Genomic DNA, 55,460 nt, shown 5'->3' with positions numbered 1-55,460 from the left:
GCAACGGGGACCGGGATTGGCCTGGCGGTATCGCGCCGTCTGGCAAAAAATATGGGCGGTGACATCACCGTTTCCAGCCAGCCGGGTAAAGGTTCCGTCTTTACGTTAACCGTACATGCGCCAGCCGTGGCGGAAGAGGTCGAGGACACGCTGGAAGAGAATGACATGCCGCTGCCTGCGCTGCATGTGCTGCTGGTCGAGGACATTGAGCTGAACGTCATTGTGGCGCGTTCAGTGCTGGAAAAACTGGGCAACAGCGTTGACGTGGCGATGACCGGGAAAGCCGCGCTGGAAATGTTCACCCCGGGTGAATACGATCTGCTGCTGCTGGATATTCAACTGCCGGATATGACGGGTCTGGATATCTCCAGAGAACTTACCCGCCGCTATGCGCGGGAAGAATTACCGCCGCTGGTCGCACTCACTGCTAACGTCCTGAAAGACAAGAAAGAGTATCTGGACGCGGGAATGGACGATGTGTTGAGCAAGCCGCTGTCGGTTCCGGCGTTAACCGCCATGATTAAAAAATACTGGGATACCCGTAACGAAGAGGAGAGCACTGTGACATCTGAAGAGAGCAGCAAATCGCAAGCGTTGTTAGATATCCCGATGTTAGAGCAGTATATCGAACTGGTCGGCCCGAAATTAATTACGGATGGACTGGCGGTGTTCGAGAAAATGATGCCGGGTTACTTAAGCATTCTGGAGTCTAACCTGACGGCGCGAGATACCAAAGGCGTTGTTGAAGAAGGCCACAAAATTAAAGGCGCGGCGGGCTCCGTCGGGTTGCGTCATCTACAGCAACTGGGTCAGCAAATTCAGTCGCCGGATCTTCCTGCCTGGGAAGATAACGTGGGTGAATGGGTTGAAGAGATGAAGCAGGAGTGGCAGCACGACGTCGCGGTGCTGAAAGCCTGGGTGGCAAACGCGGAAAAAAAATGACCCCGGATTGACCGGGGTGCGCGAATACTGCGCCAACACCAGGGAAATCGTGGCTGCGCCGTAAGTTATGATTGTTTTTTACACAGGCGCAGCTCTGCTTTTCAGGCCGCACGCAGTTAAGATAGCAAATCTTAAATGTTTTGTTACATGAATCAGTTAAATGTGTGAAGCGCAGCATTTTAATCAGAATTATTAATACGCTTCAGTAAGTTGCGAAAAGGATCATCACGATGAAAAAAATTGGCGTAGTGCTCAGTGGATGTGGCGTATACGACGGCGCCGAGATTCATGAAGCCGTTCTGACCCTTCTGGCGATTGCCCGCAGCGGCGCGCAGGCCATCTGCTTTGCGCCGGATAAACAGCAGGCTGATGTGATTAATCACCTGACGGGCGAAGCGATGGCGGAGACGCGAAATGTTCTGATCGAAGCCGCGCGCATTACGCGGGGGGAAATTCGTCCACTCGCCCAGGCGGTCTCCAGCGATCTGGACGCGCTGATTGTTCCGGGTGGATTTGGCGCGGCGAAAAACCTGAGTAATTTTGCCAGCCAGGGCAGCGAGTGCCGGGTAGATAGCGACCTGGCCGCGCTGGCAATCGCCATGCACCAGTCGGGTAAGCCGTTAGGGTTTATGTGCATTGCCCCGGCAATGCTGCCCCGGATTTTTGGTTTCCCGCTTCGTCTGACGATTGGCACCGATATCGATACGGCGGAAGTGCTGGAAGATATGGGGGCCGAGCATGTGCCATGTCCGGTTGACGATATTGTGGTGGATGAAGATAACAAAATTGTCACCACGCCTGCTTACATGCTGGCGCAGGATATTGCACAGGCGGCGACCGGCATTGAAAAACTGGTGTCTCGCGTACTGGTTCTGGCTGAATGAGTAAAGGGCGTTTCACTCCGCTGGCGTCCCTGCGCCGTTTGCTCCTGCGCATCCTTGTGGTGCTGGCGGTTTTTTGGGGCGGCGGCATCGCGCTGTTCAGTGTCGTTCCGGTGCCTTTTTCCGCAGTGATGGTGGAACGGCAGATTAGCGCGTGGCTGCAAGGCGATTTCGGCTATGTTGCGCATTCCGACTGGGCTGGCATGGATGAGATCTCGCCGTGGATGGGGCTGGCGGTGATTGCGGCGGAAGACCAGAAATTCCCGGAACACTGGGGCTTTGATGTTTCGGCCATTGAGAAGGCGCTGGCGCACAACGAGCGCAATGAAAACCGAATTCGTGGGGCGTCCACGCTTTCTCAGCAAACGGCGAAGAATCTCTTTTTATGGGATGGCCGCAGTTGGCTGCGTAAAGGGCTGGAGGCCGGGCTCACCGTCGGGCTGGAAACCGTCTGGAGTAAAAAACGCATTCTGACCGTCTACCTGAATATTGCGGAGTTTGGCGATGGCGTGTTTGGCGTGGAAGCGGCGTCGCAGCGCTATTTTAATAAACCTGCCAGCCGGTTAAGTATGTCAGAAGCCGCGCTATTGGCGGCGGTGCTGCCGAACCCTTTACGCTTTAAAGCGAACGCGCCTTCAGGCTACGTGCGTAGCCGTCAGGCGTGGATTTTGCGTCAAATGCGCCAGTTGGGCGGCGAATCGTTTATGACGCGTAACCATCTGTATTAAGATTGTGCTGACGCGCGGCCTCAAGAGAGGGGAGCGGCAGCGCGCTTTTGTCTTCTTCCTGGCGGTTCATCTTCAGCGCCGCCACCAGACCCGGTTGGGCAATCAACCGTTCCCACTGTCTTTCCTGTTTGCGATGGCAAAACCAGGCTGACCAGCTTGCCAGCGGGATCAGCGTGCTCTCGCCGATGTTGTCGCAGATCACCGGGATCGCTTCGGATTCGCTAATGCGGTGACACAGAATATTTTGCGGCTTCAGGGTCATGGTGACGATGCGGTTATCGTAGATATAACGCTTGAGCGTTTTCAGCAACTGGCGCAGGACGGCGGCATCTTCGTCATTGCGGCACTGCGCCACAAATTCAGTCAGCGTGACGGACGGTTTGCCATCGAAATCGGTTATCACATCGTAGACGTAGCCCGTACCACAATCGGTCTCTACCGTACCGTGATAGCGCGGGATGCCGCTCCAGTCTTGCAGGTAACGTGACAGATGCGCGTAATATTTCAGCTCGCGGCGGATCTCTTTCTTGCCGCTGCGGTCGGCATTGTAAATGATCTTAATGCAGCGTTGGGCATCGCCCGGATGCGCATAACATTTACGATGGCGTCCGGTGCCCAGGGGATTTTGTTCAGATAAAAGTATCATGAGATCTCCTGGTAATGTTGCTAATAGAACCAGTATGAACGCTCAACTTAAATAGAACGTAAACAACCCCTCTTAAGGTTTTCTTAAGGTTTAATCAGGACGGAAAAGCGCACGGAATGTACAATATTGACGCAGGCAGAAAGGCGAGGGAATAAAAAAAACGCCGGGTGGCGTTTTCTGGGGGAAAGGAGGAGACGAAAGCGAAATGGCCTAATCTTCGTCGAATCCTGAATTGAACAGCGCGATCACCGCCGCCAGCGCTTCGACCTCCTGCGGGCCGGTAGCTTCAATTTCTATCTGGCGACCTTTAGCAGAGTCCAGCATCAGTAGGGCGATGACGCTATTGGCTTCGGCTTCGGTTCCTTCATCATTGCGTAACAGCACTTCGGCCTCAAAACCCTGCATTAATTCAAACAGTTTCATCGCAGGCCGGGCATGCATACCCAGCTTGTTCGTGACTTCTACAGTCTGCTTCACGGTCATGTTTTGCGTTTTTCCAGCGTTCTATGGCGTGACTGCACGTTCTTACCGCGTGAACGGAAGTAGTCTGCCAGCTGTTCTGCAATATACACCGAACGGTGTTTCCCGCCGGTACAGCCGATGGCTACGGTGAGATAGCTACGGTTGTTTGTCTCCAGCATGGGTAACCATAACTCAAGATAGCTGCGAGTCTGGTAGATAAAATTGTGTACTTCTGTGTGCCTGTCGAGGAATGCCGCAACTGGTTTATCGAGGCCGGTCATTGGACGCAGTTTCGGGTCCCAGTGCGGGTTAGGCAGGAAGCGCACGTCAAAAACATAATCGGCATCAATTGGAATACCGTGCTTGAAGCCGAAGGACTCGAACACCATTGTCAGCTCGCGTTCGCGCTTGCCCAGCAGACGGGTACGCAGCATTTCCGCCAGTTCATGCACGGACATTTCAGAGGTATCGACAATCAGATCGGCGCGGGAACGCAGCGGTTCCAGCAGATCGCTTTCCTGGTCGATGGCGCTCTCCAGGGAGAGATTTTTGCTGGAAAGCGGATGCAGACGGCGCGTATCGCTGTAACGGCGAATCAGCGTGTTGCGATCGGCATCAAGGAACAGAAGCTGTGGTGAAAACGCATCGGGCAGGTTGTTCATCGCCTGCTCGAAAATTTCAGGGGACTCAGGCATGTTACGCACGTCAATGCTGACGGCCGCAGAAATCTGGCGATCGGCCAGCGTACGAGCCAGATCGGGCAACAGCACCACGGGGAGGTTGTCCACGCAGTAAAAACCCATATCTTCCAGCGCACGCAGGGCGACAGATTTCCCTGACCCTGAACGACCGCTGACGATCATCAGTACCATGTACCGTTTCTCCTCACAACAGATGCCATTGGGTGGTTATGCCTCATCCTTTCCACCTTCGGTGTCAGTGATGATTTGATACAGCTCTTCGTCACTCTGCGCGGCGCGCAGACGGCGGCAGATGGTTTTATCCGCCAGACGTTTAGCGACCAGCGACAGTGTATGCAGATGCGTTTTGGTCTGATCTGCGGGCACCAGCAGGGCGAAAAGCAGATCGACCGGTTGATTATCAATGGCATCGAAAGCGATAGGCGTTTCGAGTTGGACGAACACGCCGACGGCGCGCAGCGTATCTTCTTCCAGCTTGCCGTGCGGGATGGCGATACCATTGCCAATGCCGGTACTGCCCATTTTCTCACGCGTCAGGATTGCTTCAAATACCACCTGCGGAGGCAGGCTGAGCTGTTTTGCCGCCAGTTCACTGATAATCTCCAGCGCACGTTTTTTGCTCTGGCAGTGAACGCCGCTGCGCGTACATTCCTGGTTAAGTACGCTGCTCAGTTGTAGAGTCGTATCGTTATTTGTCATAATTTCACCTAAGAACCTGTTCCATCAGAATGATTCCTGATGAGGCAGATTCGGAGCGCTAACTGTACAAATGGCCTGTTGTGCGTCACAACAGGCCGTCCTGCACTCGCTAACTGCCCGGACAATTAGTGTTGTTTCAGTTTATCTTTGTGTTTCGTTAGCTGCCTTGCCAGTTTATCGATCAAACCGTCAATGGCGGCATACATATCCTGACTTTCCGCGCTGGCGTGAATTTCGCCACCGTTTACATGCAGTGTCGCATCCGAGATGTGTGTTACCTTCTCCACTTTCAAAACAACGTAGACCTGATTAATCCTGTCAAAATACTGCTCAAGTTTGGCGAATTTGGTTGAGACAAAGTCGCGCAGGGCTTCAGTAATTTCGACGTTATTTCCAGTGATGTTGAGCTGCATAGTGTCTTCCTTATCGGTTGGTTCAAACCAGCTGTTTGCGCTGATTGGACGGCGGAATGGATAAAGACTCTCGGTACTTCGCAACGGTGCGGCGCGCCACCATGATACCCTGATCCGACAACATAGAGGTTAACTTGCTGTCGCTCAGCGGCTTCGCGGGGTTCTCCGCAGCAATTAATTTCTTCACCAGCGCACGTATCGCCGTGGAAGAGGCTTCGCCTCCGCCTTCGGTATTCACATGGCTGGAAAAGAAATACTTCAGTTCAAAAATGCCGCGTGGACTGTGCAGATACTTCTGCGTGGTCACACGGGAAATCGTCGATTCGTGCATCTCGACGGCCTGGGCGATGTCCGCCAGCACCATCGGTTTCATAAACTCTTCGCCTTGCTCGAAGAAGGCCTGCTGCTGCTCAACAATACAGCGGCTCACGCGTAACAGGGTGTCGTTGCGGCTTTCCAGACTTTTGATCAGCCACTTCGCATCCTGAAGGTTGCTGCGAATGAACTGGCTGTCGGCATCATTACGCGCGCCGTTGCACAGGGCGGCATAATGTTGATTGATCTGTAGACGGGGAATGCTGTCGCCGTTCAGCTCCACCATCCAGTAACCGTTGTGCTTACGCACCAGCACATCCGGGATCACATATTCAGGTTCGCCGGTCTGGATAGACTGACCCGGTCTGGGATCGAGCGACTGGATAAGATTGACTGCCTCTTTCAGCACCTCTTCTTTCAGCCGCGTAACGCGCATCAGGGTGCGGAAGTCATGATTGGCCAGCAGATCGAGGTGATCGCTGATGATCAACCGGGCGTCTTCCAGCCAGGGCGTGGATTTATCGAACTGTGAGAGCTGGATCAGCAGGCAGTCACGGAGATCTTTTGCCGCCACGCCGATGGGATCGAAGCGCTGAACGCGTTTAAGTACCGCTTCTATTTCATCGAGGCCGATCTCTTCATCGCCGATGCTTTCGAGAATGTCATCCAGCGAAATGGTGAGATAGCCGGTATCATCAACGGCATCGACAATTGAGGTGGCAATCGCGCGATCGGTATCCGAGAACGGAGTCAGCCCGACTTGCCACATCAGGTAGTCCTGGAGGGACTGCGTGGTTTCGCCCTGGTACACCGGCAGCTCGTCGTCGATGTAGTCGCCGCTGGTGCCGGACGGCGTACCTGCGGTGTAAATCTCATCCCAGCTGGCGTCAAGCGGCAGCTCTTCGGGCATCTCTTTCTGTTCGAGCGCGTCTGCGGTATCCAGGGCTTCGTTGTCCTGGGTTTCGCGCGTGTCGATTTCATCGTGAAGATCGGTTTGCTCAAGCAGCGGATTACTCTCCAGCGCTTGCTGAAGTTCCTGCTGAAGTTCCAGCGTAGACAACTGCAACAGACGGATGGCCTGTTGTAGCTGGGGCGTCATCGCCAGTTGTTGGCTGAGCCTGAGTTGCAAACCTTGCTTCATGTTCAGAGTCGTTTTCTCCCGCTGTGACGTCGCAGTCTTCTACCCTATCAGAGTCTGAAGTCTTCCCCAAGGTATACGCGCTTAACGTGCTCGTCTTGCAGGATTTCTGTCGGTGTGCCGTGTGCGATCAGATGCCCCTGGCTGACAATATACGCGCGTTCACACACCGCCAGCGTCTCACGAACGTTGTGGTCGGTAATCAGAACGCCGAGACCGCTGTCGCGCAGGTGCTCGATAATGCGTTTGATGTCGATGACGGAAATCGGGTCAACGCCTGCAAACGGTTCATCCAGCAGGATAAATTTCGGATTTGCGGCCAGCGCGCGGGCAATCTCCACACGGCGGCGCTCACCGCCGGACAACGCTTGTCCGAGGCTGTCGCGCAGATGCTCGATGTGGAACTCTTCCATCAGTTCATTGGCGCGGTCTTCACGCTGTTCGGTCGTGAGATCGTCACGAATTTGCAGCACCGCCATCAGGTTATCAAACACGCTCAGACGGCGGAAAATGGAGGCTTCCTGCGGTAAATAGCCAATACCGCGACGCGCGCGGGCATGCAGCGGCAGCAGGCTGATGTCCTCATCGTCAATAATAATGTTGCCAGCGTCGCGCGGCACAATGCCCACCACCATGTAGAAGGTAGTGGTTTTACCTGCGCCGTTCGGCCCGAGCAGACCGACGATCTCCCCGGAATTCACGGTCAGGCTGACATCTTCCACCACGCGACGGCCTTTATAGGCTTTCGCAAGATTCTTTGCAGTTAATGTTGCCATAACGAATTAGTTACCCTTCTTCTGTGCCGGGGCCTGGTCTTTGTTTTTGTCCTGCAATTGCGACGGCACCAGAACCGTCGTTACACGTTTGCCTTTTTCGCTGAACGCCTGCATTTTCTGCTCTTTCACCAGGTAAGTGATCTTATCGCCGGTGATGTTGCTGTCGAGCTGCTCCAGGTAGGCGTTACCGGTCAGGACGACGAAATCTTTCGCCAGCTCATAATGCATTTTTTGGGCATGGCCTTTTACCGGCTTGCCGTTGTCCTGCATCTGATAAAACGTCGCCGGGTTGCCGAAGCCGTCGATCACCTCTTTGCCTTGCTCGCCGCCCGGACGGGTGACGACCACTTTATCGGCATTGATTTTGATGGTGCCCTGAGTCACGACGACATTTCCGGTAAACGTCACCACGTTACCCTGCATATCCAGTGACTGCTGGTCCGATTCAATATGAATCGGTTGTTCGGTATCGCCGGTGACCGCGAACGCCGGAAGACTGGCGGCCAGAAGTGTGCTGGCAAGCACAAGATTAAGGCTGAGTTTGTTTGTTTTGAATTTCATAGGAGGTTCTAACCTTTTCAATCAGCTCGGCGTTCTTGCTGCGTAAGTTGCCGCGCATTTTCAGTCCGCTGGAGTTAAATGTTGTTCCGTATAACGTGACCAGATCTTCAGAGGTGACATCCTGCGTCACCAGGTTGATCGTCGCGTTATCCGTCGTGATTCTGCGTAGTTGAGCGTCAGGCGCCAGCGCATTGACTTCAACGTGACCATACAGATAGAGCATCCGGTCTTCGGTCAATTTCGCCTTATCCGCTTTAATCGACCATGTCGGGACTTTATCTTTATCAAAGGTGGTTAATACCGGTTGGGTAAACCACGAAAGCGCCTGTTCTGAATAATATTCAACGTGCTGCGCAATAAGACGATAGTTCAACGCGCCTTCCGGGCTATAGACGACCGTATCGGTATGCTCGCTCTTATAAGTCGGATCGCTGGTGTTCACCACAACCTGAGCAGGATCGTCTTTATCCGCCAGATTAATTCCGATCAACACCAGTACGGCCAACGACAGTAGAATGATAACCCAACGTCTGGTTTTACTCATATCGATTGCCCTTTGGCCTCATCAAGCTTACCCTGCGCCAGCAAGAGTAGATCGCACACTTCCCGCACCGCGCCGCGTCCACCGGCGATATGCGTCACATAGTCGGCGCGGGGGATCAGGAGCGGATGCGCATCAGCGACCGCAACGCTCAGACCCACTTTTTCCATCACCGGCCAGTCGATCAGATCGTCACCGACGTAAGCCACATTTTCAGGCGCAACGCCCAGCTTATCGAGCAGGTCGCCAAACGCGATAAGTTTGTCCGACTGCCCCTGATAGAGATGCGTGATCCCCAGGGTGGCACAGCGATCTTCTACAAGTTTAGCCTTTCGCCCGGTAATAATAGCGACCTCAATCCCGGAAGTGAGCGCACAGCGAATGCCGTAGCCATCACGGACGTTAAAGGCCTTCAGCTCTTCACCGTTGTTGCCCATATAAATCAGACCATCAGACAGCACGCCATCCACATCGAGGATGAGCAGACGGATGTTTTCCGCCTGGGCGATAACCTGTGTACTGACGGGGCCATAACAGGTCGCAAGCGACGCACCTGCTTTACTCATTTCTTTTATCCTTGAGTTTCTACACTACGCCTGCACGCAGTAAATCATGCATATGTAACACACCCAGTAACTGGTCGCCATCAGCAACCAAAACGGAGGTGATATGACGGGACTGCATTAAGTTCAGGGCGTTAACGGCGAGAATACCGGGGCGAACGCGAATTCCCCCTGGCGTCATGACGTCGGCAATCCCTAACTGGCGAACATCCACACCCATATCGAAAACACGACGCAAGTCGCCATCGGTAAAGATGCCGTCAATCTTCATTGTGTCATCACAAATGACGGTCATGCCGAGATTTTTACGCGTAATTTCCAGCAGGGCATCACGCAGGCTGGCGTTTTTATTCACATGCGGGATTTCATCGCCGGTGTGCATGATATCGTTAACGCGCAGCAGAAGTTTACGGCCAAGTGCGCCGCCCGGATGCGACAACGCAAAATCTTCGGCGGTAAAGCCGCGGGCTTTTAATAACGCGACCGCGAGCGCATCGCCCATGACCAACGTAGCCGTAGTGCTGCTGGTCGGCGCCAGACCCAACGGGCAGGCTTCTTTCGGCACTTTAACACACAGATGCACATCCGCCGCACGCGCCATGCTGCTTTCTGGCCGCCCGGTGATACAAATCAGCGGCACCTGCAAGCGTTTGAGAACCGGGATTAATGCGGCAATCTCATTGGATTCGCCAGAGTTGGAAATCGCGATCACCACATCCTGCGAGGTGACCATGCCGAGATCGCCATGCGCGGCCTCGCCTGGGTGAACAAAAAAGGCGGAAGTGCCGGTGCTGGCAAAGGTGGCGGCCATTTTCCGCCCGATATGACCTGATTTCCCCATCCCCATGACAACGACTTTGCCTGTACACGAGAAGATTTTTTCACAGGCGAGCGTGAAGTTCTGGTCGATGTATTGATCAAGCTCCGCCAGGCCTTCACGTTCAATCTCCAGGACGTCTTTGCCTGCTTTCTGAAAGTCAAAACCCGGTTGTAACGCTAAGTGCGACATAGTCCGTTTTCCCGTTATCCAATAAGAAGCGGCGATAGCCAGTACAGCATCGCCAGCCATACGATAAAACCGCCGGTCAGCAGCACGCCTGCGCCCCGACCAATCTGGCGCGGACGCCGCCAGCACAGCAATGCCAAAACAATGCTCACTAACAGCATCACGCTATAGTCACGCCCAAACGCCAGCGGGTTGACGTCGCCTGGCGTAATCAATGCAGGCAGCCCCAGAACGATGGCGATATTAGAAATATTGGCGCCGATAATGTTGCCAATGGCGATATCATTTTCACCTTTGCGGATGCCCGCGATCGCCGTCGCCAGCTCCGGCAGGCTGGTGCCAATCGCAATCACCGTCAGGCCGATAGTCAGTTCGCTCATGGCGAAGTAGTTCGCCAGTACGGTGGCGTTATCAACCACCATCCGCGTCGCCATCGGCATAATAATCAGCGCGATACCCAGCCACAAAAACGCGACGGGTAAGCCGCCTTCGCGCGGCAGCTCCGCCACCTGCTCCCGGGTGAGGCTGTCATTTCCTTGCCGCTCCGCCAGGCGCGCGATCTTAACAATGAACAGCAGCCATAGCACGGCCAGCAGCAGAAGAAAGATTCCGTCGCTACGGCTCAGCTCGCCATCGTGCAGGACGGAGCCCGCCAGCACACTGACAAATAACATTAGCGGCAATTCGCGGCGCAAAACATCAGAATGCACGGTAAAAGGGTGAAACAGCGCCGCCAGGCCCAGAATCAGCAAGATATTGATGATGTTGGAGCCGAGCGCGGTGCCCACGGCTAAATCCAGTTGCCCGTGAAGCGACGCGGCAACCGAGACAATTATCTCCGGTAATGATGTTCCGATACTGACGACCGTCATCCCGATAATGAGCGGAGGAATCCCCACTGCCCTACACAAAATCGATGCGGCAAACACCAGACGATCGGCGCTGTAGACCACCAGAAGTAAACCAATAATTAACAGCGCCGTAGCTAAAAGCATCTAAAGTCCTTTCTTCAGGTATACTCGCCGGTCCACTGGAGGGATCTTCTGGAAGCCGTAACGAAGTCTTAATTTTGACTTTATGCGGCTAAAAAGTAAAACAAATGCCAGCTTTAGCTAACCAGGGCAGGTAATATTCTGTAAATATGTTGGGTTCATGGCTAAATTCAGCGCCATGCTTAGATCAACAAGGCGATACAAAGGATGAATCAATGGGTCAGTCTGTGGCGAATTTAGTCGATATGCGCGACGTCAGCTTTTCGCGTGGCGACCGCTGCATTTTCGATAATATTTCCCTGACCGTGCCACGCGGGAAGATCACGGCGATCATGGGGCCATCGGGGATCGGTAAAACCACGCTGTTACGACTGATTGGCGGACAGATCCCGCCGGATAGCGGGGAAATACTGTTTGATGGCGAAAACGTACCTGCTATGTCTCGCTCGCGGTTGTACACGGTACGAAAACGGATGAGCATGCTGTTTCAGTCGGGGGCGCTGTTCACCGACATGAACGTGTTTGATAACGTAGCCTACCCGCTGCGGGAGCACACGAATTTACCCGCGCCGCTGTTGAAAAGCACGGTGATGATGAAACTGGAAGCCGTTGGTCTGCGCGGTGCGGCAAAGCTCATGCCCTCTGAACTGTCCGGGGGGATGGCGCGGCGTGCGGCATTAGCCCGTGCTATTGCGCTGGAACCCGACCTCATTATGTTCGATGAGCCGTTTGTGGGTCAGGACCCGATTACGATGGGCGTACTGGTGAAGCTGATTTCAGAACTGAACAGCACGCTGGGCGTAACCTGCGTTGTCGTGTCCCACGATGTGCCGGAGGTGCTGAGCATCGCCGATCACGCCTGGATTATGGCGGACAAAAAAATCGTGGCGCACGGTAGCGCGAAGGAACTGCAAGAAAATGCCGACCCGCGCGTCCGCCAGTTCCTGGACGGTATTGCCGACGGGCCGGTTCCGTTCCGCTATCCGGCGGGCGATTATCACTCCGATTTACTCGAAACAGGGAGTTAAGCCACTCATGCTGTTAAATGCGCTGGCATCGCTTGGACACCGGGGGATCAAAACCCTCAGAACGTTCGGGCGTGCCGGGTTAATGTTATTCAATGCGGTGATTGGTAAGCCGGAATTTCGCAAGCATGCGCCGCTGCTGGTGCGTCAGCTTTATAATGTGGGCGTCCTGTCGATGCTCATTATTATCGTCTCTGGCGTTTTTATCGGCATGGTGCTCGGGTTGCAGGGCTATCTGGTTCTGACGACCTACAGCGCGGAAACCAGCCTGGGTATGCTGGTGGCGCTTTCATTGTTGCGTGAACTGGGGCCGGTTGTCGCGGCGTTGCTGTTTGCCGGGCGCGCTGGGTCTGCGCTGACCGCAGAAATTGGTCTTATGCGAGCGACTGAGCAGCTCTCCAGTATGGAAATGATGGCCGTCGATCCGCTGCGCCGGGTGATCTCTCCGCGCCTGTGGGCGGGGGTGATTTCGCTGCCGTTGCTGACGATTATCTTCGTGGCCGTTGGCATCTGGGGAGGATCGCTGGTTGGCGTTAGCTGGAAGGGGATCGATGCCGGTTTCTTCTGGTCGGCGATGCAGGATGCCGTCGACTGGCGTCTGGATCTCGTGAACTGTTTGATTAAGAGCGTGGTGTTCGCCATCACGGTAACGTGGATTGCGCTGTTCAATGGGTATGACGCGATTCCGACCTCTGCCGGGATTAGCCGCGCAACCACGCGCACCGTTGTGCACTCGTCTTTGGCCGTTCTGGGTCTGGATTTTGTGTTGACCGCACTGATGTTTGGGAATTGAGTTCATGCAAACGAAAAAAAGTGAAATTTGGGTAGGGATCTTCTTGCTGGTTGCGTTGCTGGCGGCGCTGTTTGTTTGCCTGAAAGCGGCCAATGTCACCTCAATGCGCACGGAGCCGACCTACACGATTTATGCGACCTTCGACAATATTGGCGGCCTGAAAGCGCGCTCTCCGGTGCGCATCGGCGGGGTGGTTGTCGGCCGGGTTGCGGATATCTCGCTGGATCCGAAAACCTACCTGCCGCGCGTCACGCTGGATATTGAAGAGCGCTATAACCACATTCCTGATACCAGTTCGCTGAGTATCCGCACCTCTGGCCTGCTGGGGGAGCAATATCTGGCGTTAAACGTCGGGTTTGAAGATCCTGAACTGGGAACGTCTATCCTCAAAGATGGCGACACTATTCAGGACACCAAGTCCGCGATGGTGCTTGAAGACATGATTGGTCAGTTCCTTTACAACAGTAAAGGGGACGACAATAAGAATTCTGGCGATGCGCCAGCGCCAACTGAAGGCAATAATGAAGCGACACCGCCTGCGGGCGCAACAAATTAATCACAGGAGAATCGATGTATGTTTAAGCGATTAATGATGGTAGCGCTGCTGGTCATTGCACCGTTGAGCGCGGCAACCGCGGCGGACCAGACTAACCCGTATAAATTGATGAATGAGGCGGCGCAGAAAACCTTCGATCGTCTGAAAAACGAACAGCCGAAAATCCGTGCCAACCCGGATTACCTGCGCGACGTCGTTGACCAGGAACTGCTGCCGTATGTGCAGGTGAAATACGCGGGCGCGCTGGTACTGGGTCGTTACTACCGGGAGGCGACGCCGGCGCAGCGTGACGCCTATTTCGCGGCGTTTCGTGAATACCTGAAACAGGCTTATGGTCAGGCGCTGGCGATGTACCACGGCCAGACTTACCAGATTGCGCCGGAACAACCGCTGGGCAATGCGACCATCGTGCCGATCCGCGTGACGATCATCGATCCGAATGGCCGTCCTCCGGTTCGACTGGATTTCCAGTGGCGTAAAAACACCCAGACCGGTAACTGGCAGGCTTATGACATGATCGCGGAAGGCGTCAGTATGATCACCACAAAACAGAATGAGTGGAGCGATCTGCTGCGTACCAAAGGCATCGACGGCCTGACCGCGCAGTTGCAGTCAATTTCTCGTCAGAAAATTTCGCTGGAAGAGAAAAAATAATGACGCAGTCACTTAGCTGGACGCGCGAAGGTGACACGCTGGCATTAGCGGGAGAGCTGGACCAGGACGTGCTGAACCCGCTGTGGGATGCGCGCGTTGATGCGATGAAAGGCGTAACCTGCATCGATCTGAGCCAGGTCTCCCGGGTGGATAGCGGTGGTCTGGCGTTACTGGTGCATCTTGTCGATCAGGCGAAACGACAGGGCAACAGCGTTTCGCTGCAAGGGGTAAACGAGAAGGTTTACACGCTGGCGAAGCTCTATAATTTGCCTGCTGACGTGCTTCCACGTTAATTTTTGTAGGCCGGATAAGGCCTTGTGCCGCCATCCGGCAAAACCCCTAAGTGGGATTTGCCACCAAAGCCTTGCCTGATTTATCAGCTGGGCTTTTTGCTTATTTATGACAGCGCCACTTTGCTCTAAGATGTTGGGCTGTTTTCCCTATTTGACGAATGAAGAGCCCATGGAAAATCATGAAATTCAGAGCGTGCTGATGAGCGCACTCTCCCTCCAGGAAGTCCACGTCTCTGGCGATGGCAGTCACTTTCAGGTTATCGCCGTGGGTGAGATGTTTGACGGCATGAGCCGGGTCAAGAAGCAGCAGTCTGTTTACGGCCCGTTGATGGAGTTTATTGCGGATAACCGTATCCATGCCGTATCGATCAAAGCGTATACCCCAGCGGAATGGGAACGCGATCGCAAACTTAACGGTTTTTGAGCGACGGGCGACACGCCGGTAGCAGATATGAATTCTTAACAGAGAACAGAATAATGGATAAATTTCGTGTACAGGGGCCGACAACGCTCCAGGGCGAAGTCACAATTTCAGGCGCTAAAAATGCCGCATTGCCGATCCTTTTCGCGGCGCTGCTGGCAGAAGAGCCGGTAGAGATCCAGAACGTTCCAAAGCTGAAAGACATCGATACGACGATGAAACTGCTCAGCCAGCTTGGAACGAAAGTGGAACGTAACGGTTCTGTCTGGATCGACGCCAGCCAGGTCAACATCTTCTGCGCGCCTTACGAACTGGTAAAAACCATGCGCGCGTCGATTTGGGCGCTGGGGCCGCTGGTTGCGCGTTTTGGTCAGGGACAGGTTTCTCTGCCAGGCGGCTGCGCCATCGGCGCGCGTCCGGTCGATCTGCACATCACCGGCCTGGAACAATTGGGCGCTGAGATCAAGCTGGAAGAAGGCTATGTGAAGGCGTCTGTTAATGGTCGCCTGAAAGGCGCGCATATCGTGATGGACAAAGTCAGCGTCGGTGCGACGGTGACCATCATGTCTGCGGCAACGCTGGCCGAAGGGACCACCGTGATTGAAAACGCCGCGCGTGAGCCGGAGATCGTCGATACCGCGAACTTCCTGGTGACGCTGGGAGCGAAGATCAGCGGTCAGGGCACCGATCGTATTACCATTGAGGGCGTTGAGCGTCTGGGCGGCGGCGTATACCGTGTTCTGCCCGATCGCATTGAAACCGGCACCTTCCTGGTCGCGGCGGCGATTTCCGGCGGTAAAATCGTCTGCCGTAACGCGCAGCCGGATACGCTGGATGCCGTACTGGCTAAACTGCGTGACGCCGGAGCGGATATTGAAACCGGTGAAGACTGGATCAGCCTGGACATGCATGGCCAGCGTCCGAAAGCTGTGAATGTGCGCACCGCGCCGCACCCGGCTTTCCCGACCGATATGCAGGCGCAGTTCACGCTGCTGAACCTTGTCGCGGAAGGGACGGGTTTCATCACGGAAACCATTTTCGAAAACCGCTTTATGCATGTGCCTGAACTGATCCGTATGGGTGCGCACGCGGAAATCGAGAGCAACACCGTGATTTGCCACGGCGTTGAAAAACTCTCCGGGGCGCAGGTGATGGCGACCGACTTGCGTGCGTCTGCGAGCCTGGTGCTGGCGGGATGCATTGCAGAAGGTACGACGCTGGTTGATCGTATTTATCACATCGATCGTGGCTATGAGCGCATTGAAGACAAACTGCGCGCGCTGGGCGCGAATATTGAGCGTGTGAAAGGCGAGTAATTTTTTCCGCATGCACTGGTAGCCCCTGTTCGGGGGCTACCGTTCAGAGCGTTATCCGTTCCTTACTTCTTTATTTCCCTTTTCGAGCCCGCATCAGACGTGTTCTGTCAATGAACTCATGGGTTTCTGGGTCATGATAGCGCGATGGCCAGATCACCCAGGGTTCTGTACCCAGCGCCTTCGCAATGATGAGCTCTCCTTTCGGCCACGGTCGGGTCAGGGCGTTTGCCAGCGTCGAGGAACTTAATCCATTCTTGCGTGATTCCGCCGCCATAGATGTCCCTTTTTTACGTAATCCGGCAATGATGTCTGCGGGATGCCAGTCAATGAGTTTATTTTCCATTATTCCCTCACTCCTTCGGTCAGTCAGTCGCTTGCGGCCTGGATAATCAGCCTGTGAGAAATACTATACGCCAGGTGATAGTATTGCTCTAATATGTTCCTGTAAAGAGTATGCATATTCATAAAATGTGACAGCATACGTGCGATGGGTAAAGGGTTGGAAAAGAAATGAGTAACTGGAATTTACTGGAACTTAAGGATTCATCCCGCGCAGAGCACGGGATGAGAAGGGCGGGTTAACGATCGCGTTGTACGGCGATGTGCGCCAGACCGATCAGGGCTTCGCGCCACGGCGTATCAGGCAGAATCTGTAGGGCGGCGATGGCTTTATCGGCCTCGTCTTCTGCACGCTGACGCGTCCATTCCAGTGAACCGCAGGCGGTCATGGCTTCCAGAACGGGTTCCAGAAGGTGGCGACCATTGCCTTGTTCAATGGCGGTACGGATCATTTGCGCCTGTTCTGGCGTACCGTTACGCATAGCGTGCAGCAGCGGCAGCGTTGGTTTTCCTTCGTTGAGGTCATCGCCGACATTTTTACCTAACTGCTCGCCATCAGCGCTGTAATCGAGTAAATCGTCAATCAGCTGAAAGGCCGTACCGAGATAACGACCATAATCCTGCAACCCTTTTTCCTGCTCAGGAGTGCAGCCTGCAAGAATACCGGAACACTGCGCCGCAGCTTCAAACAGGCGCGCCGTTTTGCTGTAAATCACGCGCATGTAATTTTCTTCGGTGATGTCCGGGTCGTTGACGTTCATCAGTTGCAGCACTTCGCCTTCGGCGATGACGTTCACCGCTTCTGACATTACCTCCAGCACTTTCAGCGAGCCAAGGCTGGTCATCATCTGGAACGCGCGGGTGTAGATAAAATCACCGACCAGGACGCTGGCGGCGTTGCCAAATGCCGCATTCGCCGTTGCCTTCCCACGACGCATATCGGATTCATCCACAACATCGTCGTGTAGCAGGGTGGCGGTGTGGATAAACTCGATTAAGGCAGCGATCGTGACGTGCGCATTTTCCTGATAACCAACGGCGCGCGCAGCGAGTACGGCAATCATCGGGCGGATACGTTTTCCGCCGCCGCTAACGATGTAATACCCTAACTGATTGATCAGTTGGACGTCGGAATTGAGCTGTTCAAGGATTGTCGCATTGACACCCGCCATATCTTGCGCGGTTAACTCATTGATTTTTTCTAAATTCATCGCAAAAGCCGGGCTTATCGCCCCGATTAACTCATCATGGGATGAGATAACTAAGGGTTTAGGGTTAGGAATATATGCTGATTGTACTGAAAAAACGGCGCAGATAAACGTTACCGTACACGTTGTGTTTTTTTTCTTCATGTATTGACGGTAGCACTTGTCAAAGGCTCGCGTTTTGCGTAATATTCGCGCCCTATTGTGAATATTTATAGCGCACTCTGAATCATTGAAAAGGCGTGCGCGGAAGCGGAGTTTTTTATGTACGCGGTTTTCCAAAGTGGTGGTAAACAACACCGAGTAAGCGAAGGTCAGACCGTTCGCCTGGAAAAGCTGGACATCGCAACTGGCGAAACTATTGAGTTCGCTGAAGTTCTGATGATCGCAAACGGTGAAGAAGTCAAAATCGGCGTTCCTTTCGTTGATGGCGGCGTAATCAAAGCTGAAGTTGTTGCTCACGGTCGTGGCGAGAAAGTTAAAATCGTTAAGTTTCGTCGTCGTAAACACTATCGTAAGCAGCAAGGCCACCGTCAGTGGTTCACTGATGTGAAAATTACTGGCATCAGCGCCTAAGACCTGAGGAGAGATTTAAATGGCACATAAAAAGGCTGGCGGCTCAACTCGTAACGGTCGCGATTCAGAAGCTAAACGCCTGGGCGTTAAGCGTTTCGGTGGCGAAACCGTTCTGGCGGGTAGCATCATCGTTCGTCAACGTGGCACCAAATTCCACGCTGGTACTAACGTAGGTTGCGGTCGTGACCACACTCTGTTTGCTAAAGCAGACGGTAAAGTGAAATTCGAAGTTAAAGGCCCGAACAACCGTAAATACATCAGCATCGTTGCTGAGTAAGTTCTTCGTGGTCCGGTAACGGATTAAAGCCCCGCAACGTGTTGCGGGGCTTTTTACATTGAAAACCCGGAAAATTTTCTTGTAGGGAAAACGGGCATGAAGCAGCAGGCTGGCATTGGCATCCTTTTAGCACTCACCACTGCAATGTGTTGGGGCGCTTTGCCAATTGCAATGAAGCAGGTGCTGGAGGTGATGGAACCTCCAACCATTGTCTTCTATCGCTTTTTAATGGCGAGTATCGGCCTTGGCGCGATCCTGGCAGTTAAAAGAAAGCTCCCGCCATTGCGTATTTTTCGCAAACCGCGCTGGCTGGTGTTGCTGGCGATTGCAACAGGTGGACTTTTCGGGAATTTCATCCTGTTCAGCTCTTCCCTGCAATATTTGAGTCCGACGGCATCGCAGGTTATCGGTCAGCTGTCACCGGTTGGCATGATGGTCGCCAGCGTCTTTATTTTGAAAGAAAAGATGCGCGGCACGCAGGTGATTGGCGCGCTCATGCTGCTTTGTGGGCTGGTGATGTTCTTTAATACCAGTCTGGTCGAGATTTTTACCAAACTGACCGATTACACCTGGGGTGTGATCTTTGGGGTCGGTGCGGCGACGGTCTGGGTGAGTTATGGCGTCGCGCAAAAGGTGTTATTGCGTCGTCTGGCCTCACAGCAGATCCTGTTTTTACTGTACACTTTATGTACGATTGCGTTATTGCCGCTGGCGAAGCCGGGGGTTATCTCGCAGTTAAGCGACTGGCAGCTCGCGTGTTTGATTTTCTGTGGGCTGAATACGCTGGTAGGATATGGCGCCCTGGCGGAAGCGATGGCGCGTTGGCAGGCAGCGCAGGTAAGTGCGTTAATCACGCTCACTCCGCTGTTTACGCTGTTATTTTCAGATCTATTATCTATGGCCTGGCCCGATTTCTTCGCCAGACCGATGTTAAACCTTTTAGGTTATCTCGGTGCGTTTGTCGTGGTTGCGGGCGCGATGTATTCCGCCATTGGTCATCGTATTTGGGGCGGTTTACGCAAGCATGAAACGGTGGTTTCGCAACCCCGCTCAGGCGAATGATTTACGGAGAGTAAAATGAAGTTTGTTGATGAAGCATCGATTCTGGTCGTTGCTGGCGATGGCGGTAATGGTTGCGTGAGCTTCCGCCGCGAAAAATACATCCCGAAAGGCGGCCCGGATGGCGGTGATGGCGGCGATGGCGGCGACGTCTGGCTGGAAGCCGACGAAAACCTGAACACGCTGATCGATTACCGCTTTGAAAAATCGTTCCGCGCTGAACGTGGTCAGAATGGCGCAAGCCGTGACTGCACCGGTAAACGTGGGAAAGATGTCACGATCAAAGTGCCTGTCGGTACGCGTGTTATCGATCAGGGCACCGGCGAAACCATGGGCGATATGACCAAACACGGTCAGCGTCTGATGGTTGCCAAAGGCGGCTGGCACGGCCTGGGCAATACCCGCTTTAAGTCCTCTGTTAACCGTACTCCGCGTCAGAAAACGATGGGTACGCCGGGCGATAAGCGCGATTTGATGCTGGAGCTGATGCTGCTGGCGGACGTGGGTATGCTGGGTATGCCAAACGCCGGTAAATCAACCTTTATCCGCGCGGTATCTGCGGCAAAACCGAAAGTGGCGGACTATCCGTTTACCACTCTGGTGCCGAGCCTTGGCGTTGTGCGTATGGACAACGAAAAGAGCTTTGTGGTTGCCGATATTCCGGGGCTGATTGAAGGTGCGGCGGAAGGCGCGGGTCTGGGGATTCGCTTCCTGAAGCACCTGGAACGTTGCCGCGTACTGCTGCACCTTATTGATATCGATCCGATCGACGGTTCCGATCCGGTGGAAAACGCCCGTATCATTATCGGCGAACTGGAAAAATACAGTCAGGATCTGGCTGCTAAGCCGCGCTGGTTAGTGTTCAACAAAATTGATTTGCTGGACCAGGCCGAAGCGGAAGAAAAAGCGAAAGCTATCGCGCAGGCGCTGGGCTGGGAAGATAAGTACTACATGATTTCCGCTGCCAGCCAGACTGGCGTGAAAGATCTTTGCTGGGATGTGATGACCTTTATCATTGAGAACCCCATCGTTCAGGCTGATGAAGCGAAGCAGCCGGAGAAAGTGGAGTTCATGTGGGACGATTATCACCGTCAGCAGCTCGCTGAAGTCGAAGATGAAGCGGAAGATGACTGGGATGACGACTGGGACGAAGACGACGAAGAAGGCGTCGAGTTCATCTACAAGCGTTAATATGGTTCAAATGCCCGGTGGTGCTTACGCTTACCGGGCTTACGGATAGTAGGCCGGATAAGGCGCAAAGCGCCGCCATCCGGCAATTAAATGACCCATCTAGTGTGTAGGCCGGATAAGCGTAAGCGCCATCCGGCACTATCCTCACCTAGTTGTTCTGATAAAGATCTTTGTACAACCGGCTTTCAAAACGTACTAACGGAATACGACGATTGCGCTGGTCAGCTGGCGTAACGGCATACCCGGAAAGATACTGAACAAACGCCATCCGTTGCCCACTTGCCGTTGTAATAAATCCCGCCAGATTATAGACCCCTTGCAGCGAGCCTGTTTTCGCCGAAACTTTACCATCGACCCCAGCCTGATGCAGACCCGCACGGTATTGCAGAGAGCCGTCATATCCCGCCAGCGGCAGCATGGAGATAAAGTTCAGCTCGTTGTCGTGTTGGGCGATGTATTGCAGCACCTGCATCATGGTGGCCGGGGCAATCAGGTTGTGGCGAGAGAGGCCCGAACCGTCAGCAATGATGGTATTGCCAATATCAACGCCAGCCTGTTGACGCAGGATCTGGCGTACGGCATCAGATCCCGCCCGCCATGTGCCGGGAACGTTGAAGCGTGCGTGGCCGATCATGCGAAAGACGGTATCGGCAATCATGTTGTCCGATTTTTTCAGCATAATCTTAAGCAAATCATGCAGCGGCGCAGACTGCTTGCTGGCAACCACCGTTCCGGGTTCGTTGGCCTGCGTCTGGCGTAACAGCGTACCGCTGTAGGTAATACCTGCTTGTTTTAACTCGTCTTTCAGGATTGCTCCGGCATAGCTGGCGCCGTCCTGAATGGCGAAGGCCAGCGGTAACGGTTCGGCGCGCTGCGGCAGACAGCCTGTCAGCGTGAAGCGGTTTAAATCCCCAGGAACGACATCCAGCTCACAGTATTGCGCTTCCGCAGAGCCGCGTGGGAGGGTGCGAACCTGACTGAACATAGTCACCGGGTAATAGGACGCCACGCGAATATACGCTAAGTCATTCGGTTTTTGCGCGCTGTAGAGGGAGATGGAAAAGCAGTTGCGATCGACAATGGCGGCTGCGGGTGGTGCGCTAAAACATTGCGTCATGTCATTCCAGGGCCAGCCTGGCGCTTTATCATGGCTGGCGAAAATGGAGGTGTCGATGAGCACATTTCCCGCAATTTGCGTCACGCCGGATTTTTTCAGCGTTGCGACCATATTGCGAATATCCTGGCGTTTTAGCGTCGGATCGGCACCAAATCGCGCCACTAAGTCCCCTTTTAAGACGCCATTGTCCACGTTGCCTTTTGTCTCCAGCGTGGTGGTAAAACGAAAATCGGGGCCGAGCTGAATCAATGCCGCGAGGGCCGTGATCACTTTTTGCGTACTGGCGGGCAGCGCCATCTGCTGGCTATGGTAATCAATCGCGGGCGTGGACGCGCCGACCTTCTGAGCCATGAAAGCAAGGTTGGCCCCATCAGGGAGCTGATTGATGTATTCATCAACATTCGCGGCCTGGACGCTGAACGCTATACTGGTGGTCAATCCGATGATAAATCTGGAAAATCGCATAATCTCGCGCTAACAACCTGGAAACAAGCCGTCATACTACGGCGCAATGCCCTGGAAAGTAAACGATGACCCATAGGGAACTCCAGGGTAAAATACGTATCAAATTGAGAATTGTAGCTGACCTGGGGCTTTGTACCCGGGTCGGTATTTTTTTGCTTCTGGCTTTGGTAGAACGCATACCGGAGCAGGCTTAGCAGCCGAGGTGGGGTCAATCACCCCCTACAGGAATGTTCAAGAGGTATAACAAATGCAAGCTATTCCGATGACTTTACGTGGTGCCGAAAAACTGCGCGAAGAGCTGGATTTTCTGAAATCTGTGCGCCGTCCTGAAATCATCGCCGCTATCGCGGAAGCGCGTGAGCATGGCGACCTGAAAGAGAACGCCGAGTATCACGCTGCGCGTGAACAGCAGGGTTTCTGCGAAGGACGTATCAAGGATATCGAGGCGAAGCTGTCGAATGCGCAGGTGATCGACGTGACGAAGATGCCGAACAACGGACGTGTTGTTTTCGGCGCAACGGTAACTGTTCTGAATCTCGATAACGATGAAGAGCAGACCTGGCGTATTGTCGGCGATGACGAAGCGGATTTTAAACAGAACCTGATTTCCGTGAATTCACCTATCGCGCGCGGCCTGGTTGGCAAAGAGCAGGATGACGTCGTGACCATCAAAACGCCTGGCGGCGAAGTGGAATACGAAGTGATTAAGGTGGAATACCTGTAAGAATTACCCAATACTCAAGATGTTGATGTATTGTAAAGAAAGGAAAAAGGCCGCTATGCGGCCTTTTATCAACGAAGAGAGCGTGGCATTTTGCTCTCCTGCTTGCGGAAAACCCCTCGTTTTACACAGATTTTGTGTTCGACTTTAGGATATTCTTAGCGTGGCAGCGAGATTTTACGTTCTTTAGTTGGGCGATAAAGTACCAGCGTTTTACCGATGACCTGTACGTTACAGGCGCCGGTTTCGCGTACGATAGCTTCCACGATCAAGGTTTTGGTTTCGCGATCTTCCGAGGCGATCTTCACCTTGATAAGTTCATGGTGCTCTAACGCTTGTTCAATCTCGGCCAGTACCCCTTCGGTCAAACCATTGTTGCCAAGCATAACTACCGGCTTGAGCGGATGTGCCAGACCTTTCAGGTGCTGTTTTTGTTTAGTACTCAGATTCATCGTATATTTTTGCTTACGTTGGGATTGAAAACGGGTCATTCTACCGCCATCTCCCATATATCACCAAATGAGCGCGTAAAAATTTACGCTACGGGTAACGATGAATTGCCCCGATGGGAAAGTTAAATGACAGGTAAAAAGCGTTCTGCCAGCTCGAGTCGCTGGCTTCAGGAACACTTTAGCGATAAATATGTTCAACAGGCGCAGAAAAAGGGGTTACGTTCCCGTGCCTGGTTTAAACTTGATGAAATACAGCAAAGTGACAAACTTTTTAAGCCGGGGATGACGGTTGTCGACCTCGGTGCTGCGCCGGGAGGCTGGTCACAGTATGTGGTCACGCAGATTGGCGGCAAAGGCCGTATCATCGCTTGCGATCTTTTACCTATGGATCCTATCGTTGGTGTGGACTTTCTTCAGGGCGATTTTCGTGATGAACTTGTTATGAAAGCGCTGCTGGAACGCGTGGGTGACAGTAAAGTACAAGTTGTCATGTCAGATATGGCACCAAACATGAGCGGAACACCGGCGGTGGATATCCCCCGCGCCATGTATCTGGTGGAACTGGCGTTAGAAATGTGTCGTGATGTGCTGGCGCCAGGTGGAAGTTTTGTAGTGAAGGTGTTCCAGGGCGAAGGTTTCGATGAGTACCTAAGGGAAATTCGCTCCCTGTTTACGAAGGTTAAAGTTCGTAAGCCGGACTCTTCGCGTGCGCGTTCACGCGAAGTGTATATTGTAGCGACCGGGCGAAAACCATAACCGGGGGATTTCAGACGAAAGTTTGAAAGAAGCTGGATATAGAGTATCCTGACGCTGTTTTTAACACAGTTGTAATAAGAGGTTAATCCCTTGAGTGACATGGCGAAAAACCTAATACTCTGGCTGGTCATTGCCGTTGTGCTGATGTCAGTATTCCAGAGCTTTGGGCCCAGCGAGTCTAATGGCCGTAAGGTGGATTACTCTACCTTCCTGCAAGAGGTCAACCAGGACCAGGTTCGTGAAGCGCGTATCAACGGACGTGAGATCAACGTTACCAAGAAAGATAGTAACCGTTACACGACCTACATTCCGGTTAACGATCCGAAGCTGCTTGATAACCTGCTGACCAAAAACGTCAAGGTTGTTGGCGAACCACCTGAAGAGCCGAGCCTGCTGGCTTCAATCTTTATTTCCTGGTTCCCGATGCTGTTGCTGATCGGCGTCTGGATCTTCTTCATGCGTCAGATGCAGGGCGGCGGTGGCAAAGGCGCCATGTCGTTCGGTAAGAGTAAAGCGCGCATGCTGACGGAAGATCAGATCAAAACCACTTTTGCCGATGTCGCAGGTTGTGACGAAGCGAAAGAAGAAGTGGCTGAGCTGGTCGAGTATCTGCGTGAACCAAGCCGCTTCCAGAAGCTGGGCGGTAAAATCCCGAAAGGCGTCCTGATGGTCGGTCCTCCGGGTACGGGTAAAACCCTGCTGGCGAAAGCTATCGCAGGCGAAGCGAAAGTCCCGTTCTTTACGATTTCCGGTTCTGACTTTGTCGAAATGTTCGTCGGTGTTGGCGCATCTCGTGTGCGTGACATGTTCGAACAGGCTAAGAAAGCGGCGCCGTGCATTATCTTCATCGATGAAATCGACGCCGTAGGCCGCCAGCGTGGCGCGGGTCTGGGCGGCGGTCATGATGAACGTGAACAGACATTGAACCAGATGCTGGTTGAGATGGACGGCTTTGAAGGTAACGAAGGTATCATCGTTATCGCGGCGACTAACCGTCCAGACGTACTTGACCCTGCGCTGCTGCGTCCTGGCCGTTTCGACCGTCAGGTCGTGGTAGGTCTGCCAGACGTGCGTGGTCGTGAGCAGATCCTGAAAGTGCATATGCGTCGCGTACCGCTGGCGCCGGATATCGATGCGGCAATCATCGCACGCGGCACGCCAGGCTTCTCTGGCGCCGATCTGGCGAACCTTGTGAACGAAGCGGCACTGTTTGCTGCCCGTGGCAACAAGCGTGTGGTATCCATGGTTGAGTTCGAGAAAGCGAAAGACAAAATCATGATGGGTGCGGAACGCCGCTCCATGGTGATGACGGAAGCGCAGAAAGAATCTACCGCTTACCACGAAGCAGGCCATGCGATTATTGGTCGCCTTGTTCCAGAGCACGATCCGGTGCATAAAGTGACGATTATTCCGCGCGGTCGTGCGCTGGGTGTGACCTTCTTCCTGCCTGAAGGCGACGCGATTAGCGCCAGCCGTCAGAAACTGGAAAGCCAGATCTCCACGTTGTACGGCGGTCGTCTGGCGGAAGAGATCATCTATGGCGTAGAGCATGTTTCTACCGGTGCGTCGAACGACATTAAAGTCGCGACTAACCTGGCGCGTAACATGGTCACCCAGTGGGGCTTCTCCGATAAGCTCGGTCCGCTGCTGTATGCAGAGGAAGAGGGTGAAGTGTTCCTGGGGCGTAGCGTTGCGAAAGCCAAACACATGTCTGATGAAACCGCGCGTATCATCGACCAGGAAGTGAAAGCGCTGATTGAACGTAACTACAATCGTGCTCGTCAGATCCTGAATGACAATATGGACATCCTGCATGCAATGAAAGATGCGCTCATGAAGTATGAGACCATCGATGCGCCGCAGATTGATGACCTGATGGCGCGCCGCGAAGTTCGCCCGCCGGCTGGCTGGGAAGATCCGAACGGCACCAACAACTCTGACAACAATGGCACGCCTCGTGCGCCGCGCCCGGTTGATGAACCGCGTACGCCGAACCCAGGCAACACCATGTCAGAGCAGTTAGGCGACAAATAAGTTATCTGTTATTGATGACTCTGCTTCACCGAAACCCTGGGGCTTGCTCCGGGGTTTTTTATATTTGAAATAACATCAGAAGGATTAGCTATGAAACTCTTCGCCCAGGGCTCCACGCTGGATCTCTCTCACCCACACGTAATGGGCATCCTGAACGTCACGCCGGATTCTTTCTCCGATGGCGGGACGCACAATACGCTGGTGGAGGCGGTGAAGCACGCTAATCTGATGATTAACGCCGGAGCGACGATTATTGATGTCGGCGGCGAATCAACGCGACCTGGCGCGGCGGATGTCAGCGTTGAAGAAGAACTGGAACGCGTGATCCCGGTAGTTGAGTCCATCGCCCAGCGTTTTGAGGTATGGATTTCAGTGGATACCTCAAAACCGGAGGTGATTCGGGAATCGGCAAGAGTGGGCGCTCACATCATCAACGACATTCGCTCCCTCTCTGAACCGGGCGCGCTTGAGGCGGCGGCTGAGACTGGTTTACCGGTCTGCCTGATGCATATGCAAGGGCAGCCTAAAACAATGCAGGAAGCGCCAAAGTACGAAGACGTTTTTGCGGAGGTCAATCGCTACTTTATTGACCAAATAGCACGCTGTGAAAGGGCTGGCATCGCAAAAGAGAAATTGTTGCTCGACCCGGGATTCGGTTTCGGTAAAAATCTCTCCCATAACTATACGTTACTGGCACGTCTGGCGGAGTTTCATCATTTTAACCTGCCGCTGCTGGTGGGAATGTCACGTAAATCGATGATTGGTCAGTTGCTCAACGTCGGGCCCTCCGATCGTTTGAGCGGGAGCCTGGCGTGTGCGGTTATCGCCGCAATGCAGGGGGCGCATATCATTCGTGTCCATGACGTTAAAGAAACCGTAGAAGCGATGCGTGTGGTAGAAGCCACCCTGTCTGCAAAGGAAAATAAACGCTATGAGTAATCGTAAATATTTTGGCACCGATGGGATCCGTGGTCGTGTAGGCGATGCGCCCATTACTCCTGACTTTGTGCTTAAGCTGGGCTGGGCCGCAGGGAAAGTGCTGGCGCGTCATGGTTCACGTAAAATCATTATCGGTAAAGACACGCGTATTTCTGGCTATATGCTGGAGTCTGCGCTGGAAGCCGGTCTGGCGGCGGCGGGATTGTCTGCCTCTTTTACCGGCCCGATGCCGACGCCTGCGGTGGCTTACCTGACCCGAACCTTCCGTGCAGAGGCCGGGATCGTTATCTCCGCTTCGCATAACCCGTTTTATGACAACGGGATTAAATTCTTCTCCATTGACGGCACCAAACTGCCTGATGAAGTTGAAGAGGCTATTGAAGCAGAGATGGAAAAAGAGATCACCTGCGTGGATTCCTCAGAGCTGGGTAAAGCCAGCCGTATTGTGGATGCTGCGGGGCGCTACATTGAGTTCTGCAAAGGTACGTTCCCGAACGAACTGAGCCTGAATGAGCTGAAGATTGTTGTGGATTGCGCCAACGGCGCGACCTATCACATTGCACCGAACGTCCTGCGTGAACTGGGTGCGAATGTCATTGCGATTGGCTGTGAGCCGAACGGCGTCAATATTAATGAAGAAGTCGGCGCTACGGATGTGCGTGCGCTACAGGCGCGCGTGATCGCGGAGAAAGCCGATTTAGGGATCGCGCTGGACGGCGACGGCGATCGCGTGATCATGGTTGACCATGAAGGGAATAAAGTCGATGGCGATCAGATCATGTATATCATCGCCCGCGAAGGTTTGCGTCAGGGTCAACTGCGCGGTGGCGCAGTCGGTACGCTGATGAGCAACATGGGCCTGGAGCTGGCGTTGAAACAGCTGGGCATTCCGTTCGCGCGTGCTAAAGTCGGCGACCGCTACGTGCTGGAAAAACTGCAAGAAAAAGGCTGGCGTATTGGGGCGGAAAACTCCGGCCACGTTATTCTGCTGGATAAAACCACCACCGGTGACGGTATTGTCGCGGGGCTACAGGTTCTGGCGGCGATGGTGCGTAACCACATGAGTCTGCACGATTTGTGCAGCGGCATGAAAATGTTCCCGCAGATTCTGGTTAACGTACGTTATGCAGCCGGTAGCGGCGATCCGCTGGAGAATGACAACGTTAAGGCTGTGACGGCGGAAGTCGAAGCGGCGCTGGGAAATCGTGGTCGCGTGCTGCTGCGTAAGTCCGGTACTGAACCGTTAATTCGCGTAATGGTAGAAGGCGAGGATGAAGCGCAGGTTACTGAGTTTGCTCATCGTATTGCGGATGCCGTAAAAGCGGTTTAATCCTGGTGATAAGTGACTAAAAAGGCGGCGTTTGCCGCCTTTTTGTTGCAGGAAAAAGACCTTTTTGCTGTTTTTTTCCGCAGTTGATACAATGCACTAAAATTGCCCTTGCGAAGGTCATTCGCTTTGGTTAGTATTCACACCCGCTTCAGTGGGAAACAGTAAATTATCCCGCTTTATTGGTTGAAGCATTGGTATGCGGCAACTCCGCAAGGAACAGGTTGATTATGTACGAAGCTCTTTTGGTAGTTTTCCTTATTGTGGCAATTGGCCTGGTAGGCTTGATCATGCTACAGCAAGGTAAAGGCGCTGATATGGGAGCCTCCTTTGGAGCAGGCGCTTCCGCTACGCTGTTTGGTTCAAGTGGTTCTGGTAACTTCATGACCCGTATGACGGCTGTGCTGGCAACGCTGTTCTTCATCATCAGTCTGGCGCTGGGCAATATCAACAGCAACAAGACCAATAAAGGAAGTGAGTGGGAAAATCTGAGCGCTCCGGCAAAAACCGAGCAGACTCAGCCAGTTGCACCGGCACAGCCGAGCAGCGATATCCCACACTAAGATTTCCGTGCCGAGGTGGTGGAATTGGTAGACACGCTACCTTGAGGTGGTAGTGCCCAATAGGGCTTACGGGTTCAAGTCCCGTCCTCGGTACCAATATTCCGAAAGAAAGACGCTGAAAAGCGTCTTTTTTTTCGTCTGTATCTCGCGGGGGTTATAGACTTTGTTTTTGTCGGTTGGATAAGGCGTTTACGCCGCCATCCGACATGTTACGTAATGTGCCTGATGGCACTTTGTTTATCAGGCCTACACCGCCCAAAAAAGGCCGCTTACGCGGCCTTTAATCGTTGTCCGTTAACTTACTTGCCTTTGTTTTCCAGATTCTCAACCTGCGGCAAACCCGTAGCGGAAGAGGCGGAAAGCAGGCCTGACTGCGCATAACCAAACAGTTTTTCACGCGTATCGGTGATATCCAGGTTGCGCATCGTCAACTGACCGATACGGTCATCCGGCGAGAACACGGAGTCTCCTTTTTCCATCGTCAGACGCTCTGGTTTGTAGGTCAGATTGTCAGAGACGGTATTCAGGATCGAGTAGTCGTTACCACGACGCAGCTCCAGCGTGACTTCACCGGTAATCTGGCTGGCCACCCAACGTTGCAGACCGTCACGCAGCATCAGCGCCTGGGAGTCAAACCAGCGGCCCTGATACAGCAGTCGGCCTAACTGACGGCCATGCGCATGATACTGCTCGATCGTGTCTTCGTTGTGGATGCCGGTCAGCAGACGCTCGTAGGCAATATGCAGCAGCGCCATCCCCGGCGCTTCATAGATACCCCGGCTCTTCGCTTCGATGATACGGTTCTCAATCTGATCGCTCATACCCAGACCGTGACGGCCGCCGATACGGTTGGCTTCCAGCATCAGTTCAACATCATCGCTGAAGGTCTTACCGTTCAACGCGACAGGATGCCCCTGTTCAAAGCGCACGGTAACTTCTTCCGCCGGGATTTTCACGTTTTCATCCCAGAACTTGACGCCCATGATTGGATTGACGATCTTGACGCTGGAGTTCAGGAATTCCAGATCTTTGGCTTCATGGGTCGCGCCGAGCATGTTGGAGTCAGTGGAATAGGCCTTTTCGACGGACATCTTGTAGTCGAAACCGCAGGCAATCATAAACTCGGACATCTCATGACGACCGCCCAGCTCATCAATAAAGTCGGTATCCAGCCACGGTTTGTAAATCTGTAGCTCCGCGTTGGTCAACAGGCCGTAACGGTAGAAACGCTCGATGTCGTTTCCTTTATAGGTACTGCCGTCGCCCCAGATGTTAACACCATCTTCCTTCATCGCGGCGACCAGCATCGTGCCGGTAACGGCGCGGCCCAGCGGCGTGGTGTTGAAATAGGTCAGTCCGCCGGTGGTGTTATGGAAAGCGCCGCACTGGATCGCGGCGATCCCTTCGGCAACCAGCTGTTTACGGCAATCAATCAGGCGAGCGTTCTCTGCGCCGTATTCCATTGCGCGACGAGGAATGGCGTCATAGTCATCCTCATCCGGCTGACCCAGATTCGCAGTATATGCATAAGGGACAGCGCCTTTTTGTCGCATCCACAGCAGTGCAGCACTGGTGTCCAGGCCGCCGGAAAAAGCGATACCAATACGTTGACCTACCGGAAGATGCTTGAGAATCGTCGTCATAAATAAAACCCTGCTTGATAGACTGATGAAGAGATCGGTTTTCTGCTCTCAGTGCATTTTTATGCAAAATAAGTGAGTTTTCATTTAATCATCTTTTACGGATGACAGGAAGAGTTTAGTGATAATTTCGTTAAAAAACGGTATGGGGTGGCTTCTTTCCTGACTGGTACGGTTTCTTAACGGAGGCCGGGTTAGTATTCATTCATGTGCATATTATTAACGCGGTTGACATATCGCATATTGAATCAATATAATACGCGCAGATTTTACGTCCCGTCCTCGGTACCAAATCCCAGCAGTATTTGCATCTTTTACCCAAAGCGAGTAAAATTTGCCACGTTTCAGGCGCGGGGTGGAGCAGCCTGGTAGCTCGTCGGGCTCATAACCCGAAGGTCGTCGGTTCAAATCCGGCCCCCGCAACCACTTTCCCTTAGAGTTCTTTTTCAAATATACTGTGAAGACTTAGGCCTTCGTAGCTGGATTTGAAAAAAATTCTTTCGGAAGGTTCTCCAGACCGCAGTTGCGGTTATAGGGTTCAGTTATCTAAAGCCCCGATTTATCGGGGTTTTTTGTTATCTGACTACAGAATAACTGGGCTTTAGGCCCTTTTTTTATGTCTTGGGGGTGGGCTTGTCCACATTAGAGCAAAAATTAACAGAGATGATTACAGCGCCAGTTGAAGCCTTAGGTTACGAACTGGTCGGCATCGAATTTATTCGCGGTCGCACATCCACACTGCGCATCTATATTGATAGTGAAGATGGCATCAATGTTGATGATTGTGCTGATGTGAGTCACCAGGTGAGTGCGGTGCTGGATGTCGAAGATCCCATCACTGTGGCATACAACCTGGAAGTCTCCTCGCCAGGTCTCGACCGTCCTATGTTCACGGCTGAGCACTACGCGCGTTTCCTGGGTGAAGAAGTGACGCTGGTACTTCGTATGGCGGTACAAAACCGTCGTAAATGGCAGGGCGTTATCAAAGCGGTTGACGGTGAAATGATCACTGTCACAGTCGAAGGTAAAGATGAAGTGTTCGCGCTGAGTAATATCCAGAAGGCGAACCTGGTTCCCCACTTTTAATAGTCTGGATTGAGGTGAAAAGCCCGCGATGAACAAAGAAATTTTGGCCGTTGTTGAAGCCGTTTCCAATGAGAAAGCGCTGCCACGCGAGAAGATTTTTGAAGCGCTGGAAAGTGCGCTGGCTACAGCAACGAAGAAAAAATACGAACAAGAGATCGATGTTCGCGTACAAATCGATCGTAAAAGCGGTGATTTCGATACCTTCCGTCGTTGGTTAATCGTAGAAGAAGTCACGCTGCCGACAAAAGAAATTACGCTGGAAGCGGCGCGTTTTGAAGACGAAAGCCTGAACCTGGGCGACTACGTTGAAGATCAGATTGAATCTGTCACCTTTGACCGTATCACCACCCAGACGGCAAAACAGGTTATCGTACAGAAAGTTCGTGAAGCCGAGCGTGCGATGGTGGTCGATCAGTTCCGCGAGCACGAAGGCGAAATCATCACCGGCGTGGTGAAGAAAGTAAACCGCGACAACATCTCTTTGGATCTGGGCAGCAATGCTGAAGCCGTGATCCTGCGTGAAGATATGCTGCCGCGCGAAAACTTCCGTCCTGGCGACCGTATTCGTGGCGTTCTGTACTCCGTTCGCCCGGAAGCGCGCGGTGCGCAACTGTTTGTGACGCGTTCCAAACCGGAAATGCTGATCGAGCTGTTCCGTATCGAAGTACCGGAAATCGGCGAAGAAGTCATCGAAATTAAAGCGGCGGCCCGCGATCCGGGTTCCCGTGCGAAAATCGCGGTGAAAACCAACGACAAGCGTATCGATCCGGTCGGCGCCTGTGTGGGTATGCGTGGTGCGCGCGTTCAGGCCGTTTCTACTGAACTGGGCGGCGAGCGTATCGATATCGTCCTGTGGGATGATAACCCGGCGCAGTTCGTGATTAACGCGATGGCGCCAGCAGACGTCGCTTCTATCGTGGTGGATGAAGATAAACACACCATGGATATCGCTGTTGAAGCCGGTAATCTGGCTCAGGCGATCGGACGTAATGGTCAGAACGTCCGTCTGGCTGCGCAACTGAGCGGCTGGGAACTTAACGTGATGACGGTTGATGACTTGCAGGCTAAGCATCAGGCTGAAGCACATGCAGCGATCGATACTTTCACCAAATATCTCGATATTGATGAAGAGTTCGCAACCGTACTGGTTGAAGAAGGCTTCGCGACGCTGGAAGAACTGGCCTACGTGCCAATGAAAGAACTGCTGGAAATCGACGGGCTGGATGAACCGACCGTTGAAGCGCTGCGCGAGCGTGCCAAAAACGCACTGACCACTCTGGCACTGGCCCAGGAAGAAAGCCTTGGTGATAACAAACCGTCTGACGATCTGCTGAATCTGGAAGGATTGGGTCGCGACCTGGCATTCAAACTGGCTGCCCGTGGTGTTTGTACGCTGGAAGATCTCGCTGAGCAGGGCATTGATGATCTGGCTGATATCGAAGGGTTGACCGACGAAAAAGCCGGTGAGCTGATTATGGCTGCCCGTAATATTTGCTGGTTCGGCGACGAAGCGTAATAAACTGTAGCAGGAAGGAACAGCATGACAGATGTAACCGTAAAAGCGCTGGCCGCAGAGATACAGACCTCCGTGGATCGCCTGGTACAGCAATTCGCTGATGCCGGTATCCCGAAGTCTGCTGATGACTCTGTGTCCGCACAAGAAAAACAGACTTTACTGGCGCACCTGAATCGTGAAAATGGTTCAGGGCCGGATAAGTTGACGCTGCAACGTAAAACGCGCAGCACGTTGAATATTCCAGGTACCGGTGGAAAAAGTAAATCGGTACAAATCGAAGTCCGCAAGAAACGCACCTTTGTGAAACGCGATCCGCAAGAGACAGAACGTCTCGCTGCGGAAGAGCAGGCGCAGCGTGAAGCGGAAGAGCAAGCCCGTCGTGAGGCAGAAGAAACAGCCAAACGCGAGGCGCAACAAAAAGCTGACCGTGAGGCCGCAGAACAAGCTAAACGTGACGCCGCTGAAAAAGCGAAACGTGAAGCTGCGGAAAAAGACAAAGTGAGCAATCAACAGACTGACGATATGACCAAAACCGCCCAGGCCGAAAAAGCCCGCCGTGAAAATGAAGCAGCAGAGCTGAAGCGTAAAGCGGAAGAAGAAGCGCGTCGCAAACTTGAAGAAGAAGCGCGTCGCGTAGCAGAAGAAGCTCGCCGCATGGCGGAAGAGAACAAATGGACTGATAACGCGGAGCCGACTGAAGACACCAGCGATTATCACGTTACCACGTCTCAACACGCCCGCCAGGCCGAAGACGAAAACGACCGTGAAGTTGAAGGCGGCCGTGGTCGTAGTCGCAATGCGAAAGCGGCGCGTCCGGCGAAAAAAGGCAACAAACACTCTGAATCGAAAGCCGATCGTGAAGAAGCCCGTGCGGCCGTTCGCGGCGGTAAAGGCGGTAAAAACCGTAAAGGTTCTGCTCTGCAACAGAGCTTCCAGAAACCGGTTCAGGCTGTTAACCGTGACGTTGTGATTGGTGAAACCATCACCGTTGGCGAGCTGGCGAACAAGATGGCGGTAAAAGGCTCTCAGGTCATCAAAGCGATGATGAAGCTGGGCGCGATGGCAACCATCAACCAGGTCATCGACCAGGAAACCGCACAGCTGGTTGCTGAAGAGATGGGCCATAAAGTTATCCTGCGTCGTGAAAACGAGCTGGAAGAAGCGGTAATGAGCGACCGTGATACAGGTGCGGCGGCAGAACCGCGTGCTCCGGTTGTGACCATCATGGGCCACGTTGACCACGGTAAAACCTCTCTGCTGGACTACATTCGTTCAACGAAAGTTGCCTCTGGCGAAGCGGGCGGCATTACCCAGCACATCGGTGCTTACCACGTTGAAACCGACAACGGTATGATCACCTTCCTGGATACCCCGGGTCACGCCGCGTTTACCTCTATGCGTGCTCGTGGTGCGCAGGCAACGGATATCGTTGTTCTGGTTGTGGCGGCAGACGACGGCGTGATGCCGCAGACCATCGAAGCTATACAGCACGCGAAAGCGGCGGGTGTGCCGGTTGTGGTTGCGGTGAACAAGATCGATAAGCCAGAAGCCGATCCGGATCGTGTTAAAAACGAACTGTCCCAGTACGGCATCCTGCCGGAAGAGTGGGGCGGCGAAAGCCAGTTCGTCCACGTATCTGCAAAAGCGGGTACTGGCATCGACGAACTGCTGGATGCAATCCTGTTGCAGGCTGAAGTCCTCGAACTGAAAGCAGTTCGTAAAGGCATGGCGAGCGGCGCGGTAATCGAATCCTTCCTGGATAAAGGTCGTGGTCCGGTTGCAACCGTCCTGGTTCGTGAAGGTACGCTGAACAAAGGCGACATCGTCCTGTGTGGCTTCGAATATGGCCGCGTTCGTGCAATGCGTAACGAACTGGGTCAGGAAGTGCTGGAAGCGGGTCCGTCCATTCCGGTTGAGATCCTGGGTCTGTCCGGTGTTCCGGCTGCCGGTGATGAAGTGACCGTGGTTCGTGACGAGAAGAAAGCCCGTGAAGTTGCGCTGTATCGTCAGGGTAAATTCCGTGAAGTTAAACTGGCGCGTCAGCAGAAATCTAAACTTGAGAACATGTTCGCTAACATGACCGAAGGCGAAGTTCATGAAGTGAACATCGTATTGAAAGCGGACGTTCAGGGCTCTGTGGAAGCGATCTCCGACTCTTTACTGAAACTGTCTACCGACGAAGTGAAAGTGAAGATCATCGGTTCCGGCGTAGGTGGTATCACCGAAACCGACGCAACCCTGGCTGCTGCATCCAACGCGATCCTGGTTGGCTTCAACGTGCGTGCCGATGCCTCTGCGCGTAAAGTGATTGAAGCGGAAAGCCTGGATCTGCGCTACTACTCCGTCATCTATAACCTGATCGACGAAGTGAAAGCGGCAATGAGCGGCATGCTGTCTCCAGAACTGAAACAGCAGATCATTGGTCTGGCTGAAGTCCGTGACGTGTTCAAATCACCGAAATTTGGCGCTGTCGCAGGCTGTATGGTTACTGAAGGTACGATTAAACGCCACAACCCGATCCGCGTACTGCGCGACAACGTAGTTATCTACGAAGGCGAGCTGGAATCCCTGCGCCGCTTCAAAGATGACGTTAACGAAGTCCGTAACGGCATGGAATGTGGTATCGGCGTTAAGAACTACAACGACGTTCGCGTTGGCGATATGATCGAAGTGTTCGAGATCATCGAGATCCAACGTACGATTGCGTAAGGTCGGCCGGGTTGTAGGCCGGATAAGGCGTTTACGCCGCCATCCGGCAATGTAATGCCTGATGGCGCCATGCTTATCAGGCCTACAGTTTATAGCCCACGCCACCCGGCATGAAATTTAAAAAGGGGCTTTTGGCCCCTTTTTTGTCTTTATTCTGGAGAATTTATTATGGCGAAAGAATTTGGTCGCCCGCAGCGCGTAGCCCAGGAAATGCAAAAAGAGATCGCTATCATCCTGCAACGCGAAATTAAAGATCCGCGTCTTGGCATGATGACCACCGTTTCCGGTGTGGAGATGTCCCGCGATCTGGCCTATGCCAAAGTGTATGTCACCTTTCTGAACGACAAAGATGAAGACGCGGTAAAAGCGGGCATCAAAGCATTGCAGGAAGCGTCTGGCTTTATCCGTACCCTGCTGGGGAAAGCGATGCGTCTGCGTATCGTGCCGGAACTAACCTTCTTCTACGACAACTCGCTGGTTGAAGGGATGCGTATGTCTAACCTGGTGACCAACGTGGTGAAACATGACGAAGAACGTCGTGTGAACCCGGACGACAGCAAGGAGGACTAATGAGTCGTCCTCGTCGTCGTGGTCGCGACATTCACGGCGTCCTGCTGCTGGATAAGCCGCAGGGCATGTCCAGCAATGACGTCTTGCAGAAAGTAAAACGCATCTATAACGCCAACCGTGCCGGACATACCGGCGCGCTGGATCCGCTGGCGACGGGTATGTTGCCCATCTGCCTCGGGGAAGCGACAAAGTTTTCGCAGTATCTGCTGGATTCTGACAAACGTTATCGCGTGGTTGCCCGCCTGGGGCAGCGTACCGACACCTCTGATGCCGATGGTCAAATCGTGCAGGAACGTCCGGTAACCTTCAGCGCAGAGCAGTTAGCTGCCGCGCTGGAGACGTTCCGTGGCGATATCGAGCAGATTCCATCGATGTATTCGGCGCTGAAGTATCAGGGCAAGAAGCTCTACGAATATGCGCGTCAGGGGATTGAAGTTCCCCGTGAAGCCCGCCCGATTACCGTTTACGAACTGCTGTTTATTCGCCATGAAGGGGATGAACTGGAGCTGGAGGTTCACTGCTCGAAGGGCACCTACATTCGCACCATTATCGATGATTTGGGTGAGAAACTTGGGTGTGGCGCGCATGTGATCTTCCTGCGACGTCTGGCGGTCAGTAAATATCCGGTTGACCGTATGGTCACGCTGGAACAGCTACGTGAGCTTGTTGAACAGGCGGAACGGCAGGATATTCCGGCTGCGCAACTGTTAGATCCGCTGCTGATGCCGATGGACAGTCCGGCTTCGGACTATCCAGTTGTCAATCTTCCTTTAACGTCATCGGTTTACTTTAAAAACGGTAACCCGGTACGGACGACAGGCGTACCGCTTGAAGGGCTGGTTCGCGTGACGGAAGGTGATGACGAAAAATTTATTGGCATGGGCGAAATCGACGATGAAGGCCGCGTGGCGCCTCGTCGGTTAGTGGTTGAGTACCCGGCGTAATGCTGCTCCGTCTTGCGATAACAGGACGCTACGAGTAGAATACCGCCGCTTAACGTCACGTAAATTTTTTAACAAGTTCGCGCGGCGTTTACATGGGGTCGCTGAATTAGAGATTGGCACCCTTTCATTCTTTATTATTTTTGGAGTTCATCATGTCTCTAAGCGTTGAAGCTAAAGCTAAAATCGTTTCTGAGTTTGGTCGTGGTACTAACGACAGCGGTTCTACCGAAGTTCAGGTTGCTCTGCTGACTGCACAGATTAACCACCTGCAGGGCCACTTTGCAGAGCACAAAAAAGATCACCACAGCCGTCGTGGTCTGCTGCGCATGGTTTCTCAGCGTCGTAAACTGCTCGACTACCTGAAACGTAAAGATGTTGCACGTTACACCGCGCTGATCGAGCGTCTGGGTCTGCGTCGCTAATTCTTGCGAGTTTCAGAAAGAGGGGGCCTTCATGGCCCCTTTTTTCAACCAGACGGCAGCAATTCACTGGAAACTAATGTATTGTTGCTATGGATGATCTTCCGTTGCAGAGGTTCGCGCGGCTAATGAGAGGCTTCACCCAAAAAGCATGGGTTAGGGTTGTCATTAGTCGCGAGGATGCGCAGAAGATCGGGTATTAACGATGGCGCCTGAGTGTGCCGTCAAAAATTAAGAAAGGGTATTATTTTGCTTAATCCGATCGTTCGTAAATTCCAGTACGGTCAGCATACCGTTACGCTGGAAACTGGCATGATGGCGCGTCAGGCAACTGCCGCCGTTATGGTAAGCATGGATGACACTGCGGTATTCGTTACCGTTGTTGGTCAGAAAAAAGCGAAGCCGGGCCAGGATTTCTTCCCGCTGACCGTTAACTATCAGGAGCGTACTTACGCTGCTGGCCGTATCCCGGGCAGCTTCTTCCGTCGTGAAGGCCGTCCGAGCGAAGGCGAAACCCTGATCGCGCGTCTGATTGACCGCCCGGTTCGTCCGCTGTTCCCGGAAGGCTTCGTTAACGAAGTTCAGGTTATCGCAACCGTCGTTTCCGTTAACCCGCAGGTTAACCCGGATATCGTCGCGATGATCGGTGCTTCCGCCGCGCTGTCTCTGTCCGGCATTCCGTTCAACGGCCCGATTGGTGCCGCGCGTGTTGGTTATATCAATGACCAGTATGTACTGAACCCGACTCAGGACGAACTGAAAGAAAGTAAGCTGGACCTGGTGGTTGCCGGTACTGAAGCGGCTGTTCTGATGGTTGAATCCGAAGCAGAACTGCTGAGCGAAGACACCATGCTGGGCGCCGTGGTATTCGGCCACGAGCAGCAGCAGATTGTGATTCAGAACATCAACGATCTGGTGAAAGAAGCGGGCAAACCGCGTTGGGACTGGCAGCCGGAAGCGGTAAACGAAGCGCTGAACGCGCGCGTTGCTGCACAGGCCGAAGCTCGCCTGAGCGACGCTTACCGTATCACCGACAAACAGGAGCGTTATGCTCAGGTTGACGTGATCAAATCTGAAACCATCGCTGCGCTGGTTGCAGAAGACGAAACCCTGGACGAAAACGAACTGGGCGAAATCCTGCACGCTATCGAGAAAAACGTTGTTCGTAGCCGCGTACTGGCCGGCGAGCCGCGTATTGATGGCCGTGAAAAAGACATGATCCGTGGTCTGGACGTGCGTACTGGCGTGCTGCCGCGTACTCACGGTTCCGCGCTGTTCACTCGTGGCGAAACGCAGGCGCTGGTCACGGCGACGCTGGGTACCGCTCGTGACGCGCAGGTTCTTGATGAACTGATGGGCGAACGCACTGACAGCTTCCTGTTCCACTACAACTTCCCTCCGTACTCCGTTGGCGAAACCGGCATGGTCGGTTCTCCGAAGCGTCGTGAAATTGGTCACGGTCGTCTGGCGAAGCGCGGTGTTCTGGCAGTTATGCCGGAAATGGACAAATTCCCGTACACCGTTCGCGTGGTGTCTGAAATCACCGAATCCAACGGGTCTTCCTCTATGGCTTCCGTGTGTGGCGCTTCCCTGGCGCTGATGGACGCAGGCGTGCCGATTAAAGCGGCCGTTGCGGGTATCGCGATGGGTCTGGTGAAAGAAGGCGACAACTTTGTTGTTCTGTCTGACATCCTGGGCGACGAAGACCACCTGGGCGATATGGACTTCAAAGTGGCGGGTTCCCGCGACGGTATCTCTGCGTTGCAGATGGATATCAAAATTGAAGGTATCACCAAAGAGATCATGCAGGTTGCGCTGAACCAGGCAAAAGGTGCGCGTCTGCACATCCTGGGCGTGATGGAACAGGCGATCAACGCGCCGCGTGGCGACATTTCTCAGTTCGCTCCGCGTATCCACACCATCAAGATCAACCCGGACAAGATCAAAGACGTTATCGGTAAGGGCGGTTCTGTTATCCGTGCTCTGACCGAAGAAACCGGCACCACCATCGAAATCGAAGATGACGGTACGGTGAAGATCGCGGCGACCGACGGCGAAAAAGCGAAACATGCTATCCGTCGTATCGAAGAGATCACTGCGGAAATCGAAGTGGGCCGTATCTACAATGGTAAAGTGACCCGCATCGTTGACTTTGGCGCGTTTGTTGCCATTGGCGGCGGTAAAGAAGGTCTGGTACACATCTCTCAGATCGCTGACAAGCGCGTAGAGAAAGTGACCGATTACCTGCAAATGGGTCAGGAAGTACCGGTTAAAGTTCTGGAAGTTGATCGCCAGGGCCGCGTACGTCTGAGCATTAAAGAAGCAACTGAGCAGTCTCAACCAGCTGCGGCGCCGGAAGCTCCGGCAGCAGAACAGGGCGAGTAAGGTTGCCATTTGCCCTCCGCTTTGGCGGAGGGCCTTTGACCCGGCAGGACGCCTTGTCAGCAACCGGGGAACAGGACGTTCATTCAATCGTTGTCTTCGGGAGTGGGAAATGAAGCCTTTTTTGCGCTGGTGTTTCGTTGCGACAGCACTCACGCTGGCAGGATGCAGCAACTCTGCCTGGCGTAAGAGTGAAGTCCTCGCGGTGCCATTGCAACCGACTTTGCAGCAGGAAGTGATTCTGGCACGCATGGAACAAATTCTTGCCAGTCGGGCTTTAACCGATGACGAACGCGCACAGCTTTTATATGAGCGCGGAGTGTTGTATGATAGTCTGGGTCTGAGGGCATTAGCGCGAAATGATTTTTCACAAGCGCTGGCAATCCGACCGGATATGCCTGAAGTATTCAATTACTTAGGCATTTATTTAACGCAGGCAGGCAATTTTGATGCTGCCTATGAAGCGTTTGATTCTGTACTTGAGCTTGATCCAACTTACAACTACGCGTACTTAAATCGCGGTATCGCATTGTATTACGGCGGTCGCGACAAGTTAGCGCAAGATGATCTGCTGGCGTTTTATCAAGACGATCCCAATGATCCTTTCCGCAGTCTGTGGCTTTATCTCGCTGAGCAGAAGCTCGATGAGAAGCAGGCGAAAGAAGCGTTAAAGCAACGCTTCGAGAAATCGGATAAAGAACAATGGGGATGGAACATTGTCGAGTTCTACCTGGGCAACATTAGCGAAGCAACGCTGATGGAACGCCTGAAGGCGGACGCAACGGATAACACCTCGCTCGCTGAGCATCTCAGTGAAACCAACTTCTATTTAGGTAAGTATTACCTAAGTCTGGGGGATTTGGACAACGCTACGGCATTGTTCAAACTGGCGGTGGCTAACAACGTTCATAACTTTGTTGAGCACCGATACGCATTGTTGGAATTATCGCTCCTGGGCCAGGACCAAGATGACCTGGCAGAATCGGACCAGCAATAGCTGACGTACACATCAGCCCGTAATCTTTTTGATTGCCATCACCTTCACGGGTGAGGGCGTTGTTGTTCGTTAATACACCTACTTTGAGCCGGTTCACACTTTTCAATGAAAATTGCAGATCAATTTCATGATGAGTTATGTAGACTGGCCGCCATTAATTTTGAGGCACACGTACTACATGGCTGAATTCGAAACCACTTTTGCAGATCTGGGCCTGAAGGCTCCTATCCTTGACGCCCTTAACGATCTGGGTTACGAAAAACCATCTCCAATCCAGGCAGAGTGCATCCCGCATCTGCTGGGCGGTCGCGATGTTCTGGGTATGGCCCAGACCGGTAGCGGCAAAACCGCAGCGTTCTCCTTACCGCTGCTTAACAATCTTGATCCTGAGCTGAAGGCACCTCAGATTCTGGTGCTGGCACCGACCCGCGAACTGGCGGTTCAGGTTGCTGAAGCCATGACGGATTTCTCTAAACATATGCGCGGCGTGAACGTGGTTGCCCTGTACGGCGGCCAGCGTTATGACGTGCAGTTACGCGCCCTGCGTCAAGGGCCGCAGATCGTTGTCGGTACGCCGGGACGTCTGCTTGATCACTTAAAACGCGGCACGCTGGATCTCTCTAAACTGAGCGGTCTGGTGCTGGACGAAGCCGACGAAATGCTGCGTATGGGCTTCATCGAAGACGTTGAAACCATCATGGCGCAGATTCCTGAAGGTCATCAGACCGCACTGTTCTCTGCCACCATGCCGGAAGCGATTCGTCGCATTACCCGCCGCTTTATGAAAGAGCCGCAGGAAGTGCGCATTCAGTCCAGCGTGACCACGCGTCCTGACATCAGCCAGAGCTACTGGACTGTCTGGGGCATGCGTAAAAACGAAGCGCTGGTGCGTTTCCTGGAAGCTGAAGATTTTGATGCGGCGATTATCTTCGTTCGTACTAAAAATGCGACCCTGGAAGTGGCTGAAGCGCTGGAGCGTAGCGGTTACAACAGCGCCGCGCTGAATGGCGACATGAACCAGGCGCTGCGTGAGCAGACTCTGGAGCGTCTGAAAGACGGTCGTCTGGATATCCTGATTGCAACTGACGTTGCGGCCCGTGGCCTGGACGTTGAGCGCATCAGCCTGGTTGTAAACTACGATATCCCGATGGACTCCGAGTCTTACGTTCACCGTATCGGCCGTACCGGTCGTGCGGGTCGTGCTGGCCGCGCGCTGCTGTTCGTTGAGAACCGCGAGCGTCGTCTGCTGCGCAACATTGAACGCACCATGAAGCTGACCATCCCGGAAGTGGAACTGCCGAACGCAGAACTGCTGGGCAAACGCCGTCTGGAAAAATTTGCAGCGAAAGTTCAGCAGCAGCTGGAAAGCAGCGATCTGGATCAGTACCGCGCACTGCTGGCGAAAATCCAGCCGACCGAAGAAGGCGAAGAGCTGGATCTCGAAACGCTGGCTGCCGCACTGCTGAAAATGGCGCAGGGCGAACGCACGCTGATCGTACCGCCGGATGCGCCGATGCGTCCTAAACGTGAATTCCGTGACCGTGATGACCGTGGTCCGCGCGATCGTAACGATCGTGGCCCGCGTGCTGATCGTGGTGACCGTGAAGATCGCCCGCGTCGTGAACGTCGTGACGTTGGCGATATGCAGCTGTACCGCATTGAAGTGGGCCGTGATGACGGTGTTGAAGTGCGTCATATCGTTGGCGCGATTGCTAACGAAGGCGACATCAGCAGCCGTTACATTGGTAACATCAAGCTGTTTGCTTCCCACTCCACCATTGAGCTGCCGAAAGGTATGCCGGGTGAGGTGTTGCAGCACTTTACGCGCACCCGCATCCTGAACAAGCCGATGAACATGCAACTGCTGGGCGATGCGCAACCGCATTCCGGTAACGAGCGTCGTGGCGGTGGTCGTAGCTTCGGTGGCGAGCGTCGTGAAGGCGGTCGTGGTTTTGGCGGTGAGCGCCGTGAAGGTGGCCGTGGTGATGGTCGTCGTTTCAGCGGTGAGCGTCGTGAAGGCCGTGCGCCGCGTCGTGACGACTCCACCGGTCGTCGTCGTTTCGGCGGTGATGCGTAATTCACGCTAAATCGCGGTCTCGCACCGTAAAGTAAAATATACAGCCCCGATGATTGCGATCGGGGCTTTTTTTATTTCTTTTGTACTCGCGTACTGGTACAGTGCGACACAATAAAATGCAGTCGCAATATTATTCACTGGAGAGAGGGCTGAATGGCAACACTAACCACCACCCAAACGTCACCTTCGCTGCTTGGCGGCGTGGTGATCATCGGCGGCACCATTATTGGCGCGGGAATGTTCTCCCTGCCGGTGGTTATGTCCGGTGCGTGGTTCTTCTGGTCGATGGCGGCGTTGGTGTTTACCTGGTTCTGTATGCTGCATTCCGGGCTGATGATCCTCGAAGCCAACCTCAACTACCGGATTGGCTCCAGCTTTGACACCATCACTAAAGACCTGCTGGGTAAAGGCTGGAACGTGGTGAATGGGATCTCTATTGCCTTTGTGCTCTATATCCTGACCTACGCCTATATCTCGGCGAGCGGCTCGATTCTGCATCATACCTTTGCTGAAATGTCGCTGAATGTTCCGGCGCGGGCGGCAGGTTTTGCGTTTGCGTTGCTGGTGGCTTTTGTTGTCTGGTTAAGTACCAAAGCGGTTAGCCGGATGACGGCGATTGTGCTGGGCGCGAAAGTCATCACCTTCTTTCTGACCTTCGGCAGTCTGCTGGGGCACGTCACGCCGGCGACGCTGTTTAACGTGGCCGAAAGCAATGCGTCTTACACGCCGTACCTGCTGATGACACTGCCGTTTTGCCTGGCGTCGTTTGGTTATCACGGCAACGTGCCAAGCCTGATGAAGTATTACGGTAAAGATCCGCGTACCATCGTGAAATGCCTGGTGTACGGTACGCTGATGGCGCTGGTGCTGTATACCATCTGGCTGTTGGGTACGATGGGTAATATTCCGCGCCCGGCGTTTATCGGTATTGCGCAGCAGGGCGGTAATATTGATGTGCTGGTACAGGCGCTGAGCGGCGTACTGAACAGCCGCAGTCTGGATCTGCTGCTGGTGGTGTTCTCTAACTTTGCGGTGGCGAGTTCGTTCCTCGGCGTGACGCTCGGTCTGTTTGACTATCTGGCGGATCTGTTTGGTTTTGATGATTCGGCGCTGGGGCGCTTCAAAACTGCGCTGCTGACTTTCCTGCCGCCGGTGATTGGCGGTCTGCTGTGGCCGAACGGGTTCCTGTATGCTATTGGCTATGCGGGGCTGGCGGCAACCATCTGGGCCGCCATTGTTCCGGCTCTGCTGGCGCGAGCTTCACGCCAACGTTTCGGCAGCCCGAAATTCCGCGTCTGGGGCGGCAAGCCGATGATTGCGCTGATCCTGGTATTCGGTATCGGCAACGCGCTGGTGCATATTCTGTCGAGCGTGAACTTGTTACCAGTGTACCAGTAAGTTTGTTGTGCCGGATGGCGGCTACGCCTTATCCGGCCTGAACAATCTCGTAGGCCCGGTAAGCGAAGCGCCACCGGGCAAAACAACGCACTACCCCACCAACTCCTCTTTCACCTGCATCGCCAGGTCAAACGAATGCAGCCGCGCCTGATGATCGAAAATCTGCCCGTTGACCATAATCTCATCCGCCTGCGTTTCGCGCAGAATAGATTCCAGCCCGTGACGCACTTTGGCTTTATCGCCCACCAGCGACATGCTCAGCGCCTGCTGCACGCCATATTGCTCGGACGGCGACCAGAACTGATCTATATTTTGAATTGGCGCGGGTAGCTGCCCGGTCTCGCCGCGACGCAGTTTCACAAACGCCTGCTGCATAGAGGTAAACAGAAATTCCGCATCGCGATTGCTGTCAGCGGCGATGATATTGATGCACACCATCGCATACGGTTTTTCCAGCCGCGCGGACGGCTTGAACTGGGTGCGATAGAGATGCAGCGCCTGGAACAGCATATCGGGCGCGAAGTGGGAGGCGAAGGCGAACGGCAGACCACGCTGCGCCGCCAGCTGTGCGCCGTACAGGCTGGAACCCAGCAGCCACACCGGGATCTTCTCGCCATAACCCGGAACCGGGCGTACATGTGGATTGGGATCGCGCGCGTCGAACCAGTCCACCAGTTCAGCGACGTCGCGCGGGAAATTATCAATATCGCCGCTCATATGACGGCGCAGCGCCATCATGGTGCGCTGATCGCTTCCCGGCGCACGCCCCAGGCCCAGATCAATCCGTCCAGGATAGAGCGTATTCAGCGTACCGAACTGCTCGGCGATAACCAGCGGTGAGTGGTTGGGGAGCATCACCCCGCCAGAACCCAGATGCAGCGTGGTGGTATTGGCGGCCAGATAGCCAATCAGCACCGATGTCGCCGCGCTGGCGATACCGGTCATGTTGTGATGTTCCGCCAGCCAGTAGCGGTGATAGCCGCGCCGTTCTGCCAGACGGGCGAGATCCAGTGAGTGTGAGAAGGCCTCTTTCGCAGAGGAGCCTTCGGGGATCGGTGCCAGATCCAGCAGCGAAAATGGAATGGTTTTGTCAGTCATAACGGCTCACTTTGTCGTCGGTGAATCATTTAATACTGCATTAAAATTTGATTACCGTTGTTAACAAAGTGAGCGGTATAAGGCGGGGCGCAAACATCAACTGCCTGATGGCGCTTCGCTTATCAGGCCTACAAACGCATTGTAGGCCGGATAAGGCATTTATGCCGCCATCCGGCAAAAGTTTATCAGTCCAACCGTAGGCCGGATAAAGCATTTATGTCGCCATCCGGCAAGGTTCAGTTACACCTGTAGTTCCAGACCGGCCAGGCGTTTCCAGTAACCGTTGCAGTCGCTGTGCGCGGCCAGCGGCAACGGCGCGCTGCCGTTTTCATTGGCGCGGAAGGCGTCGAGCATGGCGAATGTCTCCGTACCCAGCGGGGAAAGGCGCACAATGTCGACCAGCCCCTGCATGGAGGTCAGTTCGTTGCCGAGGTTATAAACGTAGCCGCTCATGGTCTGAATACCGTTAAGCACGAACACCTGCTGATTCTCCTGCGACAACACGTTACGCCCGTTCGGGTACTTGATGCAGCAGGTTTCACACTCGTCTTTCGGGCGGTCTTCCGAACGCGCGGTAAAACAGCGGGCGGAGTACGCCAGCGGCAGATGACCGTAGCTCAGCACTTCCACTTCAAACTGATTGCGGATGCCGAGCTCATCGCACTGGTTCAGCAGATTCACCAGCCAGTCGCGGGAAAGCTCGACCGGCATGCACCAGCGCACCATGCCCTGTTTAAGCAGCAGACGCAGCGTTACCGCGTTATAGCAGTTAAGCGCATGACCGGCGACAAACGGCAGCTTGCGCTCGGCGCACATATTCACGACGCCGAGGTCGCTGGCCTCCAGCAGGAAGTCGCCGTTTTCCACATAGCGTTTCAGTTCGCCCAATTCAGAGGAGGCCTGTACCAGCGCCAGCGTGGAGAGCACGACCTGCTTGCCGCTTCCGGCAAGGGATTTCGCCATATCAAGCCAGTCGCCCACTTTGGTGGCGCGGCGTTTGCTGCACACCGCTTCGCCAAGGTAAATCACGTCGGCGCTGCTGGTGGCGGCCTGCTGATAAAATGCTTCCAGCGTCTCTTTCGGCCAATAGTAAAGCACCGGCCCTAAGGAATATTTCATTGCTTCTCTCACTGCCATTTACGGTGATACGCGCCAAGCGTGGTCTGAGTGCCTTCGGACATGGAGCCAAGCGTCTCCATCCAGGCGCTTTGCGGGACGAAGTTTTGCGGGTCGGCCATGCAGCGGTCGATCGCCTGACGCCACACTTTCGCCACCTGGCTGACATACGCCGGGCTGCGCTGACGTCCTTCAATTTTCACCGAGGCGATATTCGCCGCCAGCAGGTCAGGCAGCAGTTCCAGCGTGTTGAGGCTGGTAGGTTCTTCCAGCGCGTGGTAGCGCTCGCCATCAACCAGATAGCGACCTTTACACAGCGTTGGATAACCGGCGTTCTCACCGTCCTGATAGCGGTCGATGAGCACCTCGTTCAGGCGCGATTCCAGCCCCTGGGAGGTCTGTTGCCAGCGCACGAAGCGGGCCGGAGAGCAGGCGCCAACGGTATTGGGGGATTCACCCGTCAGATAAGAGGAGAGGTAGCAACGGCCTTCCGCCATAATGCACAGGCTGCCGAAGGCGAAGACCTCCAGCGGCACGGGCGTGACGCGGGCGAGCTGTTTCACCTGATGAATGGAAAGCACGCGCGGCAGGACGACGCGCGCAACGTCAAAGTTGCGATGGTAGAAGTTAATTGCTTCTTCATTCGTTGCCGATGCCTGAACAGAGACATGGCGCTCAATATGCGGATAGCGTTCTGCTGCATACTCAAGCATAGCAAGGTCGGCCAGGATCAGCGCATCCGCGCCCAGTTGCGCCGCCATATCCACGGCACGCTGCCAGCGAACATATCCATCCGGGTGTGCAAACGTGTTAATCGCGATGTGCAGTTTACGGCGATGTTGATGGACGTAATTCACCGCTTCCTGCAATTTTTTCTCAGTAAAATTAAGACCGGCGAAGTGACGGGCGTTAGTATCATCTTTTAGCCCGATATAAACGGCATCAGCACCGTTCTCAATGGCCGCCTTAAGCGCCGGGAGATTTCCGGCAGGGCAGAGCAGCTCCATAATTATTCCTGAATGTTGCGCCGTCCAGGCCGCAAAATTGTTAACGAAGAGAGATTTTAGTTAACCTTGCTGCGACAATTTTTGATTTAAGGCAGTTAAAGGCGTATTGGTTACACCTATAACTGGGTAACAATTTCGTATCGAATTGTTGATTTACGCCGCTATGTCGTTTATCTGATATGGCAAAATAACGGGATTATTGAAACAGGGAGTAAAGCTCGTGTTGGATAAACTGCGTTCACGCTTAGTACATTTTGGCCCGTCTCTGATGAGTGTTCCGGTTAAACTGACGCCCTTTGCGCTGAAGCGCCAGGTTCTGGAACAGGTTCTGAGCTGGCAATTTCGTCAGGCGCTGGCAGATGGGGAGCTTGAGTTCCTCGAAGGCCGTTGGTTAAGTATTACGGTGCGTGATATTAACCTCAGATGGTACACCTCTGTTGAGAACGGCAAACTGATTGTCAGTCAGAACGCTGAGGCCGACGTGAGCTTTAGCGCCGATGCCAGCGACTTGTTGATGATTGCGGCGCGTAAGCAGGACCCTGATACGCTCTTCTTCCAGCGTCGTCTGGTCATTGAAGGCGATACAGAGTTAGGGCTGTATGTGAAAAACCTGATGGACGCCATCGAACTGGAGCAGATGCCGAAAGCGTTACGCATTATGCTGCTACAACTGGCGGATTTTGTTGAGGCGGGTATGAAAACCTCGCCAGAAACCAAACAGACCTCGGTAGGTGAACCATGCTGATTCGAGTTGAAATTCCCATTGACGCGCCCGGTATCGACGCTTTGCTGCGCCGCACGTTCGAAAGCGATGCGGAAGCGAAGCTGGTGCATGACCTGCGCGAAGATGGCTTCCTGACGCTGGGTCTGGTCGCCACTGACGACGAAGGTCAGGTGGTTGGCTATGTGGCGTTTAGTCCGGTCGATGTACAGGGTGAAGACCTGCAATGGGTGGGAATGGCGCCGTTGGCGGTAGATGAAAACTACCGTGGACAAGGGCTTGCGCGCCAACTGGTCTACGAAGGACTGGATTCACTCAACGAGTTTGGCTATGCGGCGGTCGTCACGCTGGGCGAGCCGGCATTGTACAGCCGTTTCGGCTTTGAACTGGCGGCGCATTACGATCTTCATTGCCGCTGGCCGGGCACCGAAAGCGCTTTCCAGGTACACCGCCTGGCGGAAGATGCGCTGGACGGCGTGACGGGCCTGGTGGAATACCACGACTATTTCAATCGCTTTTAAGCGTTGGGGTTTGCAGGCTGGCCAGTAACGCCTCAAACCCTTCACCTTCTGTCACGAGGCGCTCCTTCTGGCGCTTTGTGAGTCTCTTGATGCGATACTCCATGCGCAGGGCAAGCGAGCGCTCGCCGACCCGCGCCGAAAACGCCAGGGTAAGTTCCCCTTTTCCGCGCAACGCTTTTGCGCCTTTACCGCTTTGATGCTGCTTATAGCGGCGCGCCACATCGGTCGTAATCCCGGTGTAGAGGGCATTGTCTGCGGTGCGGATCAGATACAGATACCAGGGTGTCATCATGACCATTAGCGTGTTAATTTTCAGATGCCCAGTATAAGAGAGAATAACGATGGAAACACTCACCGCGATAAGCCGCTGGCTGGCAAAGCAGCATGTGGTCACCTGGTGCGTTCAGCATGAGGGCGAACTCTGGTGCGCAAACGCGTTTTATCTGTTTGATGCGCAAAAGGTCGCGTTTTATGTACTCACGGAAGAGAAAACGCGCCATGCGCAGATGTCCGGCCCGCGCGCGCCCGTTGCCGGAACGGTCAACGGTCAGCCGAAAACGGTGGCGCGGATTCGCGGAATACAGTTTAAAGGGGAGATCCGCAAGCTTGAGGGAGAGGAAAGCGATGCGGCGCGTCAGGCCTATCTCCGCCGCTTTCCTGTCGCCAGAATGTTGCCAGCGCCAGTATGGGAAATCCGCCTGGATGAAATCAAATTCACTGACAACACGTTGGGATTTGGCAAAAAAATGCACTGGCTACGCAGCCCGATCCGTAGCCTATAGTTAGATGAATGGTTGAGGTTATGGAGCGCGCGATGACTCAGGTGTTAATTACAGGGGCGACGGGGCTGGTGGGAGGACACCTCCTGCGGATGTTGCTTAATGAACCCCGGATTCATTCGATAGCCGCGCCCACACGCCGCCCTCTGGCGGATATGGTCGGCGTTTATAATCCTCACGATCCTCAACTGACCGATGCGCTGGCGCAGGTGACCGATCCGGTGGACATTGTTTTTTGCTGTCTGGGAACGACTCGCCGCGAGGCCGGAAGCAAAGAGGCGTTTATTCATGCGGATTATACGCTGGTGGTGGATACCGCGCTGACGGGGCGGCGGCTGGGCGCCCGGCATATGCTGGTCGTGAGTGCGATGGGCGCAAATGCGCGATCGCCGTTTTTCTATAACCGGGTCAAAGGTGAAATGGAAGAGGCGTTAATCGCCCAGCAATGGCCGCGCCTGACGATTGCGCGTCCCTCCATGTTGCTTGGCGACAGAGCTAAACACCGGATGAATGAAACGCTGTTTGCGCCACTGTTCCGGCTGCTGCCGGGAAACTGGAAATCCATCGACGCCAGAGATGTGGCGCGTGCGATGCTGGAGGAGGCTCTGGCGCCGGAGCAAGAAGGCGTTACCATCCTGACCTCATCCCGGTTGCGGGAAAGGGCGTTATAGCATCTGTTCACTGCCGGATGGTGGCTAACGCCTTATCCGACATGGGATTTCGTGGCGTTCTCCAGGCCCGATAAGCGCGAGCGCCACCGGGCATTTTGCCCCCATCCAATAAAAAACGACGTTTCCAAACATTTCCCAAAGGCGTAGTATTCACGGGCTTAATTATCTCAATAACTTCCTGGGGAATGCTATGGCTGGTCAGTCTTCATCTCAGGCGGTGACGCCATTTCAATGGTGGAAACCCGCACTCTTCTTTCTCGTCGTTATCGTTGGCCTCTGGTATGTGAAATGGCAGCCTTATTACGGCAAAGCCTTCACGGCTGCGGAAACGCACAGTATCGGTAAATCTATTCTGGCGCAGGCGGATGCGAACCCGTGGCGAGCGGCCTGGGACTACGCGATGATCTATTTTATCGCGGTCTGGAAGGCGGCGGTGCTGGGGGTGATCCTCGGTTCGCTGATTCAGGTGTTGATCCCGCGCGACTGGCTGCTACGTACGCTGGGGCAGTCGCGTTTTCGCGGCACGCTGTTTGGCACCCTGTTCTCGCTGCCAGGCATGATGTGTACCTGCTGCGCCGCGCCGGTGGCGGCGGGAATGCGTCGCCAGCAGGTTTCTATGGGCGGCGCGCTGGCGTTCTGGATGGGTAATCCGTTACTGAATCCGGCAACGCTGGTGTTTATGGGCTTTGTGCTCGGCTGGCATTTTGCGGCTATTCGTCTGGTTGCCGGGCTGGCGATAGTGCTGGTGGTGGCGACGCTGGTGCAGAAATGGGTGAAAGAGTCGCCGCAGGTAGACATTCCTCAGGAGATCACCGTATCTGAACCGCAGGGCGGATTCTTTGCTCGCTGGGGAAAGGCATTGTGGTCGCTATTCTGGAGTACGATCCCGGTTTATATCCTGGCGGTACTGGTATTAGGCGCGGCGCGTGTCTGGCTGTTCCCACATGCCGATGGCGCAGTTGATAATACGCTGATGTGGGTTATTGCGATGGCCGTCGCGGGATGCCTGTTTGTGATCCCTACCGCCGCAGAGATTCCGATTGTACAAACGATGATGCTGGCAGGAATGGGAACCGCACCTGCTCTGGCGCTGCTGATGACCTTGCCGGCGGTGAGTCTGCCGTCGCTGATTATGCTGCGTAAAGCCTTCCCGGCAAAAGCGTTGTGGCTTACAGGCGTACTGGTGGCGATTTCTGGGGTGATAGTGGGAAGTATTGCGCTGGTGTGAAGTGGCAATGCCGGGGGCGCTTCGCTTGCCCGGCCTACGTAAGTGCTTCTCTGTAGGCCGGATAAGGCAAAGCCGCCATCCGGCGCAATGCCCGGTGGCGCTGGCGCTTACCGGGCCTACAAATGGCACTTCCTGTAGGCCGGATAAGGCAAAGCCGCCATCCGGCTCAATGCCCGATGGCGCTGGCGCTTACCGGGCCTACAAATGGTACTTCCCGTAGGCCGGATAAGGCGCAGCCGCCATCCGGCTAAAACGGCGGGTTATTTGATAAACGTAAAGGCGGTGGTGACGCGTTTCACACCGCTGACCCGGCTGGCGATGTCCGCAGCGGCTTTTGATTCACGCTCGGTGACCAGACCCAACAGGAAAACTTCGCCATTTTCGGTCGTCACTTTTACGTTGGACGACTTCACCTGATCGCTGGTTAACAGCTGCGAACGCACTTTGGTGGTGATCCAGGTATCGTTCGAAGCCGTCCCAAGACCAATCGGCTGGCCCTGACGGATTTCGTTATACACTTCTGTCGCTCCATCGACACCCATCGCAATCTGTTTTGCCCGCGAGGAGAGTTCGCTATTCGGCGACTGACCCACCAGTAATACCTTGCCCTGATACGCCGTTACGTTGATGCGCGCTTCTTTCTTGATTTGTTCGTCTTTCGACAGCGCGCTGTTTACGCGCAGCTCCAGGGTTCCGTCATCCACCTGGGTGCCAACGCTACGTGGATCGGTTGCGGCTTTCGTACCCACAGCGGCGGTTCCAACCACCGCGGCAGCGACGCAACCTTGCAACAGCAACGCAGAAATAAGGACTGCGAGTGGCGAAAATGCCTTCATATGTACTCCTTAATCATCCTGGTGAGGGAAAAGCGTGTTGTCGATCAAATCGCACAAGCAGTTTACCGTCAGCATATGCATTTCCTGAATGCGTGCGCTGTGGTGCGAGGGAATACGGATTTCAACATCCTGCGGCCCTAATAACCCGGCCAGCTCGCCCCCGTCATAGCCTGTCAACGCCACAATGGTCATATCCCGAGTGACGGCGGCCTCAACGGCCTTAACGATATCGCGACTGTTGCCACGCGTAGAAATCGCCAATAAAACATCACCGGCATGGCCCAGCGCACGGACCTGTTTTGCATAGATTTCATCATGCAGGCGATCGTTGGCAATCGCTGTTAAGACCACATTATCGGTATTAAGTGCAATAGCGGGTAAACTGGGACGTTCTGTTTCAAAACGGTTGATCATGCTGGCAGCAAAATGCTGTGCGTTGGCGGCGGAAGTACCATTACCACAACAGAGAATTTTGTTGCCGTTGAGCAGGGAGTGAACCAGCGTCATGGCGGCACGGGAAATTGCATCCGGGAGAGCTTCTGCCGCAGCAATTTGCGTTTGAATGCTTTCTGTAAAGCAGACTTTAATTCTATCGAGCACGCTAATCCTTAAATCTTCAATTATGAGCGGTCGTTAAAGGCATCCTTAAACCACTCAACATCATTTCCGGTGAAGGCTAACACATCGAACCGGCAATCCACAGTATCAAAACTCCCATTGTGGCGAGCAAGCCACAAGCGGGCGGTCTGTAATAATTTGTGTTGTTTGCTCCAGGTCACACTGGCGGCCGCGCTGCCAAACTGTGCCGAGCGGCGATAACGAACCTCAACAAAGACCGTGGTTTTTCCGTCACGCATTATCAGATCGATTTCGCCGCCGCGCTCACGCACGTTGGCGGCAACAAAACGCAGTCCCTTGCTCTCCAGCCAGCGGCGTGCGGCGGCTTCCCACACGTCGCCGGTCTGTTTACTCGTTAACTGGCGGGGACGATTTGCCCTTGCTGGTATTTGAGCCATGATAACTTCCTGTTAATCACGCAATCCTGTGTGGCGGTTAACGCCCCGGTATTACCGTTAATTTCGAAACCCGGCACCTGGCGCATCTGCGAGAAGTGGTTCGCCAGCGACCACGCGTCTACGCCCATCGCGTACATACGGGCAAGGGAGTAGTCGTTGCGTACGGCGCCGAGCGCCTGCTGCATTAACGGCATATTGCTACCGGCCAGCATTGGGATCTCGCTGTACTGCAAGCCTTCCATCTCCAGACGGAAGTCGGGGCCGGAAGTGCCCTGCGCGCTGCGCGAGCTGGCGTACAGCGTTGCGCCGCTTTGGCTGCCGTTACGCATGGCGATCATCGGTTTAATAAACCCGATCTCTTCCGGCGTCGCCAGAATGTAGACCGCGTCAACGCGACCGCCGCCGCCAGTGATCTGCGCGTCTGTCGGCGGTGCTGGAATCGTCAGGCCGCCAATGGTGACGCCCGGCTGTGAGGGCTGGCTGGCGGCGACAGGGCTGCCCGTCAGGGCAATGCCGGAGCCGCCGTTGACGCCCATTCTCAGCTCAGCGGTAGAACCGAATTTCTGCTGCAACACCGTGCCGCCGCCCAGCTTCTGCCACTCCTGAGCGAAAGCGTTCGCCACGCGATCGCCCAGCCCGCTGCGTGGAATCAGCAACAGCGGATTTTGTTTGCCCTGGTCGTGAATATGATGCGCCGCGTCGCGGGCTTCATCTTCAGGTGAGAGGGCAAAGTAGCAAATATTGGCGAGGTTCTGCACCTTCTCAGGCTGATTAAGCGCCAGGACATTCAGCGGCGTATTGCTTTTGATCAGCTCTTCAACGTTATTTTTCAGCAGCGGCCCGACAACAATGCTGGCGCCGTCCTGCTGAACCTGCGTGAGGATCTGATCCAGCGGTTGAGAGGTGGTGTCGTAGATTTTCAGTTCAGCAGAAGGGTTGGCCGGCGCGCTCGCCGTAGCGGTCTGCGCCGGGGCGCTTACCGGTTGCTCGACGGGCTGCGTTTGTTCGTCGCCAGTCAAATCGTTCACCGCCGCCTGAGAAGGGCTGGCGACGCCGTCAGCGGCTTGCGGCTGGGCAGGTTCTGCCGACGCTGTCGGTTCCGCGACAGGCGCAGCGGCAGGCTGCGCGTCCACCGGTTGCGTCCCCAGATTTTTCGCCGCTTCAAAACCTTGCTGAATGGTGCGGCCAAAAATGGCGGCCTGGCCGTTCAGCGGCAGCAGCAGGGCGATTTTGCTGGTAGAAGCCGGTTTAAAGCTTTGCACATTGACCAGTTGCGTGGGCAGCAG

Annotated in this window: 61 protein-coding genes and 2 tRNA genes (2 of these 63 running past the window's edge); 38 read left to right on the top strand and 25 right to left on the bottom strand. The window is 54.2% G+C overall.

Annotation, left to right across the window (positions count from 1 at the left end):
• The 3 genes from arcB to mtgA form a co-directional block, all read left to right on the top strand.
• Window positions 1-942: the end of an aerobic respiration two-component sensor histidine kinase ArcB gene (arcB, locus tag OGV50_RS10075; RefSeq protein WP_012135343.1), read on the top strand. It extends 1,395 nt beyond the left edge of the window; 942 of the gene's 2,337 nt are visible here — the last part of the coding sequence; its start codon lies beyond the left edge, outside the window; its stop codon occupies window positions 940-942.
• Between the two features lie 230 nt (window positions 943-1,172).
• On the top strand, window positions 1,173-1,826 hold the full coding sequence (gene elbB / locus OGV50_RS10070) for an isoprenoid biosynthesis glyoxalase ElbB (protein WP_012135342.1): 654 nt from the start codon (window positions 1,173-1,175) through the stop codon (window positions 1,824-1,826).
• The gene (gene mtgA / locus OGV50_RS10065) at window positions 1,823-2,551 is read left to right on the top strand and encodes a monofunctional biosynthetic peptidoglycan transglycosylase (protein WP_047460963.1); all 729 of its coding nucleotides are present in this window, start codon (window positions 1,823-1,825) and stop codon (window positions 2,549-2,551) included. The genes elbB and mtgA overlap by 4 nt, the downstream gene beginning before the upstream one ends.
• On the opposite strand, the gene yrbL is transcribed toward mtgA, so the two are convergent.
• The 12 genes from yrbL to OGV50_RS10005 form a co-directional block, all read right to left on the bottom strand.
• Window positions 2,526-3,197 carry a PhoP regulatory network protein YrbL gene (gene yrbL, locus OGV50_RS10060; RefSeq protein ID WP_199976857.1) on the bottom strand — a complete coding sequence of 224 codons (672 nt, stop codon included), beginning with the start codon at window positions 3,195-3,197 and terminating at the stop codon, window positions 2,526-2,528. The two genes, mtgA and yrbL, sit on opposite strands and share 26 nt — an antisense overlap.
• A 210-nt stretch (window positions 3,198-3,407) precedes the next feature.
• A complete protein-coding gene (npr, locus tag OGV50_RS10055) occupies window positions 3,408-3,680 on the bottom strand; it encodes a PTS phosphocarrier protein NPr (protein WP_012135339.1) in 273 nt (90 codons plus the stop codon).
• Complete coding sequence (gene rapZ / locus OGV50_RS10050; RefSeq protein ID WP_012135338.1) at window positions 3,677-4,531, bottom strand: RNase adapter RapZ; 855 nt, start codon at window positions 4,529-4,531, stop codon at window positions 3,677-3,679. The genes npr and rapZ overlap by 4 nt, the downstream gene beginning before the upstream one ends.
• Window positions 4,532-4,567: 36 nt before the next feature.
• The gene (ptsN, locus tag OGV50_RS10045) at window positions 4,568-5,059 is read right to left on the bottom strand and encodes a PTS IIA-like nitrogen regulatory protein PtsN (protein ID WP_012135337.1); all 492 of its coding nucleotides are present in this window, start codon (window positions 5,057-5,059) and stop codon (window positions 4,568-4,570) included.
• Between the two features lie 125 nt (window positions 5,060-5,184).
• The gene (gene hpf / locus OGV50_RS10040; RefSeq protein ID WP_286488529.1) at window positions 5,185-5,472 is read right to left on the bottom strand and encodes a ribosome hibernation promoting factor; all 288 of its coding nucleotides are present in this window, start codon (window positions 5,470-5,472) and stop codon (window positions 5,185-5,187) included.
• A gap of 22 nt (window positions 5,473-5,494) precedes the next feature.
• Window positions 5,495-6,928, bottom strand: coding sequence for an RNA polymerase factor sigma-54 (gene rpoN, locus OGV50_RS10035; protein ID WP_012135335.1), 1,434 nt, complete (start codon window positions 6,926-6,928; stop codon window positions 5,495-5,497).
• A 47-nt stretch (window positions 6,929-6,975) separates the two neighbouring features.
• Complete coding sequence (gene lptB, locus OGV50_RS10030) at window positions 6,976-7,701, bottom strand: LPS export ABC transporter ATP-binding protein (RefSeq protein WP_012135334.1); 726 nt, start codon at window positions 7,699-7,701, stop codon at window positions 6,976-6,978.
• A 6-nt stretch (window positions 7,702-7,707) separates the two neighbouring features.
• Window positions 7,708-8,262, bottom strand: a complete 555-nt coding sequence (lptA, locus tag OGV50_RS10025) for a lipopolysaccharide ABC transporter substrate-binding protein LptA (RefSeq protein ID WP_012135333.1) — start codon at window positions 8,260-8,262, stop codon at window positions 7,708-7,710.
• Window positions 8,231-8,806 (bottom strand): LPS export ABC transporter periplasmic protein LptC, encoded by a 576-nt coding sequence (gene lptC / locus OGV50_RS10020; RefSeq protein WP_012135332.1) that lies wholly within the window; start codon window positions 8,804-8,806, stop codon window positions 8,231-8,233. The genes lptA and lptC overlap by 32 nt, the downstream gene beginning before the upstream one ends.
• Window positions 8,803-9,369, bottom strand: coding sequence for a 3-deoxy-manno-octulosonate-8-phosphatase KdsC (gene kdsC / locus OGV50_RS10015; RefSeq protein ID WP_012135331.1), 567 nt, complete (start codon window positions 9,367-9,369; stop codon window positions 8,803-8,805). Before kdsC ends, lptC begins: the two co-directional genes overlap by 4 nt.
• Window positions 9,370-9,388: 19 nt before the next feature.
• On the bottom strand, window positions 9,389-10,375 hold the full coding sequence (gene kdsD / locus OGV50_RS10010; RefSeq protein WP_012135330.1) for an arabinose-5-phosphate isomerase KdsD: 987 nt from the start codon (window positions 10,373-10,375) through the stop codon (window positions 9,389-9,391).
• Window positions 10,376-10,389: 14 nt separating this feature from the next.
• Complete coding sequence (locus tag OGV50_RS10005) at window positions 10,390-11,367, bottom strand: calcium/sodium antiporter (RefSeq protein WP_012135329.1); 978 nt, start codon at window positions 11,365-11,367, stop codon at window positions 10,390-10,392.
• Window positions 11,368-11,579: 212 nt separating this feature from the next.
• On the opposite strand from OGV50_RS10005, the gene mlaF reads away from it, so the two are divergent.
• The 7 genes from mlaF (at window position 11,580) to murA (ending at window position 16,422) form a co-directional block, all read left to right on the top strand.
• Complete coding sequence (mlaF, locus tag OGV50_RS10000) at window positions 11,580-12,392, top strand: phospholipid ABC transporter ATP-binding protein MlaF (protein ID WP_012135328.1); 813 nt, start codon at window positions 11,580-11,582, stop codon at window positions 12,390-12,392.
• A 7-nt stretch (window positions 12,393-12,399) separates the two neighbouring features.
• Window positions 12,400-13,182 carry a lipid asymmetry maintenance ABC transporter permease subunit MlaE gene (gene mlaE / locus OGV50_RS09995; protein WP_047460983.1) on the top strand — a complete coding sequence of 261 codons (783 nt, stop codon included), beginning with the start codon at window positions 12,400-12,402 and terminating at the stop codon, window positions 13,180-13,182.
• Between the two features lie 4 nt (window positions 13,183-13,186).
• Window positions 13,187-13,738, top strand: coding sequence for an outer membrane lipid asymmetry maintenance protein MlaD (gene mlaD, locus OGV50_RS09990; RefSeq protein ID WP_012135326.1), 552 nt, complete (start codon window positions 13,187-13,189; stop codon window positions 13,736-13,738).
• 18 nt (window positions 13,739-13,756) lie between these two features.
• Window positions 13,757-14,392, top strand: a complete 636-nt coding sequence (mlaC, locus tag OGV50_RS09985; RefSeq protein ID WP_012135325.1) for a phospholipid-binding protein MlaC — start codon at window positions 13,757-13,759, stop codon at window positions 14,390-14,392.
• The gene (gene mlaB / locus OGV50_RS09980) at window positions 14,392-14,685 is read left to right on the top strand and encodes a lipid asymmetry maintenance protein MlaB (protein ID WP_112001517.1); all 294 of its coding nucleotides are present in this window, start codon (window positions 14,392-14,394) and stop codon (window positions 14,683-14,685) included. Before mlaC ends, mlaB begins: the two co-directional genes overlap by 1 nt.
• Window positions 14,686-14,854: 169 nt before the next feature.
• Window positions 14,855-15,109, top strand: a complete 255-nt coding sequence (ibaG, locus tag OGV50_RS09975) for a BolA family iron metabolism protein IbaG (RefSeq protein WP_024130986.1) — start codon at window positions 14,855-14,857, stop codon at window positions 15,107-15,109.
• Between the two features lie 53 nt (window positions 15,110-15,162).
• A complete protein-coding gene (gene murA / locus OGV50_RS09970) occupies window positions 15,163-16,422 on the top strand; it encodes a UDP-N-acetylglucosamine 1-carboxyvinyltransferase (protein WP_012135322.1) in 1,260 nt (419 codons plus the stop codon).
• A gap of 70 nt (window positions 16,423-16,492) precedes the next feature.
• Here murA and sfsB read toward each other — a convergent pair whose 3' ends face one another.
• Window positions 16,493-16,765 (bottom strand): DNA-binding transcriptional regulator SfsB, encoded by a 273-nt coding sequence (gene sfsB / locus OGV50_RS09965; protein WP_012135321.1) that lies wholly within the window; start codon window positions 16,763-16,765, stop codon window positions 16,493-16,495.
• Between the two features lie 235 nt (window positions 16,766-17,000).
• Window positions 17,001-17,972 (bottom strand): octaprenyl diphosphate synthase, encoded by a 972-nt coding sequence (gene ispB, locus OGV50_RS09960; RefSeq protein WP_047460989.1) that lies wholly within the window; start codon window positions 17,970-17,972, stop codon window positions 17,001-17,003.
• 258 nt (window positions 17,973-18,230) lie between these two features.
• On the opposite strand from ispB, the gene rplU reads away from it, so the two are divergent.
• The 4 genes from rplU to cgtA all read left to right on the top strand — a co-directional run bounded on the left by rplU (window position 18,231) and on the right by cgtA (window position 21,069).
• The gene (rplU, locus tag OGV50_RS09955; protein ID WP_000271396.1) at window positions 18,231-18,542 is read left to right on the top strand and encodes a 50S ribosomal protein L21; all 312 of its coding nucleotides are present in this window, start codon (window positions 18,231-18,233) and stop codon (window positions 18,540-18,542) included.
• 19 nt (window positions 18,543-18,561) lie between these two features.
• Window positions 18,562-18,819 (top strand): 50S ribosomal protein L27, encoded by a 258-nt coding sequence (rpmA, locus tag OGV50_RS09950; RefSeq protein WP_012135319.1) that lies wholly within the window; start codon window positions 18,562-18,564, stop codon window positions 18,817-18,819.
• A 96-nt stretch (window positions 18,820-18,915) separates the two neighbouring features.
• A complete protein-coding gene (locus tag OGV50_RS09945) occupies window positions 18,916-19,881 on the top strand; it encodes a DMT family transporter (RefSeq protein ID WP_012135318.1) in 966 nt (321 codons plus the stop codon).
• Between the two features lie 15 nt (window positions 19,882-19,896).
• A complete protein-coding gene (gene cgtA, locus OGV50_RS09940; protein ID WP_012135316.1) occupies window positions 19,897-21,069 on the top strand; it encodes an Obg family GTPase CgtA in 1,173 nt (390 codons plus the stop codon).
• A gap of 148 nt (window positions 21,070-21,217) precedes the next feature.
• Here cgtA and dacB read toward each other — a convergent pair whose 3' ends face one another.
• Window positions 21,218-22,651: a serine-type D-Ala-D-Ala carboxypeptidase gene (gene dacB, locus OGV50_RS09935; RefSeq protein ID WP_012135313.1), complete on the bottom strand. Its 1,434-nt coding sequence runs from the start codon at window positions 22,649-22,651 to the stop codon at window positions 21,218-21,220.
• Window positions 22,652-22,898: 247 nt separating this feature from the next.
• Here dacB and greA point away from each other — a divergent pair, with 247 nt between their 5' ends.
• Entirely contained in the window at window positions 22,899-23,375 is a 477-nt protein-coding gene (gene greA / locus OGV50_RS09930; protein WP_012135312.1) for a transcription elongation factor GreA, read from the top strand.
• A gap of 155 nt (window positions 23,376-23,530) precedes the next feature.
• Here greA and yhbY read toward each other — a convergent pair whose 3' ends face one another.
• Window positions 23,531-23,824, bottom strand: a complete 294-nt coding sequence (yhbY, locus tag OGV50_RS09925; RefSeq protein ID WP_004139797.1) for a ribosome assembly RNA-binding protein YhbY — start codon at window positions 23,822-23,824, stop codon at window positions 23,531-23,533.
• A gap of 126 nt (window positions 23,825-23,950) precedes the next feature.
• Here yhbY and rlmE point away from each other — a divergent pair, with 126 nt between their 5' ends.
• The 6 genes from rlmE to OGV50_RS09895 all read left to right on the top strand — a co-directional run bounded on the left by rlmE (window position 23,951) and on the right by OGV50_RS09895 (window position 29,539).
• Window positions 23,951-24,580, top strand: coding sequence for a 23S rRNA (uridine(2552)-2'-O)-methyltransferase RlmE (gene rlmE, locus OGV50_RS09920; RefSeq protein ID WP_000145975.1), 630 nt, complete (start codon window positions 23,951-23,953; stop codon window positions 24,578-24,580).
• 99 nt (window positions 24,581-24,679) lie between these two features.
• Entirely contained in the window at window positions 24,680-26,614 is a 1,935-nt protein-coding gene (gene ftsH / locus OGV50_RS09915; protein ID WP_012135310.1) for an ATP-dependent zinc metalloprotease FtsH, read from the top strand.
• Between the two features lie 90 nt (window positions 26,615-26,704).
• Window positions 26,705-27,553, top strand: a complete 849-nt coding sequence (gene folP / locus OGV50_RS09910; protein ID WP_058668151.1) for a dihydropteroate synthase — start codon at window positions 26,705-26,707, stop codon at window positions 27,551-27,553.
• Entirely contained in the window at window positions 27,546-28,883 is a 1,338-nt protein-coding gene (gene glmM, locus OGV50_RS09905) for a phosphoglucosamine mutase (RefSeq protein ID WP_012135308.1), read from the top strand. Before folP ends, glmM begins: the two co-directional genes overlap by 8 nt.
• Before the next feature lie 227 nt (window positions 28,884-29,110).
• The gene (gene secG / locus OGV50_RS09900) at window positions 29,111-29,443 is read left to right on the top strand and encodes a preprotein translocase subunit SecG (protein WP_012135307.1); all 333 of its coding nucleotides are present in this window, start codon (window positions 29,111-29,113) and stop codon (window positions 29,441-29,443) included.
• Between the two features lie 9 nt (window positions 29,444-29,452).
• Window positions 29,453-29,539 (top strand) — tRNA-Leu (locus OGV50_RS09895).
• 203 nt (window positions 29,540-29,742) lie between these two features.
• Here the strand turns inward: OGV50_RS09895 and argG are convergent.
• The gene (gene argG, locus OGV50_RS09890; protein ID WP_012135306.1) at window positions 29,743-31,086 is read right to left on the bottom strand and encodes an argininosuccinate synthase; all 1,344 of its coding nucleotides are present in this window, start codon (window positions 31,084-31,086) and stop codon (window positions 29,743-29,745) included.
• A 346-nt stretch (window positions 31,087-31,432) separates the two neighbouring features.
• Between argG and OGV50_RS09885 the strand changes: the two genes are divergently transcribed.
• The 12 genes from OGV50_RS09885 to mtr all read left to right on the top strand — a co-directional run bounded on the left by OGV50_RS09885 (window position 31,433) and on the right by mtr (window position 45,181).
• A tRNA-Met gene (locus OGV50_RS09885) sits at window positions 31,433-31,509 on the top strand.
• A 207-nt stretch (window positions 31,510-31,716) separates the two neighbouring features.
• Window positions 31,717-32,169, top strand: coding sequence for a ribosome maturation factor RimP (gene rimP, locus OGV50_RS09880; protein ID WP_012135304.1), 453 nt, complete (start codon window positions 31,717-31,719; stop codon window positions 32,167-32,169).
• Window positions 32,170-32,197: 28 nt separating this feature from the next.
• Window positions 32,198-33,685 (top strand): transcription termination factor NusA, encoded by a 1,488-nt coding sequence (gene nusA / locus OGV50_RS09875; protein WP_012135303.1) that lies wholly within the window; start codon window positions 32,198-32,200, stop codon window positions 33,683-33,685.
• Between the two features lie 24 nt (window positions 33,686-33,709).
• Complete coding sequence (gene infB, locus OGV50_RS09870; RefSeq protein WP_012135301.1) at window positions 33,710-36,394, top strand: translation initiation factor IF-2; 2,685 nt, start codon at window positions 33,710-33,712, stop codon at window positions 36,392-36,394.
• Between the two features lie 168 nt (window positions 36,395-36,562).
• Window positions 36,563-36,964, top strand: coding sequence for a 30S ribosome-binding factor RbfA (rbfA, locus tag OGV50_RS09865; protein ID WP_001040203.1), 402 nt, complete (start codon window positions 36,563-36,565; stop codon window positions 36,962-36,964).
• A complete protein-coding gene (truB, locus tag OGV50_RS09860) occupies window positions 36,964-37,908 on the top strand; it encodes a tRNA pseudouridine(55) synthase TruB (protein WP_049010997.1) in 945 nt (314 codons plus the stop codon). Before rbfA ends, truB begins: the two co-directional genes overlap by 1 nt.
• Window positions 37,909-38,060: 152 nt before the next feature.
• Complete coding sequence (gene rpsO, locus OGV50_RS09855) at window positions 38,061-38,330, top strand: 30S ribosomal protein S15 (protein ID WP_003861789.1); 270 nt, start codon at window positions 38,061-38,063, stop codon at window positions 38,328-38,330.
• Between the two features lie 246 nt (window positions 38,331-38,576).
• Entirely contained in the window at window positions 38,577-40,712 is a 2,136-nt protein-coding gene (pnp, locus tag OGV50_RS09850) for a polyribonucleotide nucleotidyltransferase (protein WP_200092961.1), read from the top strand.
• A gap of 109 nt (window positions 40,713-40,821) precedes the next feature.
• Window positions 40,822-41,706, top strand: a complete 885-nt coding sequence (gene nlpI / locus OGV50_RS09845) for a lipoprotein NlpI (RefSeq protein WP_012135296.1) — start codon at window positions 40,822-40,824, stop codon at window positions 41,704-41,706.
• Window positions 41,707-41,811: 105 nt separating this feature from the next.
• Complete coding sequence (gene yrbN, locus OGV50_RS09840) at window positions 41,812-41,892, top strand: protein YrbN (protein WP_010723222.1); 81 nt, start codon at window positions 41,812-41,814, stop codon at window positions 41,890-41,892.
• Complete coding sequence (deaD, locus tag OGV50_RS09835; protein ID WP_024130983.1) at window positions 41,885-43,783, top strand: ATP-dependent RNA helicase DeaD; 1,899 nt, start codon at window positions 41,885-41,887, stop codon at window positions 43,781-43,783. The genes yrbN and deaD overlap by 8 nt, the downstream gene beginning before the upstream one ends.
• A 153-nt stretch (window positions 43,784-43,936) precedes the next feature.
• Complete coding sequence (gene mtr / locus OGV50_RS09830; RefSeq protein ID WP_047461011.1) at window positions 43,937-45,181, top strand: tryptophan permease; 1,245 nt, start codon at window positions 43,937-43,939, stop codon at window positions 45,179-45,181.
• 90 nt (window positions 45,182-45,271) lie between these two features.
• Here the strand turns inward: mtr and OGV50_RS09825 are convergent, their stop codons facing one another.
• The 3 genes from OGV50_RS09825 to ubiU form a co-directional block, all read right to left on the bottom strand.
• Complete coding sequence (locus tag OGV50_RS09825) at window positions 45,272-46,279, bottom strand: luciferase-like monooxygenase (protein WP_286488528.1); 1,008 nt, start codon at window positions 46,277-46,279, stop codon at window positions 45,272-45,274.
• A gap of 240 nt (window positions 46,280-46,519) precedes the next feature.
• On the bottom strand, window positions 46,520-47,398 hold the full coding sequence (locus OGV50_RS09820; protein WP_058668150.1) for a U32 family peptidase: 879 nt from the start codon (window positions 47,396-47,398) through the stop codon (window positions 46,520-46,522).
• Between the two features lie 8 nt (window positions 47,399-47,406).
• Window positions 47,407-48,402, bottom strand: coding sequence for a ubiquinone anaerobic biosynthesis protein UbiU (gene ubiU, locus OGV50_RS09815; protein WP_047461020.1), 996 nt, complete (start codon window positions 48,400-48,402; stop codon window positions 47,407-47,409).
• Window positions 48,403-48,622: 220 nt separating this feature from the next.
• Between ubiU and ubiT the strand changes: the two genes are divergently transcribed.
• Together ubiT and OGV50_RS09805 are read left to right on the top strand one after the other, a co-directional pair.
• Window positions 48,623-49,147, top strand: coding sequence for a ubiquinone anaerobic biosynthesis accessory factor UbiT (gene ubiT / locus OGV50_RS09810; RefSeq protein ID WP_024130981.1), 525 nt, complete (start codon window positions 48,623-48,625; stop codon window positions 49,145-49,147).
• Entirely contained in the window at window positions 49,141-49,644 is a 504-nt protein-coding gene (locus OGV50_RS09805) for a GNAT family N-acetyltransferase (protein ID WP_200092960.1), read from the top strand. The genes ubiT and OGV50_RS09805 overlap by 7 nt, the downstream gene beginning before the upstream one ends.
• Here OGV50_RS09805 and OGV50_RS09800 read toward each other — a convergent pair.
• A complete protein-coding gene (locus OGV50_RS09800) occupies window positions 49,631-49,933 on the bottom strand; it encodes a GIY-YIG nuclease family protein (protein WP_058669124.1) in 303 nt (100 codons plus the stop codon). The genes OGV50_RS09805 and OGV50_RS09800 overlap by 14 nt on opposite strands.
• A 52-nt stretch (window positions 49,934-49,985) precedes the next feature.
• Between OGV50_RS09800 and OGV50_RS09795 the strand changes: the two genes are divergently transcribed.
• From OGV50_RS09795 to OGV50_RS09785, 3 genes are all read left to right on the top strand, one after another.
• The gene (locus tag OGV50_RS09795) at window positions 49,986-50,426 is read left to right on the top strand and encodes a YhbP family protein (RefSeq protein WP_012135284.1); all 441 of its coding nucleotides are present in this window, start codon (window positions 49,986-49,988) and stop codon (window positions 50,424-50,426) included.
• Between the two features lie 32 nt (window positions 50,427-50,458).
• Window positions 50,459-51,094: an NAD(P)H-binding protein gene (locus tag OGV50_RS09790; protein ID WP_058668149.1), complete on the top strand. Its 636-nt coding sequence runs from the start codon at window positions 50,459-50,461 to the stop codon at window positions 51,092-51,094.
• Window positions 51,095-51,284: 190 nt separating this feature from the next.
• Window positions 51,285-52,322, top strand: coding sequence for a permease (locus OGV50_RS09785; RefSeq protein ID WP_286488527.1), 1,038 nt, complete (start codon window positions 51,285-51,287; stop codon window positions 52,320-52,322).
• A gap of 260 nt (window positions 52,323-52,582) precedes the next feature.
• Here OGV50_RS09785 and dolP read toward each other — a convergent pair whose 3' ends face one another.
• The 4 genes in view from dolP to OGV50_RS09765 are tightly spaced (at most 20 nt apart) and all read right to left on the bottom strand, a layout consistent with a single transcriptional unit that may run on beyond the window.
• Window positions 52,583-53,158 (bottom strand): division/outer membrane stress-associated lipid-binding lipoprotein, encoded by a 576-nt coding sequence (dolP, locus tag OGV50_RS09780; RefSeq protein ID WP_012135280.1) that lies wholly within the window; start codon window positions 53,156-53,158, stop codon window positions 52,583-52,585.
• Window positions 53,159-53,167: 9 nt separating this feature from the next.
• Window positions 53,168-53,758 carry a DnaA initiator-associating protein DiaA gene (gene diaA, locus OGV50_RS09775; RefSeq protein WP_012135279.1) on the bottom strand — a complete coding sequence of 197 codons (591 nt, stop codon included), beginning with the start codon at window positions 53,756-53,758 and terminating at the stop codon, window positions 53,168-53,170.
• A 20-nt stretch (window positions 53,759-53,778) separates the two neighbouring features.
• Window positions 53,779-54,174, bottom strand: coding sequence for a YraN family protein (locus tag OGV50_RS09770; protein ID WP_286488526.1), 396 nt, complete (start codon window positions 54,172-54,174; stop codon window positions 53,779-53,781).
• Window positions 54,132-55,460 carry the 3' portion of a penicillin-binding protein activator gene (locus tag OGV50_RS09765; RefSeq protein ID WP_286488525.1) on the bottom strand. It continues 717 nt past the right edge of the window, so 1,329 of the gene's 2,046 nt are visible here — the last part of the coding sequence; the start codon falls outside the window, past its right edge; the stop codon is at window positions 54,132-54,134. The genes OGV50_RS09770 and OGV50_RS09765 overlap by 43 nt, the downstream gene beginning before the upstream one ends.

The organism is Citrobacter sp. CK180, assembly GCF_030333655.1.
GTDB lineage: Bacteria > Pseudomonadota > Gammaproteobacteria > Enterobacterales > Enterobacteriaceae > Citrobacter_B > Citrobacter_B koseri.
This window is presented reverse-complemented; position numbering and strand designations above follow the sequence as displayed.

Bases quoted from the DNA above. Each gene is read 5' to 3' on its own strand.
- infB (WP_012135301.1), top strand. From the start codon at position 33,710: ATGACAGATGTAACCGTAAAAGCGCTGGCCGCAGAGATACAGACCTCC.
- sfsB (WP_012135321.1), bottom strand. From the start codon at position 16,765: ATGGAAAATAAACTCATTGACTGGCATCCCGCAGACATCATTGCCGGA.
- ibaG (WP_024130986.1), top strand. From the start codon at position 14,855: ATGGAAAATCATGAAATTCAGAGCGTGCTGATGAGCGCACTCTCCCTC.
- truB (WP_049010997.1), top strand. From the start codon at position 36,964: ATGAGTCGTCCTCGTCGTCGTGGTCGCGACATTCACGGCGTCCTGCTG.
- OGV50_RS09800 (WP_058669124.1), bottom strand. From the start codon at position 49,933: ATGACACCCTGGTATCTGTATCTGATCCGCACCGCAGACAATGCCCTC.
- ubiU (WP_047461020.1), bottom strand. From the start codon at position 48,402: ATGGAGCTGCTCTGCCCTGCCGGAAATCTCCCGGCGCTTAAGGCGGCC.
- ptsN (WP_012135337.1), bottom strand. From the start codon at position 5,059: ATGACAAATAACGATACGACTCTACAACTGAGCAGCGTACTTAACCAG.
- ispB (WP_047460989.1), bottom strand. From the start codon at position 17,972: ATGAATTTAGAAAAAATCAATGAGTTAACCGCGCAAGATATGGCGGGT.
- mlaE (WP_047460983.1), top strand. From the start codon at position 12,400: ATGCTGTTAAATGCGCTGGCATCGCTTGGACACCGGGGGATCAAAACC.
- argG (WP_012135306.1), bottom strand. From the start codon at position 31,086: ATGACGACGATTCTCAAGCATCTTCCGGTAGGTCAACGTATTGGTATC.
- mlaB (WP_112001517.1), top strand. From the start codon at position 14,392: ATGACGCAGTCACTTAGCTGGACGCGCGAAGGTGACACGCTGGCATTA.
- murA (WP_012135322.1), top strand. From the start codon at position 15,163: ATGGATAAATTTCGTGTACAGGGGCCGACAACGCTCCAGGGCGAAGTC.
- kdsC (WP_012135331.1), bottom strand. From the start codon at position 9,369: ATGAGTAAAGCAGGTGCGTCGCTTGCGACCTGTTATGGCCCCGTCAGT.
- rplU (WP_000271396.1), top strand. From the start codon at position 18,231: ATGTACGCGGTTTTCCAAAGTGGTGGTAAACAACACCGAGTAAGCGAA.
- yrbN (WP_010723222.1), top strand. From the start codon at position 41,812: ATGAAAATTGCAGATCAATTTCATGATGAGTTATGTAGACTGGCCGCC.
- rpoN (WP_012135335.1), bottom strand. From the start codon at position 6,928: ATGAAGCAAGGTTTGCAACTCAGGCTCAGCCAACAACTGGCGATGACG.
- mlaF (WP_012135328.1), top strand. From the start codon at position 11,580: ATGGGTCAGTCTGTGGCGAATTTAGTCGATATGCGCGACGTCAGCTTT.
- npr (WP_012135339.1), bottom strand. From the start codon at position 3,680: ATGACCGTGAAGCAGACTGTAGAAGTCACGAACAAGCTGGGTATGCAT.
- OGV50_RS09790 (WP_058668149.1), top strand. From the start codon at position 50,459: ATGACTCAGGTGTTAATTACAGGGGCGACGGGGCTGGTGGGAGGACAC.
- greA (WP_012135312.1), top strand. From the start codon at position 22,899: ATGCAAGCTATTCCGATGACTTTACGTGGTGCCGAAAAACTGCGCGAA.
- hpf (WP_286488529.1), bottom strand. From the start codon at position 5,472: ATGCAGCTCAACATCACTGGAAATAACGTCGAAATTACTGAAGCCCTG.
- OGV50_RS09805 (WP_200092960.1), top strand. From the start codon at position 49,141: ATGCTGATTCGAGTTGAAATTCCCATTGACGCGCCCGGTATCGACGCT.
- rpsO (WP_003861789.1), top strand. From the start codon at position 38,061: ATGTCTCTAAGCGTTGAAGCTAAAGCTAAAATCGTTTCTGAGTTTGGT.
- nusA (WP_012135303.1), top strand. From the start codon at position 32,198: ATGAACAAAGAAATTTTGGCCGTTGTTGAAGCCGTTTCCAATGAGAAA.
- dacB (WP_012135313.1), bottom strand. From the start codon at position 22,651: ATGCGATTTTCCAGATTTATCATCGGATTGACCACCAGTATAGCGTTC.
- elbB (WP_012135342.1), top strand. From the start codon at position 1,173: ATGAAAAAAATTGGCGTAGTGCTCAGTGGATGTGGCGTATACGACGGC.
- lptA (WP_012135333.1), bottom strand. From the start codon at position 8,262: ATGAAATTCAAAACAAACAAACTCAGCCTTAATCTTGTGCTTGCCAGC.
- OGV50_RS09825 (WP_286488528.1), bottom strand. From the start codon at position 46,279: ATGACTGACAAAACCATTCCATTTTCGCTGCTGGATCTGGCACCGATC.
- OGV50_RS09795 (WP_012135284.1), top strand. From the start codon at position 49,986: ATGGAAACACTCACCGCGATAAGCCGCTGGCTGGCAAAGCAGCATGTG.
- mlaD (WP_012135326.1), top strand. From the start codon at position 13,187: ATGCAAACGAAAAAAAGTGAAATTTGGGTAGGGATCTTCTTGCTGGTT.
- deaD (WP_024130983.1), top strand. From the start codon at position 41,885: ATGGCTGAATTCGAAACCACTTTTGCAGATCTGGGCCTGAAGGCTCCT.
- lptC (WP_012135332.1), bottom strand. From the start codon at position 8,806: ATGAGTAAAACCAGACGTTGGGTTATCATTCTACTGTCGTTGGCCGTA.
- kdsD (WP_012135330.1), bottom strand. From the start codon at position 10,375: ATGTCGCACTTAGCGTTACAACCGGGTTTTGACTTTCAGAAAGCAGGC.
- OGV50_RS09785 (WP_286488527.1), top strand. From the start codon at position 51,285: ATGGCTGGTCAGTCTTCATCTCAGGCGGTGACGCCATTTCAATGGTGG.
- folP (WP_058668151.1), top strand. From the start codon at position 26,705: ATGAAACTCTTCGCCCAGGGCTCCACGCTGGATCTCTCTCACCCACAC.
- rapZ (WP_012135338.1), bottom strand. From the start codon at position 4,531: ATGGTACTGATGATCGTCAGCGGTCGTTCAGGGTCAGGGAAATCTGTC.
- OGV50_RS09770 (WP_286488526.1), bottom strand. From the start codon at position 54,174: ATGGCTCAAATACCAGCAAGGGCAAATCGTCCCCGCCAGTTAACGAGT.
- secG (WP_012135307.1), top strand. From the start codon at position 29,111: ATGTACGAAGCTCTTTTGGTAGTTTTCCTTATTGTGGCAATTGGCCTG.
- dolP (WP_012135280.1), bottom strand. From the start codon at position 53,158: ATGAAGGCATTTTCGCCACTCGCAGTCCTTATTTCTGCGTTGCTGTTG.
- mtgA (WP_047460963.1), top strand. From the start codon at position 1,823: ATGAGTAAAGGGCGTTTCACTCCGCTGGCGTCCCTGCGCCGTTTGCTC.
- rpmA (WP_012135319.1), top strand. From the start codon at position 18,562: ATGGCACATAAAAAGGCTGGCGGCTCAACTCGTAACGGTCGCGATTCA.
- yhbY (WP_004139797.1), bottom strand. From the start codon at position 23,824: ATGAATCTGAGTACTAAACAAAAACAGCACCTGAAAGGTCTGGCACAT.
- OGV50_RS09945 (WP_012135318.1), top strand. From the start codon at position 18,916: ATGAAGCAGCAGGCTGGCATTGGCATCCTTTTAGCACTCACCACTGCA.
- nlpI (WP_012135296.1), top strand. From the start codon at position 40,822: ATGAAGCCTTTTTTGCGCTGGTGTTTCGTTGCGACAGCACTCACGCTG.
- rbfA (WP_001040203.1), top strand. From the start codon at position 36,563: ATGGCGAAAGAATTTGGTCGCCCGCAGCGCGTAGCCCAGGAAATGCAA.
- cgtA (WP_012135316.1), top strand. From the start codon at position 19,897: ATGAAGTTTGTTGATGAAGCATCGATTCTGGTCGTTGCTGGCGATGGC.
- glmM (WP_012135308.1), top strand. From the start codon at position 27,546: ATGAGTAATCGTAAATATTTTGGCACCGATGGGATCCGTGGTCGTGTA.
- rlmE (WP_000145975.1), top strand. From the start codon at position 23,951: ATGACAGGTAAAAAGCGTTCTGCCAGCTCGAGTCGCTGGCTTCAGGAA.
- mlaC (WP_012135325.1), top strand. From the start codon at position 13,757: ATGTTTAAGCGATTAATGATGGTAGCGCTGCTGGTCATTGCACCGTTG.
- OGV50_RS10005 (WP_012135329.1), bottom strand. From the start codon at position 11,367: ATGCTTTTAGCTACGGCGCTGTTAATTATTGGTTTACTTCTGGTGGTC.
- yrbL (WP_199976857.1), bottom strand. From the start codon at position 3,197: ATGATACTTTTATCTGAACAAAATCCCCTGGGCACCGGACGCCATCGT.
- lptB (WP_012135334.1), bottom strand. From the start codon at position 7,701: ATGGCAACATTAACTGCAAAGAATCTTGCGAAAGCCTATAAAGGCCGT.
- mtr (WP_047461011.1), top strand. From the start codon at position 43,937: ATGGCAACACTAACCACCACCCAAACGTCACCTTCGCTGCTTGGCGGC.
- ftsH (WP_012135310.1), top strand. From the start codon at position 24,680: ATGGCGAAAAACCTAATACTCTGGCTGGTCATTGCCGTTGTGCTGATG.
- OGV50_RS09820 (WP_058668150.1), bottom strand. From the start codon at position 47,398: ATGAAATATTCCTTAGGGCCGGTGCTTTACTATTGGCCGAAAGAGACG.